The sequence below is a fragment of the Shimazuella alba genome (assembly GCF_009831235.1).
Classification (GTDB): Bacteria; Bacillota; Bacilli; order Thermoactinomycetales; family Thermoactinomycetaceae; genus Shimazuella; species Shimazuella alba.
Genome location: NZ_WUUL01000004.1, coordinates 1 through 57,671, shown reverse-complemented (window position 1 = coordinate 57,671; position 57,671 = coordinate 1). Strand labels below are relative to the sequence as shown.

The window sequence follows — 57,671 nt, the reverse complement described above, 5'->3', positions numbered from 1 at the left end:
CTTTATCGCCTGGTTGTGCAGTTGGTTTTCCAAAAGGCATTTGCCCAATTAATTTCCACTCTTTTGGTAAGTTCCAAGTAGCTTGTACTTGTTCATCAATAAGAGGATTATAATGTTGCAATGATGCTCCAAGTCCTTCTTCTTGCAGAGCAGTCCATACAACAAATTGTAGCATGCCAGAAGATTGATTGGACCAGATAGGAAAGTTTTCGGCATACAAGGAAAACTGTTCTTGAAGGTTTTCTACTACTGTTTGGTCTTCAAAGAACAAAACAGTACCATAACCGGCAGCAAAGCTATCAATGCGTTCTTCTGTAGCTGCAAAGTTTTCCGCTGGAACGATTTTTCTTAGTTCTTCTTTTGTAATATCCCAAACTTTGTCGGATTCTTTTCCAAACAAAACTACAACTCTTGCACTTTGTGAATTAAACGCGGATGGACTATGTTTTACAGCAGTATTTATGATTTCTTTCACTCGATCTTCTTTTACCACTACTTCTTTGCTTAATCCATAAAAAGTACGTCTTGCTTTTACAGCATCTAAAAATGTATTTGCCATGAAAAATACCTCCAGTGTAATAAACTATATAAGAATTAATGACTTACTTAAAGTAATTACATAACTTATTATGTATAAAAGATATTCATTTGTCAATCCTTAAAATTAAAATATTCACTAATGAAATAAATGCTTTTCCCCATAAAAAATCTCAGGATAAATATCCTGAGATTTAGTGAATCCAAGAGGTAAATGTTCTGTAAAGAAGATATATATTTAATCCTGCGATTACAATCGCTATGGTCCAAGCGAGAATTTTAAGCCATAAAGGATTTACAAACTGCCCCATCTTCTTCTTATCACTCGTAAACTGTACAAGTGGAATAACAGCAAAGGATAATTGCAAAGATAAAATTACTTGGCTAAATACAAGGAGCTGTACTGTTCCTGAAGATCCATAGAGAGCAGTAACAATGATAGCTGGTATAATCGCAATCAGTCTCGTGATCAGTCTTCTTAGCCATGGTTTAAGGCGAATGTTTAAAAAACCTTCCATTACTATTTGACCTGCTAACGTACCTGTAAGCGTTGAATTTTGCCCAGATGCCAGCAATGCGACTCCAAACAATACACTCGCAATGGATGTACCAAGTAAAGGAGTCAGTAACTCATAAGCTTGACTTATATCATCTACAGGTTTTCCTGTCCCATGGAAAGTAGCCGCTGATAAGATCAATATAGCTGCATTGATAAAAAGAGCAAATACCAACGCAATGCTCGAATCCCAAGTAGCAAAACGGATGGCACTCCGTTTCCCTTCCGTACTGTCTTCGAAAGCTCTCGTTTGAACAATACTTGAATGAAGGTACAAATTGTGTGGCATTACTGTTGCACCTAAAATACCGATCGCGATATAAAGCATAGCAGGATTGGTGATAATCTCAGAATTTGGGACAAATCCTTGTAAAACTTGCGACATATCTGGCGAAGCTAAGAATAACTCCACTGCAAAACACAAACCAATAATTGCAATCAATGAGATAACAATCGCCTCAATAGAACGGAAACCTTTGTTTTGTAAAAGTAATACGAACAATATATCTAATGCAGTTAAGATCACACCATATAGCAGAGGGATTCCAAACAACAGATTAAGCGCAATAGCTGATCCAATTAGCTCCGCAAGATCACAAGCTGCAATAGCTATCTCACAAAGAATCCACAATATAAACGATACAGGTTTACTATAATGATCACGACATGCCTGTGCTAAATCTCTCCCAGTAACAATCCCAAGTTTTCCAGATAAGGACTGTAATATCATCGCCATAAGATTAGATAGCATAATAACAGAAAGTAGCGTATACATGAAGCTTGATCCACCAGCAAGATCGGTCGCCCAGTTTCCAGGATCCATATAGCCCACTGCAACCAAATAACCTGGTCCAACAAAGGCTAAAAACTTACGAAAGGTGGAGCCTTTTTTTGGTACTGGCATGGAACGGTGCACTTCACGTAATGAAGGGTTTTCTCTTTTTCTTAGCCAACCTGATTCTGTAGATGTTGGCGCTTTTTCTACTGTTTCCATTTTAATCCCTCCTCGTCTATTTGATATTTTTTTATCTAATACAATTTAATTTGATAGTACAAAAAAAGTTTCCCAAGGCTAAATTATACGACGTTTTAACCATTTTGTGTATATATAAAAATTGGACATAGATGTGAATTATTCACTATATGCTGACTGCGTTTCTTATTTTTAGTAAGATATATCATAAACTTCAGTCTATTTTTGTGAGTATTTGGAAAGGTTTGAGCACACAAATGCCGTTCCGATCATTTTGGATTCATTTTCTTTTGAGTCTCCTTGTTAGTTGTACCATCAACTATTCCTTATTTCACCAACTGACAAGCAGAGAAGCACATATGACTATTTTACTGCTTTCTTCCATTTCTTTTTTCGTACTGTTCTATATTCGTTATCGCTCTTTTCCTGATTGGTTTCTTTTACTAGCTGCCATCTATTTTGCATGGATGAGCACCTTACTGCTTTTTCGGTCTGTTCATTTTGCGACAACAGGGTGGAACATCATACCTTTCATTCATTCCTATCGACTTTTTACTCAATTGTCGTTGAAAAATCTGGTATGGTATTTTGGAGGAAATACCTTGTTATTTATACCAATGGGGTATATTTTTGCTTATTTGGCAAAATCAAAACCTATCAAAACTGCTTTTTTATTTGGATGCTCTTTGATGATGGTTGTAGAATTTACACAAGCAATTACTCGTACTGGTGTATGTGATATTGATGACCTTTTGATGAATATTTCAGGCATTATGTCAGGATGTGTCATGAGAATAGGAAAGAAAGAAACAGGGAAAAATCAAAAAGTACGAAATACTAACTGTTAAGATATAGTTAAGATTCGCTAGATTCCTCATCAGATTTAACCTATATAGGATTAAATTAGGGTAAAATGGAGGGATAAATTTTATTTTCAGGAGGGAATTCCTTGCTATTTAATCGCTCAAAAGACCGTTTCTTCTATCAAACATTAACCGATATAACGTTAAACATTGTAGAAGCTGTAAAGTTATTTCGTGAAAACGTGGAAACACTTCACGAGAAAGAGCAATATGCTAATAAAATAAAGGAATTAGAATCTAAAGGAGACGAGTACACTCATCTCATCCTCCAAGAGTTGGATCAAACATTCGTACCACCACTTGATCGAGAAGATATTTTAGCTCTTGCAGGTCATCTGGATGATGTTCTCGATGAAGTAGAATCATGCACTGCCAGATTTGTTTACTGTCGAATTGATCAAACCACTCCTTATCTCATTCAATTTGCTGATAACTTAGGAAAATGTGCTAACTTACTACACCAAGCTTTTGTCGCATTAGAAAAGAAAGAATTTAGAACGATACGAAAAATATCTATTGAAATAAATGAATTGGAAAACGAAGGCGATCGTTTGATGAGAGAAAGTGTTTACACGTTATTTGAAGAACCTGTAGATCTACTAAATCTTATTAAAATGAAAGAAATATACGAAAGATTGGAAGGTGTTTCCGATACATTTGAAGACTTAATGGATGTGATGGAAAGCGTGGTAATGAAATATGCCTGAGCTTTTGTGGCTGGTTGTCATCGTTGTTATATTAGCTTTGGTATTCGATTTCACCAATGGATGGCATGACACCGCAAATGCTATTGCGACAGTCGTAGGAACCAGAACGCTATCTCCTACCAAAGCCATCATGATGGCAGCAGTACTCAATTTGGTTGGTGCGCTTTTTTTCACAGAAGTAGCAAAAGCTATTGGTAAAGATATTGTCGATGCTAAAAATATATCATTAGTCGTACTAGTAGCTGCATTGCTTTCCGTTATCGTTTGGAATATCACTACCGTACTCATGGGGCTACCCACAAGTTCCTCTCATGCATTAATTGGTAGCCTTATTGGAGCATCTATTGCCTTTAAAGGGGTTGCAATCCTTAAAGTAAAGGGTATTTTTACGATTCTTCTTGGACTAGTTTTATCTCCTGTTCTAGGTGCACTACTCAGTTTTATTATTATTAAAATTATTCGAGGTATCTTCCGTAACAAACAACCTTCCAAAGTCAAGCGTGCCTTTCGGCCTCTGCAAATTGTTTCTGCAGCATTTATGGCTTTCAGCCATGGAGCCTCAGATGCTCAAAAAGCGATGGGTATCATTGCAATGGCACTACTTGCAGGCGGCTATTATAGTGAATTTACAGTTCCTTTTTGGGTTATGGTATCGTGCGGAGTTGCAATGGCATTAGGTACAGCTGTCGGAGGTCGTAAAATTATTCAAACGATGGGATCTCGTCTGAGTCGATTAGAGACACCCCAAGGTTTTGCCGCTGAAACAGGCGCTGCAATCCTGCTGACGACTATCGCCAAGATTGGTATACCTGTTAGCACGACTCATACGATTACAGGTGCTATCATCGGAGTAGGACTCGCTGACAGAATCAAATCTGTAAGGTGGAGTGTTGCAACAAAGATTGTTTATGCTTGGGTACTTACCCTGCCGATAACTGCAATTATTGCTTTTCTTTTGTTTCATTTATTTACTTTTTTTGGCCTGTAAGACTTACTCTCAAATTGGAAAAGCCCGAGTTCTCATGTGGAAACTCGGGCTTTTCTATGTGGGTTATCATATAATTTCCAATATAGGTGTCTTCCTGCATCGAAGTACAAGGAGACTCCCACATCTCACAGGTAGTCCAAGAGCGGTGTTACTCGTCGTAGTTTATCTTGGCAACGATCATGCCATCAGATTCCTTCGATCAGCGACAACTCAACCTTGTCCCCAAGGGCTACCATGTAGTCCTCCCTCGAGGAGACATAGGGGGAAAAAAGCTCATTTCTTCTTCTGTGGGATATCCTTTGCAAGCCGCCATCATAGAGTAGATAGGGCTTTTGGGCTTGAATCGCTCGACCAGATTGTTTCAGTTGATCGCATGCTTCAGCTTCACCCGATCGAGCGGAAAGAGCTTGAAAAACTCCCGATCGAGCGGAAGTAAAAGCGAATAATTCCGTTCGCTGTACCCGGGAAAGTCATCCCTTGAATCGACAGACATGTCATTCTCCTTGTTCGATGTGAGCGCACTTTGATCAGGTGCTGCAAGTTACATCTTTGACCACTCCCCACGCATTGAATGTGGGGATTCTTTGGACGGTAGTCTTATGACCACTTCATTCCCAAGCTAACCCCGTAGCTCCACGGTTTAGATGTTCCATTAATCATTTAAGCACCTTGGTTATCTCCTGATCATGGTAAATACTACCATGCGAACGTATGTTAGCAAAGGTTTTTCTCAAAAAATGTCATGCTTTTGAGAGGGGTAAAAAACCCCCTCCCTTGCCTGATGTTCGCTTTCATCCACATCGTAGAAGTTTGAGGTTTCCAGCTCACAAAGATATAAGTTTTTACGATTTACGAAGTATTTTTATACTCCTCTACGATATATAAAAGTTTGTTATTTTTTATATAAGGTCTTAGAGAAAGACATCCTCACTGGCTCCTCAAAACACCATTACCCTAAACAATAGGAGTATGTTTTCTTGGCTTATTCGCTCTTCTTTCCAGCTCGTACTCCATAGCTTTCTCATAAGATTGATCCAGCAAATGCTGAATCTTTTTTTCATCTGGTACAATCTTAAGTTCAGGTGTTTTGTTAACAAAAATAGCATCTTTTTTGGGCACCAATTTCATATAGGAATGATGCGGCAAAATCCATTCATAGTCTTTTGCCGTTACTTGTCCCGCTCGATCTTTCATCCCCCGAGCAATTACCTGTGCATCGGTTGGAGATACCTGAAAGGAAATAATATTTCCAGCTTGACGAAACAAACTATCCAACACTTGTGGGCTTACATAATCTTTTACTGCTGAGGCAGATAATATCAATGGTGTTCGATTATTTGTGAAGTCTTTTAAAAATCCATACATATTAGGCATAATATCTTGGATGTAATAAGAACCCTCATCCAAAATAATCGGGTGAAGAGGCAAGAGTTGACCTTGCATTCGTTTCATTTCCCTAGGATAAGAAAATATCTCAAAAATCATAAAGACTTTGGCAGCGATTAATTTTTTTTGATCATACGTGAGACCTGCAAGATCTAATATTTGAATATGTCCTTCGTTAATTGCTTTTAACCAGCGAAACCCATCTGTTCGTTGATTTAAAATATGTCCCATTGGGCCTGAATTCCACAGACGTAAACGAGTCAATGAAGGGCTTCGTACTAATTCTTTCGGCCAATTCACTACACCTGTTTCAGGATGAATATATTTTCGTAATTGTTCTCGCAAGGAGCGATTGCGATCACTGTCTTCCGGCACACCATCATATATCGCTTTCGCATAATCAGGGTCTTCAAATACGCGCTGCATATTCCAATAAGATCCCTTATCTAACAAGTCTAAAGCTGTTGCGGTCATCATAAATCCATCTGGTACTTGAGGTCCCCAAAATTCTGCGTCCAACCGACGTAGAATCTCTCCTACAAATCCATATTCCGCCTGCGGAAAATCGATATCAAACGGATTAAAAGGAAACTTCCAATCTCGAAAACGTGCTGTTGTCACATACGGATGGAGTTTCTCAGGAAGTTTTGTCAACAATCGATCCGATAAACTTCCATCCATATCCAGCACGGTGCAGCCATATCGATTTTCATCTGTTCTCTGTTCCAAAAAATCAAGCAGCCAATGAAGCAAAAAAGTGGTTTTTCCCATTCCGTCCCGACCAAAGATCACCATGTTTTCAGCGAGATGATCGATCGGAAGATGAATCTTATTTTCAATTGGTCCTCGAGCGTTCACGCCTAAAAATACAGTATCTGGCTTCTTTGCACCTTTTTGGACTTCTTTGGGAGCTAGAGGCAGCTGCATATTTTGATGGTGGATAAAGGCTGTTCGCGGCATCGCAGGAACTCTTGCCAATCCGGCTAATTCTTGATCTCCTAAAATTACCATATTTTTCTTCAATCGAAACGGAAAGATACGATTAGAAAATTCAAAGCGATATAGCGGCTTGATGGTTTGCCACCATTCACGAATTTGAAAACGGTTAAAATGGGAATGTTCCATCCAACTAAATGCTTTGCTGCATTGATCTGCAAGTTGATCTGCATCTTCTCTTGTTCGATCAAATGCTAAAATTCGAATAACCACTTCTGCTTTCATCCGATTTTTTTTCGCTTGTAACGCTTGCAAGTACAACTGATTTTCTCCACTTGGAGCACGCTTGTCTCTTTTTATATCACGAATAGCCCGAGAAAAAGCACCATCTACTTGATGATCGTACATCGGCCGAATGAGAAATTGGCAGATCACAGACTGATCTTCTCTCAATTGACTTATTAATTCCAGTAAGTTCGCGTGTGTTTCCAAATCATCTGGGTAGGCTACATTTAATGGCAGTGCATAATCATATTGCAACAGTAAACGGGTACCAGAATGCGGCCGAGTATAATCAATAGCTGGAGGTTTTTCAGCTGGATTCACCTGAATATCAGGATATGCCGATTGCAGGGAGTCCACCATTCTTTCACCGTAAACTCTATTGGAAGCCCAACAACCATATTGTGTATTTCCAGCATGACCATGTACCTCCCATGCAACCCAAGGTTCTTGAACAAGAAAAGGCATACGCTCGTACCAACGTCGCTTCATAAAGCGAATCATTTGATTCCATACTTGCGCCATTGGTTTGTATTTTGGTTTATCACCAGCCTGAATGGTTAGCTTGTAGTATACTCCTTTCGGAATCGCAAAAGGCATAAGATGAAATCGTTTCATACTGGGAACCTCCAAATGGATTTGAGAAACCACTCTAATTATTTTTTGATTTAAAAGGGTTTGATTGAATTAGCCCCTAAAGAATTACCATATAGAATCTGAATATATTCATCGATCCCATCTAATCCAATGGCCTTTTGATTCACCTTTTCTTTCTGCTCACTTTCGGGTTTCCAAGGTACCATCTCCCAATCTTGCTCTCGTTTATTTATTTCACCTAGGTATGACATCTCCAGTTCATCTATTTCCGCTTGGGTAGAAACGGGAGAATCAGGAAGATATCCTCGATTTGTAAAGGCATAAGTCCTCTGACCTTCATTGTCAATCGCCATTTGTAGGTATCCATAAAATGGATCAAGCGTTTGGAAATCAATAGACTCTAAGCCTAGTGTACGCATATGTTCGTATATGAAATCTGCATCTGTCGCATTGGAAATTCGGTAACTTAGAATCGTTTCTACATTTCGAAAAATGGATTCTGCTACCGATTGGTTTATATAATTCGTAATCCCAGGCAAACCCATCCACAAAGGCATTCGGTACTTTTTCGCCTCATGCAGGAAGTATTCTAAATCACCAAATGCTTGATTTAAATAAATACTTGCATCATCAAGTACAAAAGGATGCAATGGTATATATTCCCCATTTGTCCGCTGTTTTTCACGAATGAGCATAGCTTGATTGAACATTGTAATTACAGAAACTCCCATTCGAGGACGGTCTCCAGAGTTTAAACCTGACAGATCAAAAATTTGAAAATGCCCTTCATTTAGTGCATCTGTCCAACGAATTCCATTGGAGTAGTGATTAAGTGTATTACTCATTCCAGACATATTGATTTCACGTAAACGAGTGATCATCGAATTATTAAAAAATTCTTCTTTCCAGTTACTTTCTTCTGGATTTTGCAAATAACGGTGCAAAAATTTCGCCATCGATGCTTCGATCGGATGCGCTGGATCCAGTTCACGGATCACTTTCCGACAAAAATCATTATCCTCTATTAATAATTGCAAATTAAAAAGGTTAGCTCGATTTAATTTTAGTAAAGCCTGAGCACCATACAATAAATGATCAGAAACAAATGGAGTCCAATAATCTTTGCCTAGTCTACGGAAAATTTCCAAGACAATTCTTGCTTTTTCATGATCTGTTTTCGCATAATCGATATCAAAATAATTAAATGGATATTGTCCCCTCTTAAATCGAATCACCTTTACTAAATGGTGCATCGATTTAGGGATCCGTTCCAATAACTGATTTGCTAACTTTCCCTGAATATCCATCACGGTAAATCCCAGCCGATTTTCATCTGTTCTCATCTTTGCATAATCGACAAGCAGATTGAGCAGGGTAGTCGTTTTTCCAGTCTGAGCTGCGCCAAAAACTGCAAAATGACTCTCTAAATTGCGTATCGACAACTGATTGGAACGTATATTTAAATTTTTTTCCATTGTTCCAATCCGTATTCCATTGTCTTGATTTTGCTGATTTCGTATATCTAGCGGTTCTGCAACACGCTTGCCGCCTAACCATGTCATTTTCGATGACGGAGTGTAGCCTGGAGGATGAATTAACTTTGCAAGCTCATCTGATCCCATGATTAAAGCATTCTGTTTTTTGCGAAATGGAAACAACTTATGTTCAAATTCATATCGGAACAGAGGACGGATCATCCTCCACCATTCTCTCCAATTTAAATAATTTGTCTCTGTAGTATCTGATACGGATAATATTTGCGCACAAGGCTCTAAAATTTGCTTACTTTCCTCGAGTGTATCTGCAAAACTAAGTAAACGAATGACGACCTCTGCTTTATACTGTTGTTGCTTTTGATAAATCGCTGCATGAAGACGGTTCTTCTCATCCGTATCACCGCCATCTCGTTCAAGGAAGTGCAGAGCTTTTGTAAAAGAACGTGTTACCTGATAATCATATACAGGTCTAACTAAAAATTGACAAACAATTCGCTGATTGTTCTTTAATTTGCTCAAATACTCATGCAGCGCTTGTTCTAGGGAAGCATTCCATCCAGTTGGAAGACAAAAATTCTTTTCAAATTGCATTTTGTATCCGTAATGCGCCTGTTTAAAATTTAAAGGCTCTGGAGCTTCTGCAAGGGTTACTTCTAAACATGGATCAACGACAGCAAGCCGTTGAGCGATTTCATAACCATGTGTTGTATCAGGAGCCCAATAGTAATAATTTAATTCCGATCCAGTTGCATGTAATTCCCAAGATATCCATGGTTCTATAAATCGGAAAGGAAAACGACGGTACCATTTTTTTAATGCCAAATACTCAATTACTCCATCCCAAGCCAATTTCTGTTGTGAAGGTGGTTGAGCTGGATTGGAGGTTCTTTTTAGTTGGTAATACTTTCCTTTGGGTCGTAATTTTGGAAACAAATAGAACCTATTCACTTTTTCCTCCTTTTAAAACCATGATGTTTATCTAAATCCATTCATTTTCAATTCGGGAACGTTGATATATCTTAAAATTATCATTGTTTTGTTACTAGATCAATTATAACTCTATTAGCAAAAGGTATTAATTAACATATGTAACCTCTAACCAGAAAAAAGCACAGACAAAGAAAGGCAGCTATCCAATTGATAACCACCTGAACTACTCTACTCTTTTTCCTCTTTATCTTGTTTTTGAGGATCAGAATTCCAATTGGTTAACATTTTCTCCATATCGATCCCACTTACTTGCTTGACCATTTCTGGAGTTTGAGCCATTAACTTTGTAACATAATTGCTAACTTTAGTAGCTCCTTCTCCGCCACCAGAGTCAATCACTGTCAACTTATCGATATTTTGCAAGGGAATAGAAATTTGTTTTGCTAGCTCTGGAATCATTTTTACTACTAAATCTAAGACAGCAGCTTGTCCGTATTTTTGAAAGGCTTCTGCTATTTTTTGTTTCGCTTCTGCTTCTGCTAACCCTTTTGCCCGAATGACTTCAGCTTCTGCGGTACCTTCCATCTTCTCTACTTCCGCCTTGGCAAAACCTTTTGCTTTTTCGGCTTCTGCAAAAGCATGACCTTTTGCTTTTTCGGCTTCTGCAAAAGCATGACCTTTTGCTTTAATCGCTGCTGCTTCTGCTTTTGCTTGTGCTTCTTGTTGGAAACCGTTGGCTATCGCTTCTTGCTCTTTCGCATATCGATCCGCATCAGCTTTTTTTCGCACTTCTGCATCATATTGTTTCTCACGGCGAATAATCTCTTTCTCTTCTAATTCAATCTGTTTTTGTTTGCGAACAAGATCAATTTTCATTTCTTCTTCTACTACTTGCTGCTTATTCTTGTTTTCTTGCAGGGCATAAGCTTGGTCTGCTTCTGCTTTTTTCTTATCTTGTTCAATCTTAAAAGCAGCTACTTTCAGTTCTTTATCCTTTTTTGATTCTTCAATATTCGTTTCTGAAAGCAATGCAGCCTTGGTTCCTTCTTCACGAGCTTTTGCTGTTTGTATCTCCGTATCGCGAACAGCATTCGCCTCTGCTATATCTGCATCTCTTTTTACCATCGCAATACGCGGGCGTCCCAGAGCATCCAAATATCCATTTTTATCTTTCACATCTTTTATCGTAAATGATACGATAGTCAAACCCATCTTTTTTAAATCTCGTGCTGCTACCGCCTGAACTTGTTGCGCAAATTTTTCACGGTTTTTATATACTTCTTCTACTGTCATCGTGCCGAGAATAGCCCGTAAATGCCCCTCTAATACTTCTCGTGCCTCATCGTTTAGAACATCATTGGATTTACCCATAAATTGTTCTGCAGCTGTTCCTACATCTTCTAATGAGCTACCTATTTTTATAATTGCTACACCATTTACCATGATCGGAACGCCTTGTTCTGTATATACTTCTGGAGTATTTACCATTAATTTGTGAGAAAGGAGACTCAATTTTTCTGCCCGTTGGAAAATAGGGACAATAAATGCTCCACCACCACGAATAATTTTTATTTTACGACCTGATTCGTCAGCTAATACATTTTTATTCCCTAAAATGTTACCGGTTACAATCATAGCTTCATCAGCACCAACCGTTTTATAACGAGCCCAAAAAGCAATCGAAAAAATGAAAATAACCCCTATTACTATTCCTGCCGTTTGCAAAATCAACAAATCATTCATTCTTCCACACATCCACATAAAGTATTTGATCTTTCACTTCAGAAACGATAACTTTTGTGTCCCTTCTGGAATTGTCACATCTGATTGACTCCCTGCAATATGATTGGAGTTACCACCTGCCGTTGTAATGAGTACTTCCCCATATCCACCAGACGGTATTGCCACCCATACTTCTCCCTGCTTTCCAACTAGATCTCGCAGTTGAAAGCCAGTAGAACTTTCTGTTCGATTTGCTGGTCGTATGATAACAAAGTAGAAAAAGATAACAGCTATCAACGAAATCACAGCTGCATAGAGGACAACCTCATTTATAGGAAATGTTGTCCAATTATTTAAAATGAAACCTGAACCACCAAACACTGTTAAACCTACTAATAAAGAAATGGGTTGGAACCATGGGAATTGTACTCCTATCGGAAATAGGTCACCAAGCAAATCTCCCATCAATAAACCGAATAAACAAAAAACAATACCAACGAAAAAACACAGTTTAAATAGTAAGTTTATGATAACTTTCCTTCTCCTCTCTAACTTGTATTATATAGAAAAATAATATATTTTTCTCGTTCATATGAATGAATACATACCTGATTTATCGTTTTTGGATTTCTGTCAAAATTGTCGATCATTTGCAAACTAATTCAAAAACATTTACCATTACATTTAAATATTTTTTTCAAATACCTAACTATTCATATCCCATCAAGTTCTCTATGAAGTATTTATTGGGTTAAACCTCATTTTTTTTGACCAGTCAGGACAAAATAAGCCAACAACAAAAATGTAAAAAGTTATTCCCTTTTTATGAAGAACCAAAAACTTTCATGTCAGTCAAAGGACGGGTAAAACATGATCAAATTTGAAAATGTTTCCAAACAATACAATAGTGGTCATACTGTATTGAAAAATTTAAACCTCCACTGTAAAGAAGGGGAAATCACTGTATTTATTGGTCCAAGTGGTTGTGGAAAAACAACGACAATGAAACTTATCAACCGCTTAATCGATCCTACAGAAGGAAAAATACTTGTAAATGACAAAGATATTTCGACGATAAGTCCTGTAAAGTTGCGCAGAAGCATCGGTTATGTGATTCAGCATGTAGGGCTTTTTCCACATATGACAATCGCAGATAACGTTGCAGTCGTCCCTCGACTACTAGAATGGGAAGAAAAAAAAACACAAAAGCGAGTAGATGAGTTACTGGAAATGGTAAAACTTGCACCAAATACATACCGAAATCGGTATCCTTCTGAGCTAAGTGGTGGACAACAACAGCGAATTGGGGTGATTCGCGCTTTTGCGGCGGAACAATCCATCATTTTAATGGATGAACCTTTCAGTGCACTTGATCCAATCAGTCGCGAACAGCTACAGGATGAACTGATTCACCTGCAAAAAGACATTAAAAAAACAATAATTTTCGTAACACATGACATGGATGAAGCAATTCGTATCGCAGATAAAATCGTATTGATGCGAAGTGGAGAAATATTGCAAGAAGGTACTCCAGAAGAAATCTTACGTCGTCCTGCCAACGACTTTGTCAAAAACTTCATCGGAAAAAAACGACTAGCACAATATGAAGTAATCCCTGAATCCGAAGAAGTAATGACTCGTAAACCGGTTACGATCCTGCCCTCTAGAGGACTTGCAGAATCCATCAAGATCATGGAACGCAAGCAAGTGGATTCTTTGATCGTTGTAGATACCAATGATCGACTGCAAGGTTACATCACTATTTACGATGTCATTCAACAATTCCGCAACGAGAGCAAACGTGTAGGTGATATTATGCATACTTTTGAGCATGTGATTTCTCCTAATACGCTTCTCAATCAAACGATCGATCTAATGGATGAACATAAACTTCCTTATATACCAGTCGTCAAAAATGACCAAACCTTGATCGGATTGGTCACCAGAGGTTCCATTGTCGGTCATTTATCTGATATTTATTCTACCAACGGAAATGAAGGGTCATAAATGGACTATATTAAAATCTTTGCTACTCGTGGAAGTGATCTGTGGAGTGCGATGATCGAGCATCTCATTATTTCTGGCACTGCACTTATACTTGGTATTATCGTTGCCGTTCCATTAGGTATTTACTTAGTAAAAACAAAAAACACATGGCTTCGATCTATCGCATTTTCTATCACTAACATCTTTCAAACTATCCCTAGTTTAGCGCTGTTAGCAATCTTGATTCCCTTAATCGGAATAGGAAAATTTCCAGCTATCATAGCTCTCTTCTTGTATTCCTTGTTACCCATATTACGAAATACCTATTCAGGATTTAAGTCAATTGATGAGAGCATCATCGAAGCTGCACGAGGCATGGGATATGATGGAAAACAACGATTATTTCGTATCGAATTACCGTTGGCCATCCCCTATTTGATGTCTGGTATCCGATTGACCACCATCTATATCATTAGCTGGGCCACCTTAGCCACATTGATCGGTGCAGGCGGGCTAGGAGAATTGATTTATGGAGGTTTGAGTGTTTACGACAAACCACTAATCTTCGCTTCTTCTATTACCACTATGATATTAGCAATCGTAATTGACTTTCTCCTTGGAGCATTGGAGAAATTTTTAACCAAACAGACTACAAGTCGCGAACAATCCGCTTAAGGTTCTCATTACGCCCGAAAAGGAGGTAGTCCAACAGAATTCTGTTGTATACATATGAGACTACAAAAAGCACTTCTCCCTATTGCTCTATCGATGTTGATCCTGCTGTCTGGGTGCACCACAAAGGACACCATTACCGTAGGAACGCAAACATTTACGGAGACAAAAATACTTGGATATATGTACAAATACTTGATCGAACAGGGCTCCAATGTGAATGTTGATGTAAAGACCGATCTGTCTTCTAGTCCTTTTATTGTCAATGCATTAAAAGAAAATGAAATTCAGTTGGGTACTTTATACACAGGAGAAATTTTTAATGACTGGTTTCCAATTCAGCAAACGAAAGATAAGCAGAGTGTGTTAAGACAGGCACAACAAGGTTTTTCGAAATACTACCATTATAAATGGTACACTCCCCTCGGGTTTGAAAATACGTATGCCTTTACCGTCACAAAAGAAGTTGCTGATAAATACAACTTGAAAAAGATTTCCGATCTAAGAAAAGTAGCGAAAGAAATGCGTCTTGGTGTAGATACTTCTTGGATGGAACGAGACAATGATGGATACAAACCATTTGTCAAAACATATGGATTATCTTTTAAAAATGTGTTTCCTATGGAGATCAACTTAGTTTATAAAGCAGTAGCGAATAAACAAATGGATATCGTCTTGGCGTATTCTTCTGATGCTCGAATTAAACAATACAACTTAGTCACTTTAGAAGATGATCGACATTTCTTTCCACCTTATGATGCCTCTACTGTAGCCTTAGAGGAAACCTTGAAAAAATATCCAGCTATGGACAAAGCCTTAAAAAAATTAAGTGGCAAAATAGATATTGATACCATGCGAACTCTAAACGCAAAAGTGGACATTGATATGCAGGAGCCGGAACAAGTAGCGAAAGAATTTTTGCAGCAACAAGGACTACTCAAGAAATGAGGTGAGGATGAATGGATGCAGTAATCCGCTATTTACAGCACAATTGGGATAACTTACTTTTGCTAATCGGGCAACATATCGTCATGGTACTGTTAGGTTTAGTATTAGCATTGATCGTAGGTATTCCTCTTGGCATCTTATCTGCTAAGAACGAAAGAGCAGGAAAATATATCTTAGCCATTGCAAACTTAATCCAAGTCTTTCCTAGCCTTGCTCTGCTTGCAATGTTAATGGTTATATTCGGGATCGGTTTCTCCTCGGTTGTTATTGCACTTTTTCTCTATTCCCTCTTACCCATCATCCGTAATACCTATGTTGGGTTAAAAGAAGTAGATCAGAGTACATTAGAAGCGGGTAAAGGTGTAGGAATGACCAAATTTCAACTCTTGCGCAAAGTCCAAATCCCGCTTTCTCTATCTTTTATTTTTTCTGGTATTCGCTTAGCAGCTGTTATTGCGATAGGTGTAGCTACCTTAGCTCCATTTATTGGCGGTGAAGGATTGGGGAAAGAGATTTACTCTGGAATTAACCTGCGCGACCCAGTAAAAATATATACCAGTGCGATCATCACGGCGATACTCGCGATATTAGCAGATTACTTATTGGGGAAAGCGGAGAGGAAAACACGAGTGGATTAGTGAATAATAATAGAGAAAATAGTTTTCTTTTTTAACATTATTGCGGTTTGAGCAACCTTGACAGGATGCTCAAACCTAATTTATCCTGAATAGCTTTTATTAGATATCCAAGATAAAACCACTACTTTTTAGAAAGCTTCTTCACCTTAGCAATTTTACCGAGACTATACTCCTTGTTGTCCTTCATGGCACTCCAATCGAAGGAACCAAGCGGATTGCCCACAACATTCTCACTACCAATATATTCGACCTTGTGAGCAAGAACTTCACTACTAGAGACAATGAGGAGATATACCTCACTATTCGCCTCGAGCCAATACTTAGGCCGGTTGTCATCGGGTCGCTTCATCACCATCTTGAAAGGCTCCTTGATCAGAATCTCCCAGTAACGATTGCGAATAGTGTTCATTTTCGATCCTTCTATGAGACGAAGACTGATTTTACAGTCTTTTTTATATTAGCATATCTCAATCAAATCACACAGAGAGGAAACGAAAAAAATGGAGATAAGTTTGTCGATATCAAACATGTCTAATCGATTATTGACATGATTGTGGAAAATGATTTAAGCGATATTATTTTGCTTGGACACAGCCTTGGTGGTGCTGTGGTGCAATATATCGCCCAGGATATACCCGAGAGAGTTCGCCGTTTGATTTTTATGGGAGCTATATTAGTCGAAGAAGTACAATCCATCGCAGAAGGAATGTTTGCTCATTTTCAGGCCGAAGGACAAGACACTAAGCTTGCTTTTGGCGATAGCGAAATGGGACAACCTTTCCTCTTGCCGTTTGAGAGTTTTCGAGAGATTTTCATCAATGACGGTGACTTAGCCACAGCACAAGCAGCATGCGAAACATTAACCACTAACCCTGGTACGTATATTCTCGAAAAATAGATTTAAAGAAATTTTACGCCCTTAATATTCCGCGTACATTTTTACAAGGAACCATTGATACCGACTTCAAGGATTAATGCCATTTCCTACCTTTACCCTTTGTAACTTATAGTAAAGAAGCAGCAGTCCTTTTCCTGCTGCTTTTCACTATCTCTCAAAAAATCCTTCACTTATCTTCCTGATTCTTTTATCCCAATTTGTGACCGAACCAAAATCTCATCATAATTGTCTTCTTGTTTGGAAGACGAAAATATTGTTCCCAAATATGCTGCTAAGAAGCCAAGTGGTATTGAGATGATACCTGGATTGGTTAAGCTGATCAATGGATCTCCTACTAAGATAGCTTTCCCCACTTCGGGGCTCCAGACGTTTGGACTGATCGCTACTAAGATTAAGGAGCTAAATAATCCTACTAACATACTTGCGATCGCACCGGTTGTATTAAAACGACGCCAGAATATGGTAAACAATATAACTGGCAAGTTAGCGCTAGCAGCTACTGCAAATGCTAGACCTACCAAGAAGGCAACATTTAACTTTTGGGCAAATAAAGCGAGAATGATAGAGATAATAGATACCCCAACAGATGCCCATTTTGCAGCATTCATCTGCTCTTTTTCGCTGGCTTCCCCTTTCCGTATGATATGGCTATAAAAATCATGTGCAAAAGCAGAAGCAGCTGACAATACCAGTCCCGCAACAACGGCAAGAATCGTCGCAAAAGCTACTGCAGAAATAAAGGCGAATAAAAAGTCCCCGCCTAGTGCTTTTGCTAACAAGGGAGCCGCCATATTCCCAGCTGCATTTGCCTTTTCAATCACACCTGTTCCTACAAAAGCAGCTGCACCAAAGCCTAAGAAGATCGTCATGATATAGAAAATACCAATAATCCAAGTGGCATTTACTACGGATTTACGAGCAGTAGGTGCATCTTTTACAGTAAAAAAGCGAATTAAAATATGAGGCAAACCCGCAGTTCCAAGTACCAGCCCCAAGTTCAGTGAGATGTTATCCAACCCATCTTTGAACTTGTTACCTGGATTTAAGAAGGCGTCCCCCAGTGGAGTTGCTTCTTTCATATGCTGAAACATGTTTGTAATACTAAAATCAAACTTAGCAAAGACCATAACAGAGATAATAAAAGTTCCAATAAGAAGTAAAACTGCTTTAATAATCTGGACCCAGCTCGTCGCCATCATCCCGCCAAAAACCACATATACGGTCATCAGAACACCGACAATAAGCACAGAAGTAGAATAATCTAGACCTAGTAGCAACTTAATTAAAGCACCCGCACCAACTAACTGTGCGATCATATAAAAAATAGAAATAGCAATTGAATTTAAAGCGACAACACTGCGAATATTTTTATTTTTAAACCGAGAAGCAATTACATCGGCCATTGTATATTTGCCAAGGTTGCGCAATGGTTCCGCGACCAAATAAAGTACAACTAAGTATGCAACAAGAAAACCAATACTATAAAAAAAACCATCAAAACCCGTAAGCGCTATCATTCCTGCTATCCCTAAAAATGATGCCGCTGACATGTAATCACCAGCAATAGCCAGACCATTTTGCCAAGCAGTTAACCCTCCACCAGCCGTATAAAATTCACTTGTCGTATTTGTTTTTCTGGCGGCGAAAAAAGTGATAACGAGAGTAATAGCTACAATTAGCAAAAATAGCCAAAACGCAGTATAATTCACTTCTCTTCGCCTCCTACTCCTTTTATTTGTTCGACTATGTTATCAAATGTTTTTGCTTTGCTGGAATACAGTAGACATAACCCCCAAGTCATAATGAATTGAGCGAATGCAAAAACCCATGCCCAAGAAATCGGACCAAAAGCAGAATGATTTAATACAGTGGAATATGAAGTAAGAACTGGTAAGGCAAAATAAAATACAAAAAAGAAAATCGTAGTAGGAATGATAAAACTCTTCTTTTTTTGAATCAACTCGCGAAAAAGGGGAGATTGAGCAATTTTTTTGTAATCGTTTTCATTTTTATCTACCAACAAAAATCAGCCTCCTTGTTTATAGAGTATAAAAAAGTTAGCGTAATGTCTATCTGTATTTTTAAATAAGAAAAGATTACAGGAAGATGAAATAGATTTGTTGACGTCTGAATATTTATCAGGTTGTTCCTATCATGCATGCAGTACGGTAGCATCTATCCTTCGTCAAGTGTTGTAAGTTGAAATCGAAGGAGTGGTAATGCTTCATCACAAGATCAAGATACATATTCTAGAAGAACATGAGCGAAAACTTTATTGACAACATCTTTTCCCTTCCATAAAGTTTTAGGAGAGATATAGTCGATCTACCTTTGGAGAAGAGATACAATGAACATCGTTAATAACACAGGAGACACAGTTATTCTCGTGAATGAAGACGGAAAAGTAGTGGAAACCTACCGCTCACAGAGACGTGCTTGACGTAAATATTTACGTCAAGCACGTAGGCATGTGCGGACCTGTCCCTTTGATGGAAGAAAACTTCGGACCTATCGAAGGATTGCCTGCACCAGATCCCACCAGAAATACCATTCACATTGTAAATCCCCCGGTACTCAGGGCTGGCTTGGAGGAAGGGAGAAAGGGATCTCGCAATGTTATAATAAATGACAGCTGATATCTATTCTCTTTTGAGAGCAAGCAATCAAACCATACAATGGAAAATGTCGAGCTCCTTGGGATCTTGTGTACTTTATAGCATTTCAAACAAAAATAGAAAATGGCAAGAAAAAACCTTAACTCAAAGATCGAGTTAAGGTTTATAGTATCTTTTTTTATTTTTTGGCAAATTCGGTTTTTAGTTTGATGGACATGTACCCCTATCCCTAAGTGGATTGTTACTGTACTCCCTATATATCCATTGTTCCAACCTTTTTGACTAGCGTATAATATCCTCCCTCCGTTTTTTCAACTAGATGCTTAATCTTGTCTACATGTTCACTTGAATTCAAATTCTTCAACCAGTTGTTTGCAAATTGGATATTTTCAAACGTAATCATCATCACTGCTTTATTGTCATGGATAGAACGATGCCAACGTGCACCAATCCAACCAGGAATATCGTCATTATCTGTTAAAGAATGCATTGCTTTAGATTGAAAAGCAATTAATTCTTCAAGCTTGCTTGGCTTAGCAGTAAACACATTTATTAATACTACCTGCTCTTGTTCCTTTTTTTCATTACTCACTTGAATACCAACCTCTTCTTTTTTATCAGTGTTGTTATAGCTGGTATCTTTAAGTGGACCTTTTCCATGCAATTACCTAATTACCTTTTTTAAAGCATCTATATCTCCATTGACTATGAGATCAATATGATTCGAGATGATATCAATGTCCCAATCCCACCACTTCATTGCTAACCAATCATTCACTATTTCTTTTTCATATCGAAGTCTTATCGATTTTGCTGGGTTTCCCCCAACTATGGTATAAGGTTCTACGTCTTTGCTGACAACTGATTGGGCAGCAACAATGACACCATCCCCAATGGTTACACCTGGCATGATTGTTGCATCTTTTCCAATCCAGACATCATTTCCAACTCGTGTATCTCCTTTTAATGGAAGAGCGTCTAAAGTAGGGGTAAACTTTTCCCATCCTTTACCGAAAATGTTGAATGGATAAGTAGAACCATCCATACGGTGATTGGCCCCATTCATAATAAAAGTGACACCTCGCGCAATTGCACAAAATTTCCCGATAATTAATCGATCACCTAGAAATTCATAGTGATGCAATACTTGTTCTTCAAATGATTTACCATTTTCCGCATCATAATAGGAATAGTCTCCTACAATAATATTTGATTTCGTAATCGTGGTTTTAATAAATTGAACATTACGATTACCTTCGATTGGATATTTCACATTAGGATTAGGTCCGACCATTGCAATCATTCCTCTACTTTTTATTTAATAGGCTAACGAACCCTATCTAGTTAATTCCAACCCCAGAGACATATTTAAACGAAACTTCCATTTTAAGCTTTTTGATATTACATATCCCAATCTTTCTCCTTATCTTGTTGAGACCGAATTGCATAAAAAAGCCTCCTATCCATAGAATCCAGATAGGAGGCGTAGGCACATGAAAAGACACTATCCTCCTTTCCTAGAAGGATAGTTCCTCTTACTATATAAAAAAGCCTATACTAATCCTATCCAGTTAAAATCTCGCATTTAAAAACGAATGTTTTGATAATAGGATTAGTAGATCATTGGCTTATAAGACACCCTTTCAACGTAAAATCGATTATAGATTATCATAATAATCAAATCAACTCAAGAGTATTAGATATAGGAAACAGGAAATGTAATTCCAATCATTTCTCCTTTTTAAGTGAAATAATTACGGTCAAAAACTCAAGATATTACTTATGCTTCTTCCATGGCTTCCGATAAAATTCATGAAACAACTTAATCAACGCTCGTTTCTCTATTCTTGATACATAAGAGCGTGATATTCCCAATTCTTTCGCTATTTCTCGCTGTGTCTTTTCATCCAAACCCTCTAAGCCAAAACGATTGCGGATCACTTCTTGCTCTCGATCATCTAAAATGTGCAAATGGTTCATAATGCGCTTCTTCTCGATTTTCATCTGTACAAGATCTACAATTTCATCACGCTCTGTCCCTAAAATATCGAGTAGTGTAATTTCATTTACCTTATCCTTATATATATGATGATTTTTACAGGAGAGAAAAATATTGTGTTACCAAAAGGTTGAAGATCGCTTTTCTAACAGCTAACACATAAATCACCATTCCTATCGTCCTAACGATAGATAAAAAGACCACTTGTGCCGGGTCTGTTGACAAAAGTGGTTCATTTACTTTTCGTCTATGTCTTATAATCAAGTAAAAAGCCCTTGTATAATTTTACAGTGTTGTATTCCACGTTGATATATCGACGTTTCTTGTAGGTTCAATGTGGCAATTGATTATTTCCCGTATATTCCTCATAGAGTAGTCATCTTTCACTTTCTTGAGCGCAGTCTAAACAAAATCCACACTTGAAATAACAAACCAATACCAGCAGAAACCCAAGATTCCCATGAAGGTGATCCATACAGTTTGGCCGCCGTCATGGGTCGAACCCAGCCTGATGGATCTTCCACAATTTCTATTTTTTGACCTGCCTTTAGATTACCTAAACAACCGTTTTCATTTTCCAGCGCATAGCGGATCGGTTTTCTGTCTGTTGTTACTAACTTACAATCCCAATCTCGTTCAGAATAGTAGAAACCATCAAGGGTATCCACAACATTGTAATGTCGTATATCTACAATTATTGCAGTTTGTTTTATCCCTGTTTTTTCCAAATATAGATAACTCAATGCAGGACCTGTGAACATAAGAAATACAAAAACACTAATACCAACCCCTGAAAATACAGAAAAACCAAAAAAATGGCCAGTTATCCAAAGAATAAGAAAAGCAACGAAATAACCCGCTATTCCGAAATATGGATGTTGTGTTAACCATGCACAGCCTAGGAGGAGGAGTGGTACAACTATAATAGATACTAGGGTTATAACCCCATACAAAAAAGCGTTTTTCGCTTGTAATTTTTGTGTTTGCAATGATAACATCCTTTGTATGATATTATCTTTTTCTTACGAATATTATATCATATGGGAAAGATACTATCTTATTACTGATGTATTGTATTTGCTCACAACTTCAGCTTCTAGAAAGGAACGCTTTTTCGGGTCAGTGACAGGGTTACTGCTTAGTCCTCAAGATTATTTCGTTGATGATTTCTGTTAGATGGGACCGTGATGACATCACTCCGATTTCACCAAGAAAAAACTTAGCAAGAACAGTTCATGGAAGGATGTCGCTTCCTCACTCCATATCGGATAAATAGCAATAACAAAGCACATGACCTCTATTCGCTTAGAAATGTGCTTTTCATTTATTCAGTGACAAGGTCGCTGGTTCAGCTTAGTGTAGAATTTTTACATTTTTTTGATGGTAATCCTATAGAGTAATCCCATGCTGAGCACACATACATAATGGAGTAGGAGGAGATCCTCTCCTACTCCATTTTATTCAAATTATTTGCTGATTAATTTCATAAAAGTTTTATGTTCGATGGATGGACAAAAGTGGAAAAGCAACAACTGGATAACATTTAGGATCTAAAACCATAATCTTGCGACTTGATTTTGAATAGAATCTTCAAATGTAATTCTTAGTTTTCCTTTTCCTTTAAAACCTTCTGGTTGTAGATCCCCCAATATTGTCGGTGTTATAAATCTAACCATAATCCAAACGATGTTCTCTATTACTTCCTTGATCAGACGATTACTTTATTGGCTAACATTTTATAAAAACATGAAAAAAGACCACATTTATAAGGATCTTATCTGTTGTTCATCACACAAAAACAACCGCTATTCATTAGCGACTTTTTCTTTACTTTAACGAAATAATCTCAGGATAATCCTCCTAAAGTTCCAATGTGTTTATGGTAAAATAATGGGCATCGGGAAAAGTTCCCGTGTTAAAGATGAACTGAGGTTTCCATGGCTAAGATGAACTTGACGCGAGCAAAGCAGATTCTCGCAAATAACGGCTTTCCAGCAGTATATAACATTCTGATGGAAGAACCGCCGGGTCTACAGACAGCTTACAATATCCTTTCGGATAACGACAAGGCAAAAAGGAACTATCTCGTCAGGGGCGTTATCAACTGGCTTAAGAGTGAGCTAGAAAAGAAGTCTTAATGTTTCATCACGCTGGACGGCAACCAGTCATCCAGCACAAATCTCATTTGTAGCAGGTTTACATCGAGATATCGCCTATACTCTGCTACATCAATAGGAGTTACATCTTCAGGTCGAAATAATTCACCTGCTGTTTCTTCCATCCAATGAGCAAATTGTCTGAGAACAATTTCGTAAGTGGAAATGGTTTTTGGTTGTTTTCCTTTGGTCTGAAGTTGAGATAAAAACAAGGGAATCGTTTCGGTCATGCAATCCTCACTCCTTTAGAATCATTCTGCGATGAAAATCACATGAGTTAATCACCCCTTTTTTCTGGTGACATATACCCTTCTGATTATAACGAAGAGTGTAGTTTCTACGATGTAATTTAACATTAACAAACAATTACAGGATTAACTATTTAAAAGGAAAAGCGTGATATAACTACTGTATCAATATAATCGTTAGACTTTCATGACTACTTCCATCATCTAATTAATATGAATTATCCGAGAAAGAAGCGTAAAAAGAATAATAGCCTCCTCAAATCCATAATGGAGAAGCTATTATTCTTTCTATCTACTATTTACAATTTTATTGTAGGAATAAACACTTAGTACATAGTACAGAAAATAGATAAAAACATAAGCCATGATGGAAGTTAGGACGTTCATTGTAAACACTTCTCCCCTTGGATAGAGGATGGTATAGATCATGGTACTGTGTAAAATGCCAATTACAAGTGGTAATAAATAAACAAATAAAGTTTGTTTGGCGATAATGATGGTTATTTCTCGCTTAGTCGTACCGATCTTTCGAAGAGTATGGTAACAGTCACGATCTAAATAAGCTTCCATCAATTGTTTCAAATAAATGATGCTTCCTGTCGCTACAATAAAAATGATTCCTAAAAAACCCAACAAAAAGAGGTCAACTCCAGCAGATTCTATGTTCATTCGATAATTCCGATAAAACGTTGACAGCTCGATTTTTTTATCTGCCGCTAATGACAACAATTGATTAGAAGTTGTTCTAGTAGCCTCTTGATCTTTTACACGATATGTCTTGTAAAGGAATGGTTCATTTTGTTCCTTTAACTCCTTAAACATTGAATCACTAACCACAAGATATAAATCTGGTTCACTCCAATTAATAATTCGCTCTTCTAATGTTTTGACAATAGATAGAGTGTGGTTGCCTTGTAAGATTAGCTTTTGCCCAATATAGTTTGAATTCATGTAGTCTAGATAAGGTCGAATCATAGCTGCTTGATCCTTTGTTAGATGTAAAGTTTCTTTTTTTCCTAACGCCTTTGCGATCTGATAAAAGGTACTACAAGATAAGATTCGAATAGTCGTTTTATTTACTGGATACCCGTATGGAATATATTCAAAAGCTGAGATATCACCGTTCATCTGGATCACTGGAATATCCAATTGAGTAAGTACAGGGTGTTGTTTATCTTGTTCTACGACTTTTTTAACTTGTTGGTCAAAAGCTTTATTATTCGAAGTGTATTGATAACTAAAGGGAGCATAGTTCATCGCTTTTTTCTTGACACTGTCGTACTCGTTATAACCCATATAAAATGCTGTTAGAGTAACAGCACTTAGCAAGCTGATAATGGTAAGGAGTTGAGTATTACCTTGAATTCGGTGCAAAATGTGAGTGAATCCTATTAGATTGGTACCTTTATAATAATAGGGTTTATTTCTTTGAATCTCTTTTATTAAAAGCACAATTACAGAACGATACAAGAGATAAGTTCCAGTAATCGTAAATAAAGAGAATAAACCCAATATGACTATTGGTTCATCCAAAATAGGTCGATAGACTACTAAGAAACTGCATGCCAACAAAACAAAAGATAAAATAGTATATGGAACAGAGGTTTCAGGGACCTGCTCTCCTTGTTTTTCAGCTTGGAAAAAAACAATCAGTTTGAAACGATAAATCAAGCGATATGCTTGAATGGAAGTAAGTGCAATCATGCATCCAAATACCATGCCGGTATAAATGATGGCATCGAACGATAGATGAAAAGGAATATTCATCGGAGAATCGAGCAATTTTAGGAGAAGCATGACAAATAGTCTAGAAAACAAGGCTCCTAGTAGGATACCTGCCAACAAAGCACTTAATCCAAGGATAATATTTTCGTAAAATAACATTTTTCCTATCGTTTTTTTTCTAATTCCAAGAAGAACGTATAATCCTACTTCTTTCTTGCGTCTTTTGGTAAAAAATGAATTGGAATACCAAATAAAAACTCCAACAAACAAAACCGATAGGAACGATGCTTGGAAAATAATCGAGCGTAAAATCTCAAATGACTCTGTCCTTACTTGGATCTCAGGTACATCTTGCAAAGAAACAAAAGTATAGAAAACGATTACGCTTATCATGAAGGAGAGGAAATAGAATAGATAGTTTTGGATATTACCCTTCAAATTCTTTTTTACGATGTCAAACACTGTCATGTGTATTTCCTCCCAAAACAGGCAGAACATCGATTACATTTTGAAAAAATTCTTTTCGTGATTGACCTCCCTTTACGAGTTCCGTAAAGGTTCTGCCATCCTTGATGAAGATAACTCGCTTGCAGTAACTTGCAGCAAAAGCATCATGAGTAACCATCAGAATCGTCACTTTATCCAATTCGTTTACTTCTTTTAAACTTTCCAGTAGATCCGTGGCCGATTTCGAATCTAGTGCACCTGTTGGTTCGTCAGCTAATATAAGGCTAGGACGTGCTACCATCGCTCGTGCTGCTGCTGTTCGCTGTTTTTGTCCTCCAGAAATTTGATAAGGATGTTTCTCTAAAATCGAGCGAATGCCCAATCGATCTGCTATTTTCTCTACTCTATGCTCCATTTTGCTTACATTCATTTTTTCCAATGCCAGTGGTAGTAGAATATTTTCTTTTACCGTTAGCGTGTCGAGTAAGTTATAATCTTGAAAAACAAAACCTAGTTGCTTTCGACGGAAGTTGGATAGTTGATCTTCATTAAGTTGCATGATATCTGTTCCCACTATCTTTATTTCTCCCGAAGTTGGTTCATCGATTGTTGCAAGTAGATGGAGTAATGTCGTTTTACCAGAACCCGAGGGACCCATGATCCCCACAAATTCACCTTCGTGAATGGTAAGCTCCAAATCGTCTAAGGCTTGAAAAGCATTTCCGTTGTTATAATAAACTTTTTTCAAATGTTTGGCCTCTAGTATGGTTTCCATCCATATTTCCTCCTTTACTGTTTACCCTGCTTGTCCAAAAAGATAGAATATCCCAATTAACAAGATCGTTCCGATGGACCAACTTAAAACAGAACGAGTTGCTGGTTTTGGACCATCTTGTAAAACTTTAAACCCAAGTGGTAACAGTGCGATACATAATCCGATTGTTGCAACAAACGAAAAAGGTGACGTTCCCTTGAGAACACCTATAGGGAGTCCAGACATCAATCCTAAGGCAATGGCACAATATATATTGAGTGTGCGAGAGAGATAAGCTCCAATTGCTAAAATGATCCAACCAAACATAATAGCCAGATTGAAAGTGCTGAAAATATGAAATGCTCCATAAGCATCCCCAATGACTTTTGTGGCTAGTGTTGAATTTTGTATATGAACCAATTGAAAAGCAAGATGATCCACACCTGCATGAAAGGTGCGAGCAAAAAGCCCAAAGATGGTAAACATGCCTCCCCAGAAAGCCCAGTTCGGGTTACGTTTGCTAATTAATTGAACAAGTGTGAGGACAGCTGGCCACATCAAAATATTTCCTGCAATAAATGTACTATACGATGCTACCATTAAAGTAGAATGATCCTGATAGGCTGTTAGTTGATAGGGAAAGAAGAAGTCGAATGGACAACGGAGTGTTACCCCTATAAACAGAAGTAATGGACCTAATATTAAGCTAATACTGCCTACCCAACGCCCTGAAAAGCCGTTATCCGTGAATGATGAAACTTCTTTCATGATTTACTACCTCCACTAATATTTCTCTTCTGATGACTTTGATTGTAAAATAACGCATAAGGAATTAACCTTACATTTGATATTGCAACCTTACAAAATTGTCAGGTTGTACTGCTTTTTAAAATGGAGGATAGAATGAAAATTTTAATCGTGGAAGACGAGCAAAACTTTCGAAATTTAATTAGAGAATCCATTGAAAAATGGGGATTAGAAACAGTATCAATAGAGGATTTTACTCAGATATTTTCTATTTTTCTTAAAGAACGCCCCCATCTTGTTTTGTTGGATATCAACTTGCCGTTATATGATGGATTTTATTGGTGCTGGAAGATAAGAGAAGTTTCTCAAGTTCCTATCATTTTTATCTCGTCTCGAAATACACCGATGGACTCCATTATGGCTATGAATATGGGAGGAGACGACTTTATACAAAAACCATTTCACTTGGACGTGTTAATGGCAAAAATAAATGCACTCCTACGAAGGACTTACTCCTATGTAGAAATACAACCTGATGTACTCGAACATGATGGAGTCGTACTCAATCTTAAAGATGGAGATATGTATATAGGAGAAGAAAGTTCCAAACTCACCAAAACTGAATTTATTATCCTTCGGTTGTTGCTGCAACAAAAAGGAACAATCGTAGCAAGAACCAAAATCATGCGAGAACTTTGGAAAGATGAGAGTTTCATTGATGATAATACGTTGACTGTCAATATTACAAGACTACGAAAAAAACTCGCTGATATAGGAAAGAAAGACTTTATACAAACAAAGAAAGGTCAAGGGTATCTTATTCCATGACACTACCGAGTTACTTGAAAGATAAGCGATATTTTATTCTTTTGTATATCGCCCTCATGATGTTTATTTCTTTGATGCTACTTATAAATGAAGATCAACGTTTGGCTATACATAATATCATATATACAAATGTGGTCTGTTTTTCTTTGGTTTGTATTTACGTGATAGGCGGGTATTATTATCATAAAAAATTTTTCAAAGATCTGAGTAAAAGTTTGTATGCTGATGGAAAGGTGATCTTTCAAGATTTACCTGATTCCAAAACAAATGCTCAAAAGCTTTATCTGCAACAATTAAAAGAACTAAACCGTGCCTATACCAAACAAATGCAAAAACTCTATGATGAGAAGCAAGATCATCAAGATTTTATTCTTTCTTGGATTCATGAAGTAAAACTACCCATTGCTACGAGCTATCTAATAATGGAAAAAAGTGATGGAAAATCAATTGATGATATCGTAGATAAATTAGAAGATGAGATGCAAAAAATCGATAGTTATGTAGAACAAGCACTATATTATTCTCGGATTGATGCTTTTTCGAAAGATTACTTTATCGAGGAAGTGAGCTTGAATCGAATTATCAAGGAGAATGTCAAAAAGTATGCGAAATTGTTTATCCATAAACATATTCGTTTTACGATCGATGAGGAAGAAGTATCTGTTCAGACGGATAGTAAATGGCTTTCATTTATTGTAGATCAAATTTTGGTGAATGCACTGAAATATACGATGGAAGATGGCCAAATTTCATGTTCTTACGAAGAGGATGAGAAAGAAAAAAGAATGGTAATACTAGATTCTGGTGTAGGAATAAGTCAAGCAGACCTATCACGTGTATTCGAAAAAGGGTTTACTAGTTCTGTTGTGAGAAGCCATACGAAATCTACAGGTATGGGATTATATTTGGCAAAACAAATGACGCAAAAATTGGATCACGATATTTCCATTCAATCGAAAGAGGGAGAATATACAAAGGTCGTTCTTCATTTCCCTAAATTTTATACTTATCTCGATTTTGAGGATTGATCGTTTCTGTCTTATAACGTTCAATGCTAGTTATCAAGAAAAGCCAATTTTCCTGTCACATCTTAGCGAGTGGGAAATTGGCTTTCTTGATATTGTTTTTTCTTAGCGTAGGATTTTTACAAAATGTTGGCAGTAACCCAGACAGCTTACAATATCCTTTCGGATAACGACAAGGCGAAAAGGAACTATCTCGTCAGGGCGTTATCAACTGGCTTAAGAGTGAGCTAGAAAAGAAGTCTTAATGTTTCATCACGCTGGACGGAAACCAGTCGTCCAGCACAAATCTCATTTGTTTCTTTCACATCCTCAAAACTCACTATCCATGGTAATCACCCCTACATTATCACTTGAAATGCTTAATCCTACAATTGTGTAGTATACAACTCCACGCCGACCATCTTTCAATTGGATGTTGTCTCCTTCTCCGAGAATTGAAACCCTTCGATCAATTCCTACTATATGTAAAATAAAAAAACCGTCCTATAACGACTCTATCTTTATGCTTACGTCTTATTTTCGTGTACCTGGACAACTGGATGCTGCCCAGGTTTATTCCGCTAATTTGCGGATTAATTAAGATTACTTCTTACTTCTATTAACAAATATCACTCCGTGAATCGGTCTGGAAGTCTCACCAGATTCAAGAAATTGACGGTAAATCCATGGACGCTCACCACTACGATTTGCTGTTGGAGACATCCATTTAGGATTCCTAGAGTGGACTTCAACAAACTTTCTCTTAACTTCCTTCAATACCCCTACTGGACAAGCGTCAGCCCAGATACATTTAATCTCAATTCCATTTTCGCCTGTAAAGGACTTATATTGATATTGAGTAGTGAAGTCTTTGTCCTCGAACTCAACACGAGTACTGGTTACCTTCATGGTATGAGACCTTCCCTAGCAGTAAGCTGTATCTCAGCCTAGTTCAATTATAATTTAACAATCCTCTGTTTAACAACATTTGTAGATTCAATTCCTATTATTATACATATTCAGATTATTAAAACACTGTACATACATATGTTAATGTGAAAAGTATATATGTTTTAAACATTGCTATAATTGGAATTAAATAAAAAAGCGATGATATGACCGTGTTTCCATAAATAGAAAACCCAGCGAGCTGTGCAGACCTAATTTAACTACTTCATTACCTTGTACCAATTGCCTTTCTTCTCTAATGTATAGCAAAAATTCCCATAAGTGTTGGTCGAGCAGTAGGGATTAGATAATGGCAACCCACATGTCCAACACATCTAAGGTCAGCGTGGATGTTTTCGGTGAGTCTGGAATCGAAAAGAAAACTATTACTCGAGGAGTCATTGATAATGACTCGATCTATGCGTATCGTTATTTGATGGGCAAATTCAATACTATTAACAGATACAACACATTCACCACATATCTGGCTAACGCATGTTACTGGTTGATATTAACCACCTAATATTCTCCCCTACGATCCCTGAAGCTCGTCCAGTAGTATCCCTTAATAAATTCACATAACTAGAGTAGCTTCGTTCTTTTACAGAAAGTGCATGGTACTTCGGAAGGCTCACTATGTTCTCCCTCTCGTGTCATCCTACTCATCATCGTTTACTCCCCAAATATCTAAATACCAATCGCCAATTAAAATTATTTACCACCTTGTTCACTCTGTAAGAATAGTTGGAGTTTTATATTTGTGATACTATGATGATACATAACCCGATGCCAAGGAGCTCGAAATGCAGCAAGTTGACATTTACAGCCGGGCGAAGACGTTTGAAGTCGTCATTGGAGAACAGGGATCATCCCGTACCGACGGCTCCCTCGCAATCCTTTTTGTGAAAGAAAAATTCGACATCAAGCAGAACTGCTTCATGGGCACTGACTTCCATGTTTCCATGGGCAATAATCATTGGACGTTCTTGGATTTGATGACCTTCAACGTCCTTCCGGGTGACACAACTCCCTTCTACAGCGATGTTCCCAAAGCATATGTGAGTAAGGGACGCTCTTACATCGGAACGGGTCGAGTCGCATCCTTCCTTGTGGAGTCGATTATATTCGACCATTACAGAAAAGGCAGTGTCAAACTCACTGAATTCCATGATTTAAAATCCAAGTTGGACTGGGACTCTCATCCAATCTCCTGAGCGCAGTAAAAGAAGAGTAGTATGTCCTAGCTATGCTGGGCACCATAAAGGCAGCGGGTCTGGAGTGAGCAACATGACTGCTGTTCACTCCACCTCATTACTTGACCTCATCGATCATCGATCATTGGTCATTCCCACTCTCACATGCTCTAATTCGTATTGCTCTAAATCTTCCTCCTTAGTCACTATTTCGTTTTTACGAACCGAAGTCACACTATCCTTCACAGCTTGTGCGTGCAAACAGGAACCTTTTGCATCTCACTCAGTTTTAGCAGTAAAGCGATGACACATAAGCCGTTTCGGTTACGATCCTGGTCAGAAGTTGAGTGTATTCGATTAGATAATTTTCTTATTTTAAGGGATAATAAAATAATCAGAATAAATGAAATATTGGAACGGAATTGTGTTTTTATGAAAAGAAATCTCGTTTTGTTGTCTATGTTTTGTTGTGCAGTTGAGGTGACCGGATGAGTGCCTCTTGGATCGATATTGTTTTAAACAAATAGAAAAAGTTTGATTCTATATGTTTCATGAATCAAGCGTTTCTTTTTATATTCATATCGATAAATGATCTAGTGATAAGATCCTGTTACACTCCGTCAGATAGATTCCATTTATTGTAATCCTTATTCACCCTTTTCGAGGCCATGAACAAAAACATCCAATTATATTACTTATCTATATGATTTCCCCCTGTTGTACGTTAACAACAGGGGAATGATTAGGTTGCAATATCAGAATGATTGGGGAAAAGTCGGATGGCCGATAGTATACGTAATCAATTTCTAGCTCTCCATCAACGATTTTTACAGCGGATTTATTATCGACATGTGTATAGGAAAATTCACCATCTGTTAGTTCAGCAATTCCAATCGTTTATCTGGTTTGTTTTTGATCCTTGCAATGCCACCATACCATGTTTCATTATCTTTTTTTCTCGTCATTTTCATTCCTTATCTCTAGTTTCAGACTATTATATTATATTATTTTTATTTAGTTTTCGTTCTGTGCAGAGTAGGGCTATCAACTCAGAAAAACAAATGAAAAAGGAAATGTATTGTAACATCTGTGACGTGAACAGATTTACAGGACCACGTGACAGGGCTATTGCTCATTAGATAAATTTCATTATATGGTTACGACACCCCTCAATCGCCGGATGCTGGTTCTACCCTACTAGTAAAATCTCATTCAATATTGTAAATAAATGATATAAATAACATCATAGGAGTGAGCTCTCTTGGCTGTAATCTTACATGTAATAAACTTCAAATAATCGCTTTTCTATATGATTTGATGCTTAAATTCTTAAGTTAAACTAAATCTGACCTCATCCATTAGTAGCTTTTTCTTTTCATTGATTCACATATAAAAATACGCTATTTTTGTTATAGAGTATTGCTCCTATCCGATTGAGCGATCCCGAACCCTATGAGGAATGATGAGTAAGATTGAGTTCCCCGCTGGTGATCCCACCCGCACTCTATCTAATCAGATCAGGTCTGGGATATCCGTCCTGACGCCCTCACAGAGCTTCCAAAGGTAGGCGATAAGATTGGGTGCAGGGTGTTGATGCGCTCTATGATCTGCAAAGTAACCTTTTGTGTCAACCGAGTGGATGGTCGGAGCACGATCCCATCTGATTCTAAGGTTCATGGGCCAGTTGCGAATTTTCGTGCTGGTCCACCTGCTTTCACAACCTCAAACCTCGCCATTTCATGGAATCATCCTTACCTATCATGTGATAATGCTTATTCTACGATTGATACAAGATACAACTCCGCATTAACCATCTTTCAATTGAATAGTGTCGACTTTTCTTATGGTTTGAAAACTATTGCATTATCCCCCTGTTTGCAAAATAAAAAAGCTACCCATCCCATCGGATGACTCTTTGTACACGATAGATTTAAAAAAAATCCTCTAAACGATGGATCGACCAGGCTGCCCGAAAACGACCCAATCGGCCACTTGCTCCATTAGGAGCTAGGTGTTACTCCTCCATGTAACAGAAACAGCACCCATCACACATGCCACAGGACTTAGGACAGTTAGTCCGAGCCGGACATGCGTTGCAGAGGGAACACATCGCATTGTTGGGACGCGGAGCTGACGGATCGTGCTGATTCCCAGCTCACCATCGATGGAAGGCGTAACTTCCCTTTCGATCAGACAGACGCTGCTCATGCTTGTCTATTTCCTAGTTGGGTTGTATCCTCACAAATGTGATTCCTTTTCTGAGGATTAACTCCTATGTGTAAAATAAAAAAGCCGCCCTATGACGGCTCTCATCTATTATGTTTGTTACAAAATTCAGCGACCGACTACCAAAGTACCCAAAGGTATCTAGTAGCCGGTCATGTGGTTCAAGTTCTACTGAATGTCGATGTGTAGGATCTCGACCATGTCGACTGCGTCTTGGTTGCCTAGTGCGGCAGCTCTGTGCCAGTAGGCAAGCGCTTCATCGGGACGGTCCAGAATCTCCAGTAGTTCTGCCGCTCGATGTGCCTTCTCTGGTTCGCTGTCAGCGAATGGAAGAACGTCCTCCAACTCTATGGATGCCCGCTTCAATCTCTCGTAACTCGGCGAAGAAGGCTCGACATCTTGTTCAGCACGTTCTAGTAGGTAAAGGAGAATGGCCAGCGGTAGATTCTGCTCGTCGCTCACTTGGATTCCTTCTCAAGAACTTGACAGATACCACAATTATAACATGCACCACAAATATAGGGATATTCCCCATTATCCAGAAACTCTCTTACTTTTATAAACCTTTAGCAAAAATCATACCCATCAATCGACTTTCTTTTCTCATTGATTCATTGCGTTATATTTAAAAAGAGTAGATTGCTCCTATACGGTCGAGCGATCCTGAACTCTAGAATGAGGAATAATGAGCAGAGATTATTACTTTCCTACTCGTAAACCTAGCAAAGAGTTCGAAAATGGAGTCAAGCTCTGGATAATTAGGGATAAGGGTAAGGATAATGGTGTTTACTATCAATACCTTGTTGGTAAAAGGTTTAAAGCAGTCGTAAATTCTAAGAAGAATGTAGTTTACGTCACAAACATTAATATTAATGAGAAAAAGACCGAACCTCTTCCTTATGCAATCGAGTTGGAATGTCGAAGAAAAGATTTACGTGACCAACCCACAGACAGGGACTTGACAACGGAATACAAAACCCACCGGGTCAACAGGCAACTTACAATGTTCTAATGGATAACGAAAAAGCGCGAAAGAACTATCTCGTCGGGGGCGTTATCAACTAGCTTAAGAGTGAGGTCGTGGAATCCTAATGTTCACAACGCTGATCGGCATCCTATCGTCCAGCACAAAATTTTTAATTTTAAAGGTAATTTTGAATCCAATATTATAGAATTTCAGAGACCTATTATGGTCTCTTTATATACACTTTTCACCTTTACCCTCTTTATCTATTTTTTGTTGTCCTTCTATATCAGTGTTATAATTGCGAATAATACATAATTTTTGATCATCTGCCATCATATTCCAGATTTTACTTATCATCAGATTGATCTCTTCCCACTTTTGAAACCGTTCTTGATTACTCATTACTGGCGGAATAATACTTACATTTGGTGGCATAGGATCACCTCAATTCATCCTATGCGAAAAATGTTGGAGGACAACCCTATGGATAGGACTTGTATTTATTTACGCAAATCCCGTGAAGACGTAGAGGCAGAAAAAAGAGGCGAGGGTGAAACACTCGAAAAACACAAGAAAGCATTATTAAAAGCAGCGAAACAACAAAATCTAAACATCATCAAAATCAGGCAAGAAATTGTATCTGGGGAAAGCCTCATTCATCGCCCTGAAATGATGGAACTATTAAGAGAAGTAGAAGCAAAAATGTACGATGCAGTCCTTGTGATGGACATGGATCGTCTCGGTCGTGGGAACATGAAGGAACAAGGATTAATACTGGAAACGTTTAAAGAAGCAGATACAAAAATTATCACCCCTCGGAAAACGTATGATCTGCATGATGAGTGGGACGAAGAATATAGCGAGTTTGAGGCATTTATGGCGCGGAAAGAATTAAAGATTATCACACGTCGATTACAAGGTGGACGAATTCGTTCCGTTGAGGAAGGCAACTATATCGGAACACGCCCTCCCTATGGATACGAAATCAAAGAAGAAGGCCGCAATCGATTCCTTGTCCCACATCCGAAACAAGCCCCAGTAGTGAAGATGATTTTTGAATGGTATACATCTGATGATCCAAGGGAACGAATGGGAACAAAAAAAATAGCAAACAAACTGAATGAGTTAGGATATCTCAGCTATACAGGTATCCCATGGAAAGGTTCTAGTGTGCTCATCATCATCAAAAATGCAGTTTACACTGGTAAAGTCCAGTGGAAGAAAACAGCATACAAAAAATCAAAAGATCCAGAGAAACGAAGAGAAGCAAAAATGCGACCACAATCTGAGTGGATCGAAGCGCAAGGAAAACATGAACCTCTGATATCTGAAGAATTGTATCAGAAAGCGCAAAGTATTTTAAAAAATAAATCCCATGTTCCTTATCGGACAAATAACAAGATAACAAATCCTTTAGCAGGATTGATCCGATGTGCAAAATGTGATTCATCTATGGTACTTCGTCCGAGCACCAAACAAAAACCTCATCTCATCTGTCAAGACACTATCTGTAATAACAAAAGTACTCGGTTTGAATATGTCGAGCAGACACTGCTGCTTCATTTAAAAGAATGGCTCAGTCAATATAAGTTGCAATGGGAACAAGGAAGTATAGATGAACCATCCCAAAATAAAATCCAAGTTTATCAGACAAGCCTCAAAAATCTGGAACAAGAGTGGAAAAATTTAATCGATCAAAAAGGAAGGCTGCATGATCTATTGGAACGTGGTATTTATGATGATGATACTTATATCGAACGTTCCAACTATATTGCAGACAAACTCGCAGAAACAAAAGATAAAATCAATCAAATCAAAAATGAATTATCCCTTGAAAACGAGCGTATGATTGCAAAAGTAAAAATCATTCCCCAGATTGAAAACGTCATGGATTTATACAGGAACACAACTGATCCCAAAATAAAAAACAACTTGCTCAAATCTGTTTTGAATAAGTGCATTTATAACAAAGAAAAATGGCAAATAGGAAACAACTTCACCCTTGATATCTATCCAAAACTTTAATACCTTTGATCGTATATATGGGCATGGGTTCTACCCCAATATGACTGTCTATTATTTTTTTATAAGAAAAAGCTGGTGATTGGTAGTACTCCATCAGCAGCTTTTTATGTGTTCGGTTATTCAACTCTTTTTCGGCGCGAGCTCAATCGCCTGTCTTATTGCTTCTTGTAAGCTTTTTTCATCAGCAATGCCCTTGCCTGCGATATCAAATGCAGTTCCGTGATCAACACTTGTGCGAATGATCGGTAAGCCAACCGTAATGTTAACCCCCGCATCCAATCCAAGTACTTTGACCGGTCCATGCCCTTGATCATGATACATCGCAACTACAATATCAAAATCCCCGCGTACCGTTCGAAAGAAAAGTGTATCTGCAGGAAGCGGGCCAACGACATCGATGCCCTCAGCTTGTGCTTTTTCCACACCTGGGATCACTTTTTCTGTTTCTTCGCCATAGCCAAACAGGCCGTTTTCACCCGCGTGTGGATTAATTCCACAAACAGCGATTCTCGGTGCGTCAATCCCTGCTTTTTTCAACGTTTCGTCTGCCATCTTAATCACGTTGTATACACGGGTGGGATGGATACTGTTAATCGCATCGATGATTCCGATATGAGTGGTGACGTGAATCACTTTTAGATTTGGAGCGGATAACATCATCGAGAAATCAGTAGTATCAGTCAGATCAGCTAATATCTCTGTATGACCTGGATAGATGTGACCACCCAAATGCATCGCTTCTTTGTTCAACGGTGCGGTGCAGATCGCATCAATTTGTCCATCTTTGGCTAAATCAACTGCTTTTTTGACAAATTCAAACGCAGCATGTCCCGCTTCAGCTGATACTTGTCCAATCGGTAAGTCAGCTGCCACAAGATCCATATCCAAGCAATAAATCTTCCCAGATACAAATGCGGCATCACTAATCTCTTTGATAGAAACAATCTCCATATCGGTGTGCGTAAACTGCTGTGCACGCGCAATTATTTTCGCATCCCCGATGACAATGGGCCGACACTTATGATAAATCTCACCATCAGCCAAACTCTTGATGATGATCTCTGGACCCACACCTGCTGGATCACCCATCGTAATTCCGATGATTGGTAATTGGTTCATGATGCTCCTCCTTTTAACTCGTTTACAGCATTGACCAGTGAGTTCTCATGGCCAAATGCGCCCGCTTTCGTAATCGCAAACAATGCTAGATCTCCAGCTGTTAACTTTCCAAGCGGAATACCTGCCTCTACTTCTCGTATCAGTTCCAAACCACTGACCCCGATCTGGCGACAAACATCTTTGGCAGTATCGCCTCCAGTCAGAACAAGACCCGAGACATAAGGCTCGTTTTTCACCAGTTGACTGGCGATTTGGCCCAACCCTTGAGAAATCCGCTTGCTCACCTCAGCAGGTGTCAATCGTAGCTGGCTCGTGGCGTGCTGCGTAGAAAGGCGATTTTCCGGACTTGCCGCTACATACAATACAGCATGATCTCCTTGGGCATACACCTTACTCAACTGACAGATCAATTCTTGTTTTTTTCTCTCCCACTGCGTTGTTTCCGCAAACACAGACATTGGGTCAAGCTCGATCGCTTGGATATCATTTTTTTTGATCAACTTAGCAATTTGTTGACTGGTGACACTGGATAAACTTCCTGATACGGTAAGAACGCGGTGACTTTGCATATTTGCTGGTTGCTGGGTTGACACCTGTTGCCATCCCAGCATAGTTGGTAAATATTCAGCCAGCCCCGCAGAGCCCACCCAGACAACGTTTGTTGTGATTTTGGAGACACAGAAAGCGATCCACTCAAGGTGTGCATCTGTTTCAGCATCAAACACCAGCCATTTCACACCTTGATGCTGCCATTTCTCCAGCTCCGCTCGCCATAATGGAATGTCTTGACCCAACTCTTTTGTCTGCACCAAACCTACGTGTTGACTTGATTGGGATTCAAGTAAGCGGCATAGTGAAGATTGTACGACTGGACTTTGTGGATCGTGAGCGATCTCAGTTTCTGTAATCCGGACGCCATGTAAAAAGTGTGTTCCTTGTATGGTTGTTCTACCGATTCGCGGAAAAGCAGGAACGATGATACAAAACTCCGGTTCGAACACATCTGTCACGGCTTGGATCTCTGCACCAAGATTGCCACGCAACGTAGAGTCTACTTTTTTATAAATCTGAGTAAAATTATGTTCTTTCAAAAACATAGCCGCCCGATGTACAGCCTGGTATGCTTTTTCTGGACGCACAGCACGACTATCTGTGTCGATAACGACTGCATCGTGTTTGATCGGCACATCAGTGATGGGAATTACATCGAACATCACCGAGGTTCGCAATCCTTGTTTGACCAATTGTACTCCACTGTCATTTGCACCTGTCAAATCATCGGCGATGATTCCAAATTTATGCATCTTACGCTTCCTTTCTTTTGCTACAACCAAGTGTGACTTACTCCTATGTTTACTATGCTGTGTTCGCTTTAACACCGATGCGTTTCGCCCACCAAGAAACGACGATCGGAACCAAAATCGCTGTAACGATTACACAAGATGCGATTAACGCCGTTGCAGATGGTACCAATGGCGCATAAACGGCATTGGCTGAAGCGACTGCCGCAGGAACACCAACAGCATTTCCTGCTGTTGATGCTGCCGATAAACCAGCAATTCCATTTCCCTTACCTACAAAACGATCCGCAAAAAACAATGTCGTGCCTGTTACAGCGACAACAGCCACACCAAGTAATGCGCCTAGTAGTCCGGCTTTCCAAACATCAAGCAAGTTCAGCCCCGCACCAAGCGAAAACGCAAAGAAGGGGACAAGTACCGGAACGGCTTTACTCAAATACTCACGCATATCTTTGTCCAAGTTCCCCAACACCATCCCTACGATAAGTGGAATGACAGCACCCAATAAGGTTTGCCAAGGAAATGCAGCGAGGCCGGCTACACCGAGGGAAATCATCGTAAAAAAAGGACCTGATTCTAAACTCATGATCGAGTACGCACCAACATCTTCTTTTTTTCCAAACTGACCCATCAACGCCATGTACAAGCCACCGTTAGTATCATTCATGGCAGCAGCAATCGCAAGAACTGAGATTCCCGTGAAGAAACCGCTTTCAATCATGCCTTCCCCAAGAAACTGAGCAGCGATAAATCCGACAATCGCCGCAGTGGCAACTTTCGTTCCTAGTAAGGCTCCACCTTTTTTGAGAATATAGGGAGTTGCTTTAAAATCAATTGTTGATCCCATACAAACGTAAAACACTGCTAAAATAGGTAACGCACCTGTCATCATCGCGCCTGTAAATGAGCCGAACGTATCAGCTGTATTTGGGAACAGCGTATTGATAATCGCCCCGATCAACAATGGAACAATCATCATCCCTCCCGGAATGCGATCTAATGTTGCTTTGATCTTCATCAATAAGCCCTCCTTCTATCAATCGATTCAATATGAAACAAAAAAATAAATAAAACGTTTACATCTGCATTATACGCTTATCCCAAACACGCAACAACCAAGTATTTGTTTAAATATGAAACAATCACTTCAACTTTCTCCATAACGTAGCTCGACTAATACCCAGTCGTTTCGCTGCTTTTGACTGATTCATTCCCTCTTCGCGCAAAACGACTTCCAATATTTTCTTTTCTATCTGATTCCAAGTACCAGTCAAATCAATATTCGCAGCCGTTATGTTTGCAGCTTTTGCTTCAATCCGCTCTCTCACTTGGTTCCATTCATCCATGCCAATATAGTACCCGCTGGAAAGAATGAATAATTCATCCATAATATTTTCAAGTTCTTTTAGATTGCCTGGCCAATCATATGCGAGCAACTCTGTCAAAACCTCTTTCCGCAGACCAACAAATTGCTTATCAGATACGATATTATGCTGAGCGATTCTCACACGAATCATCTCTTGGATATCAGCTTTTCGTTCGCGGAGCGCTGGAATGACAAGCTGGCATTCGCCTAGTAGATGGAGCAACTCGGGATCAAAGACACCGCTTGTTAGCAGGTTTGACCAAGGGATACGTGATGAACTAATGATTCTGAGCTTTGTCCCTTTTCGCAGCACTTGTGCCAATCGTTCTTGTAAGGGAACGGATAATCGGTCTACTTCCTCCAAATAAAGGGTATCGTTTACGCCTATTTGTAGTAGACCAATCTGTGTAGACGTGCCGAATAATTCAGCAGCTAATTGATCATCGCTTACTGCTGATGAACACATCACACGATAAAAGTTGCCTTGATTTCGAGAGTTAGACAGATGGATCGCCTCAGCAAAAACCGCTTTTCCTGTCCCCACTTCACCAGAGAGCCACACCTGTTTGTCAGTCTGCGCATACGTGATTGCTCGCTGAATTGTTTTCGTAATCTGCTCACTCGAACCTACGATTTGTGCGAATGAAGCGAGCTGCTGTTTTTTTTGTATTAGGTTCCATTCATTCGATGCGTGCGAATCCGGTTCAACATAGATCAAGACTCCATCTTGTTGTGGAATAGCACAGACATGGTAAGCTCGATTTCCCACCCATACATGTTCCCACTGACGGCTGGTTTCTTTGAGCAAAAAAACCAACTCACGAGGTAGACTGGATATGTCGCCAATCCACTGCTTGACGGACTCATTTGAATATTGAATCTCCCCGATTTGGTTAACTAGCATCATGCCCATGGGAGCTTGCTGCACCATCTGCTGAAAAAAACTAGCTCGTTCGTTCTCTTTTTGATAAATCTCATATATATGCTCCACTTCCGATAACATCTCTGTGATTGATTCTTCACCGGATGTGATCAGTATCCCATGGTGACCGAGTTCTTGCGCCATCTCAACCGTCACCACATCACCTAGCACGATCTGCGCACCTTCCCGCACTGCCTTTTTCAGTGTCTGACGCACTTCCAACCCATCGTGAATGGGATAGATCGGGATCTCAAAATCCAGTAAACCCGCAACCGTCAACGCACCACGGCAAATATTCGGAAAACCGATAATCGCTAGGCGACTATGTGAGTCTTTGATCAATGTCAACACGCGTAAAATATCATAACCTGAGACCGGAATGTCCACGACAGGGATCGAGACATGCTGACGAATAACAGACGCTGTCCCTCCTCGACTGATAATCACATCATAGTTCTCTTCTTCAGCACGCTTCACGATTGGCAGTGCATCCTCCAAATTCGCAATCTCTACATCTATTGAAAATCGACTATGCTCACCCACGACCTTTGTTAGCAGGTCTCGCAAACCAGGGTAAGGAGCGATACCTTTGATTTTGATTTTCATCTTCCGCCCTCCATATGTTTCGTTTTGAAACATCCATATGAGATTATACAACAACCGAGAGGAAAACTCAGCAGCTACGAAAAGGAATCATCGCAAATAATACATTTCCATACCTAGGATACTGTAGTTGGATTATTCCCATCTAGAAGAAATGATTCGCCGAGTGCAGCTCTTAACTTGATGGATGTATGCGGTTCCCCCTCCGCTTTCTTCTTGAATGCTAAGGCATATGTTTTTCTGATTTTCCCCATGAAAAAATCCCCTCTTAAGTAAAACAATAGGACATCTTTCTTTTTCCTATCTACTATTCGGGGATCATATTAATGTCAGTCTTCCTTTTTATACAATTGTAAATTTATTCAAGCGGTTTTACTTAATTAGAGTATAAACTATAAACTATGATTTCTCTCGTATCCAACCTCTCAGGAAATTATAAATAATTTACAGATAATTATGATAACTATATATATATCCCCGGAATTATCTGTAAAATATTGAAAGTATGATAGAGAGCAAGGTAAAAAGACATAGCCACTCCATACATCCACGATGAAAACAAGATATTTCTGAGGCAATATTTGGATACAATTTTGCTGCAAAATTCGCCATATGAGGAACTAAAAATATACACAAAGCAAGTGCACAAGTAGTCCTATCGTAATACAGCTATTTTTAAAAACAATGTTGTGACTTCGCTTAAACTAAATACCTCACATTTTTACTGCATTTTTTTCAGGAAATTTTTAATCGGTTTTTGAAGAACACCTACAAAAGCAGCTACGGTACTTGTTAAGAAAATACCCATTAGACTTAGTGATATTGGACCTGCTGCATCTTCACCTGTAACTTTAGCAAGCACTATTAAACTTACGACCCCTAATAAAATGAATAAAATGACTGCAAAAGTACATTTCTTTATAATCCTCAAAGATCTAAGGGATAACTCAGAGAAAGCATTGTTCTCTTCGATATAGGTTAATAGTTTAAATGCTTGATACAACACAACAGAAAAAGTAATACAAAATCCGTATGCACAAACTAAAAAGGGGATAAGGAAGTAAGCCGTATCTGGATGTACCCTAGCGTCTTTAACGGCTATTTCAGGCAGCCAATAAATACAAAAAGCAAGCACTGCAATTCCAGCAAGAAAAATAACCACCTTTAAGAAAGTGGTTGAACCTACTTCATTTTACAATAAATTTATATTGTTTATTATTATATTATTATTGTTATCACCAGTAGCCATAAGATCAGAGGAACTCTGATGCCTTTGATCATATATAAGGTCAAAGATAATTCAATCTGATTGAGTCCATAGATCACTTTGTTACAAACTAATAAGACAGGGTTCTAATCAGTAGGACTATTCCCATTTTCTGGTCTATTGGACTGTTCTTCAAAGGAGGTGAACAAACTCCTTTGGATGGTGTTAATCTTATTTTTACGAAGGAATTTCTCAAGAACATAGTTCGTCATATAAATACCATAATATGGTCTCTTACCCTCAATGAAATAAAAATTTATTAAAGCTTCTTCGTTTGATGTGTAGTAACCAAATGAAGAAGCTTTTACTTTAGTCCTTTCGAAATGATTCTTCCAAGCCAGCAGTATCTTCGAATCCTTGGAATAATTTAATCTTGTTATCTTCTATTTCGACTACCACAGCCCAAGGACTTTCAAAAAGTTTATTAGTAGTTCGTACTCGATGTATAAACTTTCCCCAAGCAAAAGCAGTTGTTTCATCACCAATGATTTTATAAATACGGAAATCTTGTGTATCTAAATCTTTTTGAAACTTAGCTAACAAACTTCTTACTTCTTCTATCCCACAATATAGTCCATAGAAATGGTGGTTGCCAAATTCCTTAGCAGCAGTAAATTTTGCATCCTCATGGACATATTTTAGAGCCAGTTCTGGGTCATGTAAGCTTTCAAAATAGCTTTGCAATACGTCTACTGGTTTCATTGTTTTTATCCGTCCTTTTTTGTTGTCCAAGATAACTAATTCCATTTATATATTACAATCAAAAGAAACATATCATGTAATAGAGATTACTTATATAGATTTTTCATAATTAACAATTGGTTTAATTCTTCCTTCGATGGTGGAACTATTGTCCAATCTGAATGCTTCATTCCAGAATTAAACAGTTCCTCATATTGTACTGGAATTGAAGATAGGCTTCCGAAGCATAGAGTAGAGTATTTATTCAGGCGAATTGTACTATTAAATCTTTCTGTCTGAATGTCTAATTGAGACTCAGATATAATTTTAAGCCACCCTAAAACAGTACTTTTCCTGTATGTATGATTGATTGTGACATTGTTAAAACGCCTCCTAGTTTTTATATGTTGATGTTTATAGTTCTAGTGTACTTTCCCCCGTAAAAAGTAACAATTTCGGATTCCGATGCAAATGATCGGTTTTAGTAATGATTGAATAGAATAGTATTAGAGCGTATTTAGATTGGAGTTATAAATAATGGATTGGGATTAGATCCACTCTTCATGAGATGATCACCATACACTCGCGACTAAGTTCAGAGATAAAGTTCTTCAGCTTGTTCAAAAGTATCAGATGAAAACAAGAAGAGTTTTTCGTACTCCGTCAAACTTACGGCGAACATTTGCCCAGCTACTAAGGTGATATCGGTTCGGTTTTCAATTACTTTGTTAGACACATACCCACATGCACATAACCTTGGAAATCTCCCAAAAACTGCTTGGTTGTTTCTCTTTAAATGTGAGCTGGCTCAACTTATTTTTGTCTTTTCTAAAGCTTTGATACCTTTGTTCATATATATAAGGTCAAAGGCATCTCATTACCTTCTTTATCTGTTCCGATTGGGTCATGTAAAGATACATCTTTACGAGCTTTTTTTAATGAACGAAGATGCATTAATATTTCTATCCTAATGTCAATAGTAGTGCTTAAGGGACATTTATAACGTGTAGATTTCTACACGGTCATCGAATCACATTTCCATACCGACTTGTCGATAAGTTCCCATCTTCTTTCTTCTCAAATATTGATTGTTTCATTTTCCCTCCGGCTTTTTCCCATCTCAAAAAACAACTCGATTCATTTCTTCTCATCTATTCTTTCCGTTCTTCTTTCCGTTCTACTTTCCATTTCTTGTTTCCAGCTGTTCAAAAGTTGTTTTAAACATCGATTACTATCCGAGTTATATATGGCGAATAAAAAAACAAAATAAGAGAAGTATTATATTTAACAAATAAAAAAGGAGATAAAGATGAGAAAAATTTGTATGATCTGCATTTTATTTATTATGTTATTGCAAGGATGCACGACAAACCCACAAAGCAAGAAGGAAAATCCTTCGAACAATCGGTCTCAATCAAACTTAGAACAAATGACGAGTAGAGGCAGAATGTTACCTGTTAAAAGAGGAGATAATACACTTCCAACTAAAAGAGTAAAAACAGACATTGAGTCTATTGGTTTTTTGGAATCAGTGATCCCAACTCAAGCTGTTAAGGATGTCAAAGAAGCAGCGAAAAATTTGACTTATGTTGCTTTTTTTAGTTATCGTGCTCAAGGCAATGGAGATTTAATTTCGATCAATGATGCTTCCCCTCTGGCAACTACAAAAAAGAAAAATGCAGTGCCGATGTTAGTGATTACTAACTTCGCTAAAGGAAATTTCCAACCAGATATCGCCCATCAGATCTTTACGGATCCAACAGCATCTAAACGGCTGATTCAGAATGTACTTCGTGTCATGAAGGAAAAAGGATATCGAGCCTTAAACGTAGACTTTGAACATATCTACGAAAGAGACAGAGAGTTATACAATGGATTTTTGGCAACTTTATTACCAGAGGTCAAAAAACAAGGATATATAGTATCTACCGCCTTAGCTCCAAAATCTAGTGACAAACAATCTGGTCCTTGGCATGGTGCCCATGATTATGCATTTCATGGAAAAATAGCAGATTTTGTCATCCTCATGACCTATGAATGGGGTTGGACTGGTGGACCCCCAATGGCAGTCTCGCCAATTCCTCAAGTTCGTAAAGTTGTAGATTATGCTGTTTCTAAGATCCCTAGAGAAAAAATCATCATGGGAGCTCCCCTATACGGTTATGACTGGACACTGCCATATAGAAAAGGCGGCCCTAAAGCGAAACGAGTGTCACCTCAGGAATCCGAGATATTCGCTCAAAAAAATTCGCTAAAGATCCAATACAGTAACCGTGATCAAGCTCCCTATTATTTCTACACGGACAAACATAACAAAAAACATGTAATCTGGTATGAAAACAATCAAAGTGCCCAAGCCAAATTTAACTTAATCAAAGAGTACCGACTTCGAGGCATCGCCTATTGGGTTCTTGGTGAAGATTTCCCTGAGAACTGGTCACTGCTCAAAGAAAACTTCAAAATACGAAAGTATTAAAATAAAAAGGTTCTGGCGACTGTCGGAACCTCTTTTTTGTGCATAAATTCTTTTAAAACGTGTAGATTTCTACACGATCATCATACAGCACTATTTCCCTAACTACTTGACGGATTAGGTGTTGCTTATCCTCAAAAGTTATTCGGCAATTTGTTTCGGTGTATAGATTATATCCATCAGATTTTCTTATTCCTTAAAGTGTAACCTTAAAGACGAACAACAATATTAAATGATAAAAACGTATGAAAATCTAGCGTATTTTGTTGCTAAACTGAAAGATTGCGTAAATGTTGTACGATTATGATAGTTATCTTTGAGTGATGAGATAAAAAAATAATGGAGCTTGTAAAATCAGATTTTTAACGAAAAATAATTAAGAAACAAAGAAAGGACAGCAACTTAACATGGAAAACGTATCACATATAGATAAATTGGAATCAATCTACAATCTACAATCAGTAAACTCGAAAATGCCTTGTCCAAGATGACTCAGAAAGGTGCAAATACTACATTAGTAAAAAAAGACTCAATGCTATGTATGTCAGTTTAGCCATACTAGAAAACGTCTGGAATCAAAGACCTCATCATTACACTCAGGAAGATTTAGCGGAAGCTCGCAATGTTCTTACTGGTTTATTTCCATCAATTGAGAACAATTATGCTAAGTCAAAGACAGGTAGTCCCCAAAAAACGCTTTTAGAAAAAAGAATTAAAGCATTGGAATTAACTGTTCAAGCGATTGACGATCTTTCCAATGAATAACTTACCTTCTACTTTGCGGTCTATGGTAGGAACCGTGCGCCCATGAGGCTTGAATATCTTTACTGCCGATGGCAGTCTCACTGGAGTAAATGTGAATAAAGCAGCGTCTTACCATCACCCGAAAGGACTGAGGGGACAGCAGCATGACGTGAAAAAGGCTTGTGAGTTCTAGCACTGTGAACAAGATGCAAGTCAGCTAGGCTACATATGGTGAAAGCTACACTGCTTGAATCCCAGTTACGGCGGATAGCACCATGTCCCTTGGGAAAAGTGCTGAAACCCATGACTTGGTACTACTAGGTTAAGGGTTCTGACTTAGTAGAACTCCTACCAAGAGCCAACCACAAGGAGTGGATAGTGATGAACGGGACACCTACGTGTAGAGCGAGACATTCAGGCTACTTGGGGATGACCTAAGTCCCGCAAGGGATAAGGTCACGGAGTGATCATAGTACTCGAATGCTCTTCGTAATGGAAGAGACATGGAGAAGGATCACAGGAAACGAGCTTTTACTCAAATCGAAGTGACTCGGATGAGTCATCAGCTCCGAAGAGGTAGAAGCACTATTCAGGTAAATAGCGTTTCTGGAGAGCCGTATGCGGTGAAAGCTGCACGTACGGTTCGGGAAGGGGGAGTTGATGCGCTACTAGCGCTTGGCTCCCTACTTCACCTGTCACTTGGCCAACAAGAAAACATCTCACCCCTCTTCAGGGAATTCTACCATGGGCAGTACATCCTGAATCAGGGTGCGGATATGCGAAAGAAGCACTTCACACAATCCGAACATCTGCTGAGTTCGAACGAAATTTGATTCGTCAGAGAACAGGGACAGGACGAGCTGCGGCTCATACAAGAAGGCAGTTAGGTGATCAATCTGAGAAATTAGGAGATGGAAGGAAGAGAAAATGATCAAATCACTTGCTGCAAATAACCCCTCCATTAAAGATATTGCTGAAATAATGGAGATCTACCGTACCATTGTTTATCACTATCTAGCAAGTAAAAATAGCCACTCTACACTTTAACTATCTAATTAATTCTAGAGTGGCTCCTCCATGTGCCCCATACCACAAAGATTTTACAGAATAGAAAATTTGGATCTGTATCATTACTATGCATGTTATTATGAGTGGATTGAACTAACCAGACAACATTGGTTTTGATCCTGTTCCTCCTGCCAAAATAATACTCCTCAATCCTAATTCCCCTTTAAATCGGGATTAGATCATTCATATAGTTCTTTAGAAAAATTTGTTGGTATTTTCCATAGGAAACCGCATCAAACTCATCTCCACTATAGTGAAGACACCACGGTCTCATTTGGTTAGGAACACCAACTAAATAGCCTGCTCTACGAAATTCAAGTGACTGTGAAACATCATAGAAATGAAAGCCATCAAACAAATCATCTCTCCATGGCAAATCATACTGCGTCGCCATAAACAAACCATCTATTGCCTGAACAGAAGTAAAAGGCTTTGGTTCATAAAAACCTTTGTCAAAACTTAATAATTGATAATTTTGTCTTCTATACTCAATAACTTGCCCTACTAAATTTCTCCCTTCCCACCAAATACCATTACTAGGTAAAAATTCACTCCCCGTTACTCCGATTAACCCGAGTTTTTCATTGGATGTAAAAAGAGAAATAAGATCAATAAATAAGTTACGATTGATAAGAAATGTATCTTGGTGTAGATATACTTTATACTTCGCCGGATTTAATATTGCTTGATTATAAGCGCTTGTCATACTTGTCGCAGAATGGATTGGATATATATGAACTTGATACCCTGAAGGAACAACTACATTTTTAATTTGCCTCTCACATTGTGTAAATAACTCTTCATTATTCACACAAACGATCACTAAAATCGTCTTTTCTTTCAACATGATATTCCTTTCTTTTCTGTTTATGAAAACAGATGTTTATACATGTAACAAATAAATCGTTTTCACTGTTTCAATCACACTTTCACTGCTTCAATCACATATTGATAAACAGGTGTTTCCATCATAAATTCATTTCCAATATTATGTTTTCTACAAACTTCATATAAATCTTGAATAATCGGAATATAATTACCATAGGGAGCATATACACGCTCAACTTTATTAATCGAAAAACCCGTATTTGTAAATAGACGCACCATCTCCTTAAACGTAAAGAAACGAATATGTGTTTTATCCATTAATCCAGCTTCTTCATATGTCCAATCTCCGTTAAGCAGAGAAATCACTATTGAAATGTGGGCAGCGTTTGGTATACTTGTTAGGATACTTCCTTCTTTTTTTACATAAGGTTTTACTTTCTTTAAAACAACCCACGGATCAAATAAATGTTCTAGTACGTCTCCAAAAATAATACAATCAAATTGCTCTTTCTCATATGGCAATTCCATTGTTTCTATATTTCCTTGGATTACATGATCCAACTTTCCTTTTGCGATTTGTGCTGCTTCTTCAAAATTTTCAATACCCGAAACCCGTATCCCCTTTTCTTTTATCGCAGCTCCTAATCCCCCTTTAGAACAGCCAATATCAAGAACTTCAGTCCATCCCTTATTTATATGTTTTAACAAATAAGGATTGGCACCTTCATAATAATCATCATTTTTTTCTTTATATAAAGAGGATTCTTTTGTATCCATTGTACTCCCCCTGTACACATTAATTTAGACTCATCGCAATTGATGTGCATCATACTGATGAAACAATGATAGTATAACTGGTTAAATGTGTCGGCTTACGATAACGATCCTTCATTCAAAGGTTGTTGCCCCATATTCAATTTGTAAACTAAATTATCGTTAAAACTGCATCATTGTTTAAAAATAAAATGTTGTAATGTTCCCCACCACCCACATATCATAATTCGTACTCATATCATTATAATTAGGCAGCTGATATTTCATTACTAAAATTTCAAATATTACGCCTATCTTCTAATGTGATTAAAGCAATTATTATTTAAGTGTTTTGGTATATAAACTTATAAAGTTATTTCATTAACATATAAAAAACAACTTGAGTCCTGATGAAGAATACCACACCAACAAAAAAATTCTCATTGGAAAACTAAAAAACCGCTTGATTCGAATGATTTTAGAAGAGGATGATTAGAAAAAGGACATCCTCTATTTGTGTTTGATACAAGAATTACAGCGAAATATTGTACCTATGATAAAAAACTGCTCTGTTCCCAAAAACAAAAAACGAAAAAAGGCAAAGGCTAATCGATATACAAAGGCGAAATGCCGTTGTTTATAAGGGATTTCATTTATACTAACAACATTGAAGCTTGACCTACCTGACAAACCTCAAAAAGGTGGAATAAAGACTTCTCTTACATAGAGATAACATTCAGTTCAGGTAGATGGGTATGTATGTTTGATGTCAAAGAGAGGTAGGAGGTTAGCTGAAAATAGGAGATAAAAAGGAGCTAGGTACACGAGAATGTTCCTCGTGAGCTCATGATCACAGAATAGTCGAGTTGATCTCATATGGTCAACTTAATCGGCCTAATACCAGACGCTCGAAGCGGGTCTGTCCGAGATCAATAAACGGTCCAGCCAGTAAGAGGTCTCGATCTGCAAGAAACAATGGTGGTGTTATACTGGGTTCAACAGATCATGGTGAAACACCACCGCGACTGATTTATGTACTAGATAAAGTCATTTCATGTATTTAGTTACAGATATATCTAAAACGTGTAGATTTCTACACGATCATCATACAGCACTATTTCCCTAACCACTTGGCGGATTAGATGTTGTTTATCCTCGAAAGTAAACTCTTGTTCTCCTTTTTTACTTAAATAGTATTCAGCTGCATCTCGCAATACTTCAGCAGTATAATGATGTTCCTCATCTTGTTTTACTTTCTGCTGTAAACTCAATAACTTTTGTTCCAACTCATTCTCTTTATCCTTTAATTCACGGATAGATTGTTTTATTTCCTCTTCTGTCATATCCTCCTCATCTGCAAATGCAAATAGCTTTAATACCTTTTTCCTTGCCTTTTTCGTCTTTTCAATCTCCCGCTCTAATCTTTCCATTTCTACTTGTTCAAATGTCCCAATTTCATTCTCTGAAATCATTCCATCAGCAATAGTAGCTGTAATCTCATCTGGCTGATCCAACCACTCTAATAACTGATTCCAAACATGTGTATCCAGTTCCTCACACTTCATGTGAAGACCACATCCAGGGTGTTTTGCTCCAGAATAATTTTTCTTATCTGTATACTCAAACTCATATTTACCCCAGTTTTTCGCTTTTCTTCCAGTAAGCGTATTTCCACATTTTCCACAGCGTAATATCCCGCTTAATAAATACGAATATAGGCTCTCTTTGGCAAAACGTCTTCTGGAATCTCTTATTAATTTTTGTGCATGGTGGTAGGTTGCTTCGTCAACTATAGGAGGACAAGGAATTTTAATCCATTCATCTTTTGATCGTAGTTTCATAGATACTTTCTCTTCTTTAGAGCGAAACTGATTACCAAGCATACCTTCTGTATTCCACTTGTTCTGATAAAACTCGCCCATATAAACAGGATTTAGTATGATTTGTCGCACCACTTGCCGATGCCAAACATTCGCTCCTCTTTTAGTTGGAACGCCCTGTGCTGTGAGAAACTTTGCAATACCATTAATACCTTTTACCATATCATTAGGCTTAGTAAATAGATCAAAAATCAATTTTACTACTTTAGCTTCTTCTTCATTGATTTCTAATTGTTCTGTCTGCTTATTGTATGTATAACCGTATATAACAAAATCCCTTAGTACTTTGCCTTGTTTCGCTTTTTCTTTACGTCCTCGACTTGTACGCTCTTTTATTTTTGCTTTTTCAAACTCAGATATTGCACCACGCAGGCTATAAAACAAATTTCCTTCTGGGGTTTTAGCATATTCACCATTTACAAACTCCAACTTGATTTCTTTTTTGTCTAGCTCATCAGTAATGATAAGCTGATTCATTAGTTTTCTTGATAAACGATCTGGATCAAGACAGATAACCTTGTTTATCAATCCTTTTCGTGCATCTTCTCTCAGCTGAGTAAGAGCAGGGCGATCAATAAACTCACCAGAAAAACCATCATCGATATATTCAATGATCTCTGCACTGTTTGCTTTCTTCCGACATTCCTTTATCTGATCCTTGAGACTGAACCCCTTCTTCGCTTGTTCTTCTGTACTCACACGTGCGTAAACTCCAATCAACGCTTAGTTTCTCCCTTCTATACTTATCGATGAGAAAATCGTAACAATTCCGACGGAGTTTATTCGCTAATTCACCTTGTACCATAACAACAAGCATCTCATCACCACCTAATATATAGGTATGCAAGAGATGCTTGTACTACAGCGACATAATTCTGCAAGATCATTTCATTTTTTAGCCAAATCGTATTTCGTGGCAAGAATGTTAGTTTTTAATTTTCTGATTTATTGTTATAATTAATAGGAACACATGGAACAAGCCTATTCGAGTAGCAGAAGGAAATACCTTTTCCTCAGTAGGCGTGACAACCGATCAAAAGGAGTTGATCGGAATCGTGTTCTAGGAATCCAGACAAATCATCTGGAGTTAGCGGATCTCTCTTCGGGAGATTCCAGAACGAAAGGGTATCGTGGTAACTGTTCCAACGCATGTAGAAAAGGACCTCTCCCTCCGAGTGAAGGTCGGTGACGCTTGCGGGCTCACCTGCACCTTCTGTCACAACGAGGGGGTTCCGGTGTCTTCAGACAACCGCAACCTTCTTCCTATCAGTCCCTTCAAAGAAGGGTCTACCCCCATCTGGAAGGATGGTGGGAAGTCGGGTCGACGGTCGATTTACAGCAAGACGAACGGAGTAAACTTCCTTTCCGATCTTGTTGAACCAGACGCTGAGTTTATCGCAGCGCTGAACGCGATTCGAGAGGTATTCGGGACAACGGAAATCCACCTCACGGGTGGAGAACCGACCCTGCACCCCCGAGTCGCCGAAATCGTCCGAGCCGCTACAGAGAACGGCTATGAGGTGGGGATGACCTCCAACGGAGAGAACCCCAAGGCCATTCCGCCGAGTGCGGCAGCGGGTCTGGATCGCGTGAACTTTTCCATTTTCGGAACAACTCCTCAAGAGTTGGCAGAAGTGCAAAACGAAAAGTTCCGCAATGAAAAGCTGGCGGAAGTGAAGCTGAGGTCTTTGGCGAGGAGCATCGACGCGGCTCTCTCCAACGGCGTCAAAGCGAGTGCGAATATCGTCGTCGTCAACCACGACCACATTCCTCGCGTCCATCGCCTACTGGAGCAGTATTCCAGCGAGGTGTCCGTTCGGCTGCTCAACTCACTGGATGATGGTCAAGCATCCATCGATGCTATCCATCAAATCTTCGCCGACCTGAACGCCAAGCCGGTCGCAAACTACGTGACAGCAGGAGTCTCAGGCGCGCGAACCGTGTACGAACTCCCTGACAAAAGGAGGATTCACTTCAAGAAAATCCGAACGGTCCGACTTCCTGACACTTGTCAGGGATGCAGCCTCAATAACCCCATCGACTGCCAAGAAGGCTATTATGGCATGCGACTCTACAAGGCTATGGGGGGAGGTTACGTAGTCGGCATCTGCATTCAGCGGATGGATCTTGTTATGCCTGTGTCGGAGTTCGTCAACAGCCCTCGATGCCAGGAGGTATTGGACTTCAGGGAACAGGAATACCAAGAATTGACCACGGCTAAGTAAGATAGCCGCAAAGCAGGAGGAGAAGAACACCTCCCGCTAACCAGGTTATTCGCTAGTCAATCGTATGATTGCTAAGCGATGAGTAAGCTGACGCTTCGCCTGGGTCCCCCTCTTTCTGAAGAAAGAGGGGGACACTGATTTATGGCGTTATTTCGAATTTGCTAAAAAAACATGTTAAGCGATTTTTTGTCATGAGGATAATATCAATGATGGATTGATGATATGACGAAATTATTTTAATTGATCATTATGTACGTAGAAGACTGTTGTCCAACAGTAAATTGAAACACTCATAGAGATCCACCCAGATATTACGATTTCTGATATCGTCTTTTTCTCCATAAAAGAACGAATCCAGCTTTTGATCGATTCGATGGAAGGATCGTCAACAGCTTGAAGAATTCATTGGTTTTACTTGATTGAATTTGGTTAATATCAATCGTTCATTATCAAGATGAACATAATCAGTATAATCCAATACTCAAAGCTTTGACCACTTACGGCTGATTTTTCTTGTAAGAAGATAAACCATAGTCTCACCCCTCAAGGGGATGAGTATATCAAACAATCTTATTTGTTGATAGAAAAACAGTCCGCCAATTGTTGTATATATATAACAATTGTCTGTTCAATAGGTATTATCATTGTTCGTCTCCGTTCCTCCTCTCATGCAGTTTTGTACGCTTTTGAGTTATTTACTAAGAGACATAATTTCAATCATATTCACACCGTCTCCCATCGTCTCTTTTGAAGTTTATGCGCTTTCAATCTCCTTACGTGCTAATCGAGAATAGTGCTCAATTAATCATTGTTCCATTAACTCCTTTGTGGTTGGGGTTCTGCCTAACTCTTCTGACAGTTGCTTCGCTGTTTGAATTGCTTTTTCTCTAGCCTTTATGTTTGGTTGGAACAAACTAGAAGATTTTTTTGCATCTCTTCACGATGGAATCCTATTTGACGTTTTAACGGTTATAACAATTTCTTGTGGATCATCTTTTATCATGGGAGTAGTTGTGATAAAAATCTCTTGTGCTGGCTCCCATTCGACTCGGAAAAACTCAGGAAGCCCGTCTCCTATTGTCTCTTTTCGTTTTTCTTCTGCCTAACGAGCTTCTTTGATCAATCGTAAATCTGGCTCCTGATCTTCCCATTTCATCCATTCGATTTGCTGAATCGTTTTCTCTTCTTTGATATCTCGCTTGGTTGCTTGTATATGTTCTCTAATACTTTTTTGATAAGGCTTATGACTGTCGACCCAAAGCCATAAAAGTACCGATTCCATCAACCACTTAGCTCCTGATATCCTTAACCCAACGATAGAACCTAAAACAAGATTTTCTTTAGCTAATCCATACATATTAATTCCAGTAACAAAGCTCAAACTAATGAAATACCCAAGTTCCAAGAATATTGGCACATTTCTTTGGGACGTTCGCTTACGACCCCGAATGAATAGAAGTGAACCAAAGAGGATTTCTACAAGTCCAGCCATAAGATACGGATTGTGTCCTAATCCTCTGGCTATCTTGGTTGTGTTTTGGAACGACAAGGCAAACAATAATCACTACTATTCCAAAAACAATCATGTCCAATACTGTTCTTTTTTCATGTTTTATTTTTAATTACTAGATTTTACATTTGGATTTACTGTTCCACATGCCGTTCATAGATGATCTCCGCAATATCCAGATGATTGAAGTGGTAAATACCTTCTTCGATGCCATCAGGTAGCTGAACCCCAATGTAATCCAATGCTTTATAACTGTATTCATTGTCATAACTGTTTTTATATTCCTTTACTTGACGCTTACCAATAATCAAGATTGTATGAATCTCTTCACCTATTTCTGCTTTAACGATTGTTCCCACATTCAACAAAACATCTTTCAACCGTGTACCTCCTAGATGTAAGGCAGCGTTGCTGCCTGTTTTATTGTTTGATAATACTGAAATCAATTTTACCTTTTAGATCGGAGCAATTTCATATTGATCTTGGAGATATAATCGGCCCAAAGAATTGAACGAATTTAATATCAAACGAGCGCCACAATCTTTCATGTATCTATAATAAAAAGAAATAGTCCTAGTAAGTATGGGATTTTCTTTTCATTATGACTTTCATCACACCAAAACATTGAAGAAAAGTGGCACATTGCACCTATTTTGACAAGGATTCGATTTAATGGTACAAGCCGTCTAGAAAACATAACAATTGAACATTTTGGTGAAACATTTATATTACTGGAAATCCTAAAAAAATAGTCAATAAAATAGAACCAATGCCAGGTGATGTACCTTTGAACATTGGCTCTTTAATTTTTTGCATTCCATGTGTGGTTTAATAGTACCCCAAAACGAAATTTTGGGCTTATTTGTAAAAAAGAAGCTCATTTTATCGCTTTGGAGGTATTCATTTTACTTATCTTGACGACAATTGGTCCTATTACAATACAATTATTTAAGCTTCTTTTTAAACCCTTTATGAGTTTGAGAGCTATATCCTGCTGACTCATAGAAATTACATGCATCAAACCTATTACTTTCTGTTACAAGTATCACCTGGGTACAATCCCTATTGGTGGCAATTTCCTCAATCTTGGATATTAATGCTTTCCCAATCCCTTTGTTCCTATAATTTTTATCAACTATCATGTTTTCAAGAACTAAAAAAGGCTTACAATCACCATATAATTCCTCGCATATTACTCCCATAACTGAGCCAATTAGTTTATTATTTTCAATAGCACTGATCAATATGTGTGAGTTATTTTTTTGAAGTTTATTAAACTGGTTATGCATTGTTTCGATACAAGATTCTTCGTTCCAAAATTGACTATATAACTGTGCAAGTTCAGGTATGTCATCTGTAATCATTTCCCTTATAATCATTCTCTTTTGCCTCCTACTGTAACAAAGTCCTTCACATTTTTATGTCTAAAGTCCATTCTTACTATACTAACCAGCCCTCGTTACGTTAACAATAAGGGGGCACGGTACATCGCCATCCAATTAATATACAAAAAATTGAAAGAGATCTATTCTTTCAGTAGACAACTACAAAGGATGGCATTTTCTTCATGAGCCTACTACATCATAAGTTTAATCTATGCATATCTACTCGAAAAGGGAAAGGACTAAGATAAATCTTAATATGTACTTTTCTTCTTTGGATAAAGTTACCCCTATGTTATGAAAACTTAGGAGTCATTCATAAAAGGCGATTTTTAGGGAGAACAATCAAATCACATGGATAAGACCTTCTTACATTCCAACAGACGATCAAGAAGCTATTTCCTTCATCGCACCCAAGCTACTTGGAGAAAAAACAATATTACCCTTATTTGCGTAAAGGATTTGAATGGATGGCACAGCCGTTTGAACTAGAAAACATCTCAATAGGTTTTGGAGAAGATATTTGTATCACAGGTTATCTTAAAAATAGTC

At 38.4% G+C, this 57,671-nt stretch carries 51 protein-coding genes and 4 pseudogenes (1 of these 55 running past the window's edge); 17 read left to right on the top strand and 38 right to left on the bottom strand.

The genetic code is table 11. The annotated features are described in order from the left end of the window. Both GSM42_RS07090 and GSM42_RS07085 read right to left on the bottom strand, forming a co-directional pair. Positions 1 to 559, bottom strand: partial view of a nitroreductase family protein gene (locus tag GSM42_RS07090; protein ID WP_160800859.1) — the 5' portion only. 38 nt of this gene lie to the left of the window's left edge; the window shows 559 of its 597 coding nt (coding positions 1–559); the start codon lies at positions 557 to 559; its stop codon lies beyond the left edge, outside the window. A gap of 172 nt (positions 560 to 731) precedes the next feature. After that, positions 732 to 2,087, bottom strand: a complete 1,356-nt coding sequence (locus GSM42_RS07085; RefSeq protein ID WP_160800858.1) for an Nramp family divalent metal transporter — start codon at positions 2,085 to 2,087, stop codon at positions 732 to 734. Between the two features lie 338 nt (positions 2,088 to 2,425). On the opposite strand from GSM42_RS07085, the gene GSM42_RS07080 reads away from it, so the two are divergent. From GSM42_RS07080 to GSM42_RS07070, 3 genes are all read left to right on the top strand, one after another. Next, positions 2,426 to 2,914, top strand: coding sequence for a VanZ family protein (locus tag GSM42_RS07080; RefSeq protein WP_160800857.1), 489 nt, complete (start codon positions 2,426 to 2,428; stop codon positions 2,912 to 2,914). 101 nt (positions 2,915 to 3,015) lie between these two features. Next, positions 3,016 to 3,636, top strand: a complete 621-nt coding sequence (locus tag GSM42_RS07075; RefSeq protein ID WP_160800856.1) for a DUF47 domain-containing protein — start codon at positions 3,016 to 3,018, stop codon at positions 3,634 to 3,636. Next, a complete protein-coding gene (locus GSM42_RS07070) occupies positions 3,629 to 4,624 on the top strand; it encodes an inorganic phosphate transporter (protein ID WP_160800855.1) in 996 nt (331 codons plus the stop codon). Before GSM42_RS07075 ends, GSM42_RS07070 begins: the two co-directional genes overlap by 8 nt. 954 nt (positions 4,625 to 5,578) lie before the next feature. Here GSM42_RS07070 and GSM42_RS07065 read toward each other — a convergent pair. From GSM42_RS07065 to GSM42_RS07050, 4 genes are all read right to left on the bottom strand, one after another. After that, on the bottom strand, positions 5,579 to 7,846 hold the full coding sequence (locus GSM42_RS07065; protein ID WP_160800854.1) for a hypothetical protein: 2,268 nt from the start codon (positions 7,844 to 7,846) through the stop codon (positions 5,579 to 5,581). Positions 7,847 to 7,896: 50 nt separating this feature from the next. Then, on the bottom strand, positions 7,897 to 10,269 hold the full coding sequence (locus GSM42_RS07060; RefSeq protein WP_160800853.1) for an ATP-binding protein: 2,373 nt from the start codon (positions 10,267 to 10,269) through the stop codon (positions 7,897 to 7,899). A gap of 210 nt (positions 10,270 to 10,479) precedes the next feature. Continuing rightward, positions 10,480 to 11,994 carry a flotillin family protein gene (locus GSM42_RS07055; protein ID WP_202404829.1) on the bottom strand — a complete coding sequence of 505 codons (1,515 nt, stop codon included), beginning with the start codon at positions 11,992 to 11,994 and terminating at the stop codon, positions 10,480 to 10,482. Between the two features lie 33 nt (positions 11,995 to 12,027). Then, on the bottom strand, positions 12,028 to 12,501 hold the full coding sequence (locus GSM42_RS07050) for an NfeD family membrane protein (RefSeq protein WP_476712893.1): 474 nt from the start codon (positions 12,499 to 12,501) through the stop codon (positions 12,028 to 12,030). A 342-nt stretch (positions 12,502 to 12,843) separates the two neighbouring features. Here GSM42_RS07050 and GSM42_RS07045 point away from each other — a divergent pair, with 342 nt between their 5' ends. From GSM42_RS07045 to GSM42_RS07030, 4 genes are read left to right on the top strand one after another with little or no spacing between them, the layout of a single operon-like run. Next, positions 12,844 to 13,980 (top strand): ABC transporter ATP-binding protein, encoded by a 1,137-nt coding sequence (locus GSM42_RS07045; protein ID WP_160800850.1) that lies wholly within the window; start codon positions 12,844 to 12,846, stop codon positions 13,978 to 13,980. Continuing rightward, positions 13,981 to 14,634: an ABC transporter permease gene (locus tag GSM42_RS07040; protein ID WP_160800849.1), complete on the top strand. Its 654-nt coding sequence runs from the start codon at positions 13,981 to 13,983 to the stop codon at positions 14,632 to 14,634. Positions 14,635 to 14,688: 54 nt separating this feature from the next. Beyond that, positions 14,689 to 15,579 carry a glycine betaine ABC transporter substrate-binding protein gene (locus tag GSM42_RS07035; RefSeq protein ID WP_160800848.1) on the top strand — a complete coding sequence of 297 codons (891 nt, stop codon included), beginning with the start codon at positions 14,689 to 14,691 and terminating at the stop codon, positions 15,577 to 15,579. A gap of 11 nt (positions 15,580 to 15,590) precedes the next feature. Further along, the gene (locus GSM42_RS07030; RefSeq protein ID WP_160800847.1) at positions 15,591 to 16,217 is read left to right on the top strand and encodes an ABC transporter permease; all 627 of its coding nucleotides are present in this window, start codon (positions 15,591 to 15,593) and stop codon (positions 16,215 to 16,217) included. Positions 16,218 to 16,338: 121 nt separating this feature from the next. Here the strand turns inward: GSM42_RS07030 and GSM42_RS07025 are convergent, their stop codons facing one another. After that, positions 16,339 to 16,626 carry a hypothetical protein gene (locus tag GSM42_RS07025; RefSeq protein ID WP_160800846.1) on the bottom strand — a complete coding sequence of 96 codons (288 nt, stop codon included), beginning with the start codon at positions 16,624 to 16,626 and terminating at the stop codon, positions 16,339 to 16,341. A gap of 138 nt (positions 16,627 to 16,764) precedes the next feature. Between GSM42_RS07025 and GSM42_RS07020 the strand changes: the two genes are divergently transcribed. Next, on the top strand, positions 16,765 to 17,115 hold the full coding sequence (locus GSM42_RS07020) for an alpha/beta fold hydrolase (protein WP_160800845.1): 351 nt from the start codon (positions 16,765 to 16,767) through the stop codon (positions 17,113 to 17,115). 170 nt (positions 17,116 to 17,285) lie between these two features. On the opposite strand, the gene GSM42_RS07015 is transcribed toward GSM42_RS07020, so the two are convergent. The 10 genes and pseudogenes from GSM42_RS07015 to GSM42_RS06970 form a co-directional block, all read right to left on the bottom strand. After that, entirely contained in the window at positions 17,286 to 18,824 is a 1,539-nt protein-coding gene (locus GSM42_RS07015) for a sodium:solute symporter family transporter (RefSeq protein WP_160800844.1), read from the bottom strand. Continuing rightward, positions 18,821 to 19,138, bottom strand: a complete 318-nt coding sequence (locus tag GSM42_RS07010; protein WP_160800843.1) for a DUF485 domain-containing protein — start codon at positions 19,136 to 19,138, stop codon at positions 18,821 to 18,823. The genes GSM42_RS07015 and GSM42_RS07010 overlap by 4 nt, the downstream gene beginning before the upstream one ends. Before the next feature lie 845 nt (positions 19,139 to 19,983). After that, positions 19,984 to 20,394 (bottom strand): antibiotic biosynthesis monooxygenase family protein, encoded by a 411-nt coding sequence (locus GSM42_RS07005; protein ID WP_160800842.1) that lies wholly within the window; start codon positions 20,392 to 20,394, stop codon positions 19,984 to 19,986. Next, a complete protein-coding gene (locus tag GSM42_RS07000; protein WP_420820977.1) occupies positions 20,395 to 21,024 on the bottom strand; it encodes a Vat family streptogramin A O-acetyltransferase in 630 nt (209 codons plus the stop codon). It abuts the gene before it with no gap. Positions 21,025 to 21,506: 482 nt separating this feature from the next. After that, a pseudogene (locus GSM42_RS06995) lies at positions 21,507 to 21,797 on the bottom strand (sigma-70 family RNA polymerase sigma factor); the annotation flags it as partial. Positions 21,798 to 22,112: 315 nt separating this feature from the next. Beyond that, a complete protein-coding gene (locus GSM42_RS06990) occupies positions 22,113 to 22,718 on the bottom strand; it encodes a hypothetical protein (RefSeq protein ID WP_160800839.1) in 606 nt (201 codons plus the stop codon). Positions 22,719 to 23,863: 1,145 nt separating this feature from the next. Further along, on the bottom strand, positions 23,864 to 24,115 hold the full coding sequence (locus tag GSM42_RS06985; RefSeq protein WP_160800838.1) for a phage integrase N-terminal SAM-like domain-containing protein: 252 nt from the start codon (positions 24,113 to 24,115) through the stop codon (positions 23,864 to 23,866). Between the two features lie 306 nt (positions 24,116 to 24,421). Further along, complete coding sequence (locus GSM42_RS06980; RefSeq protein ID WP_160800837.1) at positions 24,422 to 26,326, bottom strand: ABC transporter permease; 1,905 nt, start codon at positions 26,324 to 26,326, stop codon at positions 24,422 to 24,424. Beyond that, positions 26,313 to 27,080, bottom strand: coding sequence for an ABC transporter ATP-binding protein (locus GSM42_RS06975; protein ID WP_160800836.1), 768 nt, complete (start codon positions 27,078 to 27,080; stop codon positions 26,313 to 26,315). The genes GSM42_RS06980 and GSM42_RS06975 overlap by 14 nt, the downstream gene beginning before the upstream one ends. Before the next feature lie 21 nt (positions 27,081 to 27,101). Next, positions 27,102 to 27,827: a hypothetical protein gene (locus GSM42_RS06970; protein ID WP_237446508.1), complete on the bottom strand. Its 726-nt coding sequence runs from the start codon at positions 27,825 to 27,827 to the stop codon at positions 27,102 to 27,104. A 135-nt stretch (positions 27,828 to 27,962) separates the two neighbouring features. On the opposite strand from GSM42_RS06970, the gene GSM42_RS06965 reads away from it, so the two are divergent. Together GSM42_RS06965 and GSM42_RS06960 are read left to right on the top strand one after the other, a co-directional pair. Next, positions 27,963 to 28,634 carry a response regulator transcription factor gene (locus GSM42_RS06965; RefSeq protein WP_160800835.1) on the top strand — a complete coding sequence of 224 codons (672 nt, stop codon included), beginning with the start codon at positions 27,963 to 27,965 and terminating at the stop codon, positions 28,632 to 28,634. After that, positions 28,631 to 29,662, top strand: coding sequence for a sensor histidine kinase (locus GSM42_RS06960; RefSeq protein ID WP_160800834.1), 1,032 nt, complete (start codon positions 28,631 to 28,633; stop codon positions 29,660 to 29,662). The genes GSM42_RS06965 and GSM42_RS06960 overlap by 4 nt, the downstream gene beginning before the upstream one ends. A 579-nt stretch (positions 29,663 to 30,241) precedes the next feature. On the opposite strand, the gene GSM42_RS06955 is transcribed toward GSM42_RS06960, so the two are convergent. After that, a complete protein-coding gene (locus tag GSM42_RS06955) occupies positions 30,242 to 30,547 on the bottom strand; it encodes a hypothetical protein (RefSeq protein WP_160800833.1) in 306 nt (101 codons plus the stop codon). An 842-nt stretch (positions 30,548 to 31,389) separates the two neighbouring features. Between GSM42_RS06955 and GSM42_RS06950 the strand changes: the two genes are divergently transcribed. Beyond that, positions 31,390 to 31,800, top strand: a complete 411-nt coding sequence (locus GSM42_RS06950; protein ID WP_160800832.1) for a hypothetical protein — start codon at positions 31,390 to 31,392, stop codon at positions 31,798 to 31,800. A 114-nt stretch (positions 31,801 to 31,914) separates the two neighbouring features. Here GSM42_RS06950 and GSM42_RS20970 read toward each other — a convergent pair whose 3' ends face one another. Then, positions 31,915 to 32,040, bottom strand: coding sequence for a hypothetical protein (locus GSM42_RS20970; protein ID WP_275402133.1), 126 nt, complete (start codon positions 32,038 to 32,040; stop codon positions 31,915 to 31,917). Between the two features lie 1,332 nt (positions 32,041 to 33,372). On the opposite strand from GSM42_RS20970, the gene GSM42_RS06945 reads away from it, so the two are divergent. Continuing rightward, positions 33,373 to 33,690 (top strand): hypothetical protein, encoded by a 318-nt coding sequence (locus GSM42_RS06945; protein ID WP_160800831.1) that lies wholly within the window; start codon positions 33,373 to 33,375, stop codon positions 33,688 to 33,690. A gap of 96 nt (positions 33,691 to 33,786) precedes the next feature. On the opposite strand, the gene GSM42_RS06940 is transcribed toward GSM42_RS06945, so the two are convergent. From GSM42_RS06940 to GSM42_RS06930, 3 genes are all read right to left on the bottom strand, one after another. Then, positions 33,787 to 33,987, bottom strand: a complete 201-nt coding sequence (locus GSM42_RS06940) for a hypothetical protein (protein ID WP_160800830.1) — start codon at positions 33,985 to 33,987, stop codon at positions 33,787 to 33,789. Positions 33,988 to 34,173: 186 nt separating this feature from the next. Beyond that, positions 34,174 to 34,467, bottom strand: coding sequence for a hypothetical protein (locus GSM42_RS06935; RefSeq protein WP_160800829.1), 294 nt, complete (start codon positions 34,465 to 34,467; stop codon positions 34,174 to 34,176). A gap of 736 nt (positions 34,468 to 35,203) precedes the next feature. Continuing rightward, positions 35,204 to 35,407 carry a hypothetical protein gene (locus GSM42_RS06930; protein WP_160800828.1) on the bottom strand — a complete coding sequence of 68 codons (204 nt, stop codon included), beginning with the start codon at positions 35,405 to 35,407 and terminating at the stop codon, positions 35,204 to 35,206. Positions 35,408 to 35,455: 48 nt separating this feature from the next. On the opposite strand from GSM42_RS06930, the gene GSM42_RS06925 reads away from it, so the two are divergent. Further along, the gene (locus GSM42_RS06925; RefSeq protein ID WP_160800827.1) at positions 35,456 to 36,997 is read left to right on the top strand and encodes a recombinase family protein; all 1,542 of its coding nucleotides are present in this window, start codon (positions 35,456 to 35,458) and stop codon (positions 36,995 to 36,997) included. 120 nt (positions 36,998 to 37,117) lie between these two features. Here GSM42_RS06925 and pdxA read toward each other — a convergent pair whose 3' ends face one another. The 10 genes and pseudogenes from pdxA to GSM42_RS06880 form a co-directional block, all read right to left on the bottom strand. Then, on the bottom strand, positions 37,118 to 38,116 hold the full coding sequence (gene pdxA / locus GSM42_RS06920; protein ID WP_160800826.1) for a 4-hydroxythreonine-4-phosphate dehydrogenase PdxA: 999 nt from the start codon (positions 38,114 to 38,116) through the stop codon (positions 37,118 to 37,120). After that, the gene (locus GSM42_RS06915; RefSeq protein ID WP_160800825.1) at positions 38,113 to 39,420 is read right to left on the bottom strand and encodes a four-carbon acid sugar kinase family protein; all 1,308 of its coding nucleotides are present in this window, start codon (positions 39,418 to 39,420) and stop codon (positions 38,113 to 38,115) included. The genes pdxA and GSM42_RS06915 overlap by 4 nt, the downstream gene beginning before the upstream one ends. Positions 39,421 to 39,472: 52 nt before the next feature. Then, entirely contained in the window at positions 39,473 to 40,435 is a 963-nt protein-coding gene (locus GSM42_RS06910) for a 2-keto-3-deoxygluconate permease (RefSeq protein ID WP_160800824.1), read from the bottom strand. Between the two features lie 124 nt (positions 40,436 to 40,559). Then, entirely contained in the window at positions 40,560 to 42,311 is a 1,752-nt protein-coding gene (locus GSM42_RS06905) for a sigma-54-dependent Fis family transcriptional regulator (RefSeq protein WP_160800823.1), read from the bottom strand. Positions 42,312 to 42,424: 113 nt separating this feature from the next. After that, on the bottom strand, positions 42,425 to 42,562 hold the full coding sequence (locus GSM42_RS06900) for a hypothetical protein (protein ID WP_160800822.1): 138 nt from the start codon (positions 42,560 to 42,562) through the stop codon (positions 42,425 to 42,427). A 227-nt stretch (positions 42,563 to 42,789) separates the two neighbouring features. Beyond that, a pseudogene (locus GSM42_RS21145) lies at positions 42,790 to 42,993 on the bottom strand (DUF2975 domain-containing protein); the annotation flags it as partial. A 36-nt stretch (positions 42,994 to 43,029) separates the two neighbouring features. Then, positions 43,030 to 43,443, bottom strand: a complete 414-nt coding sequence (locus GSM42_RS06895) for a DUF2975 domain-containing protein (RefSeq protein WP_420820976.1) — start codon at positions 43,441 to 43,443, stop codon at positions 43,030 to 43,032. A gap of 441 nt (positions 43,444 to 43,884) precedes the next feature. Beyond that, the gene (locus GSM42_RS06890) at positions 43,885 to 44,307 is read right to left on the bottom strand and encodes a nuclear transport factor 2 family protein (protein ID WP_160800821.1); all 423 of its coding nucleotides are present in this window, start codon (positions 44,305 to 44,307) and stop codon (positions 43,885 to 43,887) included. 544 nt (positions 44,308 to 44,851) lie between these two features. After that, entirely contained in the window at positions 44,852 to 44,992 is a 141-nt protein-coding gene (locus GSM42_RS06885; protein ID WP_160800820.1) for a hypothetical protein, read from the bottom strand. 128 nt (positions 44,993 to 45,120) lie between these two features. Then, positions 45,121 to 45,228, bottom strand: a pseudogene (locus GSM42_RS06880) (flagellar biosynthesis protein FliA); the annotation flags it as partial. 337 nt (positions 45,229 to 45,565) lie between these two features. On the opposite strand from GSM42_RS06880, the gene GSM42_RS06875 reads away from it, so the two are divergent. The 3 genes and pseudogenes from GSM42_RS06875 to GSM42_RS06865 all read left to right on the top strand — a co-directional run bounded on the left by GSM42_RS06875 (position 45,566) and on the right by GSM42_RS06865 (position 48,306). After that, positions 45,566 to 46,732, top strand: a complete 1,167-nt coding sequence (locus tag GSM42_RS06875; RefSeq protein WP_160800819.1) for a glycosyl hydrolase family 18 protein — start codon at positions 45,566 to 45,568, stop codon at positions 46,730 to 46,732. Between the two features lie 404 nt (positions 46,733 to 47,136). Beyond that, a pseudogene (locus GSM42_RS06870) lies at positions 47,137 to 47,494 on the top strand (hypothetical protein). A gap of 533 nt (positions 47,495 to 48,027) precedes the next feature. Continuing rightward, positions 48,028 to 48,306 carry a hypothetical protein gene (locus tag GSM42_RS06865; RefSeq protein WP_160800818.1) on the top strand — a complete coding sequence of 93 codons (279 nt, stop codon included), beginning with the start codon at positions 48,028 to 48,030 and terminating at the stop codon, positions 48,304 to 48,306. Between the two features lie 398 nt (positions 48,307 to 48,704). Here GSM42_RS06865 and GSM42_RS06860 read toward each other — a convergent pair whose 3' ends face one another. The 3 genes from GSM42_RS06860 to GSM42_RS06850 form a co-directional block, all read right to left on the bottom strand. After that, positions 48,705 to 49,385, bottom strand: a complete 681-nt coding sequence (locus tag GSM42_RS06860; protein WP_160801102.1) for a glycosyltransferase family protein — start codon at positions 49,383 to 49,385, stop codon at positions 48,705 to 48,707. Between the two features lie 77 nt (positions 49,386 to 49,462). After that, the gene (locus GSM42_RS06855) at positions 49,463 to 50,146 is read right to left on the bottom strand and encodes a class I SAM-dependent methyltransferase (protein ID WP_160800817.1); all 684 of its coding nucleotides are present in this window, start codon (positions 50,144 to 50,146) and stop codon (positions 49,463 to 49,465) included. 1,052 nt (positions 50,147 to 51,198) lie between these two features. Continuing rightward, on the bottom strand, positions 51,199 to 52,722 hold the full coding sequence (locus GSM42_RS06850; RefSeq protein WP_160800816.1) for a recombinase family protein: 1,524 nt from the start codon (positions 52,720 to 52,722) through the stop codon (positions 51,199 to 51,201). 410 nt (positions 52,723 to 53,132) lie between these two features. On the opposite strand from GSM42_RS06850, the gene GSM42_RS06845 reads away from it, so the two are divergent. After that, entirely contained in the window at positions 53,133 to 54,227 is a 1,095-nt protein-coding gene (locus tag GSM42_RS06845; protein ID WP_160800815.1) for a radical SAM protein, read from the top strand. A 1,102-nt stretch (positions 54,228 to 55,329) separates the two neighbouring features. On the opposite strand, the gene GSM42_RS06840 is transcribed toward GSM42_RS06845, so the two are convergent. From GSM42_RS06840 to GSM42_RS06830, 3 genes are all read right to left on the bottom strand, one after another. Further along, positions 55,330 to 55,509 (bottom strand): hypothetical protein, encoded by a 180-nt coding sequence (locus GSM42_RS06840; RefSeq protein ID WP_160800814.1) that lies wholly within the window; start codon positions 55,507 to 55,509, stop codon positions 55,330 to 55,332. Between the two features lie 362 nt (positions 55,510 to 55,871). Further along, entirely contained in the window at positions 55,872 to 56,117 is a 246-nt protein-coding gene (locus GSM42_RS06835; RefSeq protein WP_160800813.1) for a DUF4176 domain-containing protein, read from the bottom strand. Between the two features lie 564 nt (positions 56,118 to 56,681). Next, positions 56,682 to 57,116 carry a GNAT family N-acetyltransferase gene (locus GSM42_RS06830; protein WP_160800812.1) on the bottom strand — a complete coding sequence of 145 codons (435 nt, stop codon included), beginning with the start codon at positions 57,114 to 57,116 and terminating at the stop codon, positions 56,682 to 56,684. Positions 57,117 to 57,671 lie beyond the last annotated feature (555 nt).

What these genes read in the sequence shown, in the direction of transcription:
- GSM42_RS07045 (WP_160800850.1), top strand. Translation starts at nt 12,844, where the DNA reads ATGATCAAATTTGAAAATGTTTCCAAACAATACAATAGTGGTCATACT.
- GSM42_RS07065 (WP_160800854.1), bottom strand. Translation starts at nt 7,846, where the DNA reads ATGAAACGATTTCATCTTATGCCTTTTGCGATTCCGAAAGGAGTATAC.
- GSM42_RS07070 (WP_160800855.1), top strand. Translation starts at nt 3,629, where the DNA reads ATGCCTGAGCTTTTGTGGCTGGTTGTCATCGTTGTTATATTAGCTTTG.
- GSM42_RS07080 (WP_160800857.1), top strand. Translation starts at nt 2,426, where the DNA reads ATGACTATTTTACTGCTTTCTTCCATTTCTTTTTTCGTACTGTTCTAT.
- GSM42_RS06930 (WP_160800828.1), bottom strand. Translation starts at nt 35,407, where the DNA reads ATGCCACCAAATGTAAGTATTATTCCGCCAGTAATGAGTAATCAAGAA.
- GSM42_RS06865 (WP_160800818.1), top strand. Translation starts at nt 48,028, where the DNA reads ATGAGTCATCAGCTCCGAAGAGGTAGAAGCACTATTCAGGTAAATAGC.
- GSM42_RS06980 (WP_160800837.1), bottom strand. Translation starts at nt 26,326, where the DNA reads ATGACAGTGTTTGACATCGTAAAAAAGAATTTGAAGGGTAATATCCAA.
- GSM42_RS06950 (WP_160800832.1), top strand. Translation starts at nt 31,390, where the DNA reads ATGCAGCAAGTTGACATTTACAGCCGGGCGAAGACGTTTGAAGTCGTC.
- pdxA (WP_160800826.1), bottom strand. Translation starts at nt 38,116, where the DNA reads ATGAACCAATTACCAATCATCGGAATTACGATGGGTGATCCAGCAGGT.
- GSM42_RS07025 (WP_160800846.1), bottom strand. Translation starts at nt 16,626, where the DNA reads ATGAACACTATTCGCAATCGTTACTGGGAGATTCTGATCAAGGAGCCT.
- GSM42_RS06975 (WP_160800836.1), bottom strand. Translation starts at nt 27,080, where the DNA reads ATGGAAACCATACTAGAGGCCAAACATTTGAAAAAAGTTTATTATAAC.
- GSM42_RS06855 (WP_160800817.1), bottom strand. Translation starts at nt 50,146, where the DNA reads ATGGATACAAAAGAATCCTCTTTATATAAAGAAAAAAATGATGATTAT.
- GSM42_RS06940 (WP_160800830.1), bottom strand. Translation starts at nt 33,987, where the DNA reads ATGAGCAGCGTCTGTCTGATCGAAAGGGAAGTTACGCCTTCCATCGAT.
- GSM42_RS07040 (WP_160800849.1), top strand. Translation starts at nt 13,981, where the DNA reads ATGGACTATATTAAAATCTTTGCTACTCGTGGAAGTGATCTGTGGAGT.
- GSM42_RS06955 (WP_160800833.1), bottom strand. Translation starts at nt 30,547, where the DNA reads ATGAAGGTAACCAGTACTCGTGTTGAGTTCGAGGACAAAGACTTCACT.
- GSM42_RS06830 (WP_160800812.1), bottom strand. Translation starts at nt 57,116, where the DNA reads ATGATTATAAGGGAAATGATTACAGATGACATACCTGAACTTGCACAG.
- GSM42_RS06875 (WP_160800819.1), top strand. Translation starts at nt 45,566, where the DNA reads ATGAGAAAAATTTGTATGATCTGCATTTTATTTATTATGTTATTGCAA.
- GSM42_RS06985 (WP_160800838.1), bottom strand. Translation starts at nt 24,115, where the DNA reads ATGACCGAAACGATTCCCTTGTTTTTATCTCAACTTCAGACCAAAGGA.
- GSM42_RS06910 (WP_160800824.1), bottom strand. Translation starts at nt 40,435, where the DNA reads ATGAAGATCAAAGCAACATTAGATCGCATTCCGGGAGGGATGATGATT.
- GSM42_RS06970 (WP_237446508.1), bottom strand. Translation starts at nt 27,827, where the DNA reads ATGAAAGAAGTTTCATCATTCACGGATAACGGCTTTTCAGGGCGTTGG.
- GSM42_RS07055 (WP_202404829.1), bottom strand. Translation starts at nt 11,994, where the DNA reads ATGAATGATTTGTTGATTTTGCAAACGGCAGGAATAGTAATAGGGGTT.
- GSM42_RS07085 (WP_160800858.1), bottom strand. Translation starts at nt 2,087, where the DNA reads ATGGAAACAGTAGAAAAAGCGCCAACATCTACAGAATCAGGTTGGCTA.
- GSM42_RS06960 (WP_160800834.1), top strand. Translation starts at nt 28,631, where the DNA reads ATGACACTACCGAGTTACTTGAAAGATAAGCGATATTTTATTCTTTTG.
- GSM42_RS06965 (WP_160800835.1), top strand. Translation starts at nt 27,963, where the DNA reads ATGAAAATTTTAATCGTGGAAGACGAGCAAAACTTTCGAAATTTAATT.
- GSM42_RS06945 (WP_160800831.1), top strand. Translation starts at nt 33,373, where the DNA reads ATGCGCTCTATGATCTGCAAAGTAACCTTTTGTGTCAACCGAGTGGAT.
- GSM42_RS06840 (WP_160800814.1), bottom strand. Translation starts at nt 55,509, where the DNA reads ATGGAATCGGTACTTTTATGGCTTTGGGTCGACAGTCATAAGCCTTAT.
- GSM42_RS07000 (WP_420820977.1), bottom strand. Translation starts at nt 21,024, where the DNA reads ATGGTCGGACCTAATCCTAATGTGAAATATCCAATCGAAGGTAATCGT.
- GSM42_RS07020 (WP_160800845.1), top strand. Translation starts at nt 16,765, where the DNA reads ATGATTGTGGAAAATGATTTAAGCGATATTATTTTGCTTGGACACAGC.
- GSM42_RS06900 (WP_160800822.1), bottom strand. Translation starts at nt 42,562, where the DNA reads ATGGGGAAAATCAGAAAAACATATGCCTTAGCATTCAAGAAGAAAGCG.
- GSM42_RS06925 (WP_160800827.1), top strand. Translation starts at nt 35,456, where the DNA reads ATGGATAGGACTTGTATTTATTTACGCAAATCCCGTGAAGACGTAGAG.
- GSM42_RS07035 (WP_160800848.1), top strand. Translation starts at nt 14,689, where the DNA reads ATGAGACTACAAAAAGCACTTCTCCCTATTGCTCTATCGATGTTGATC.
- GSM42_RS06915 (WP_160800825.1), bottom strand. Translation starts at nt 39,420, where the DNA reads ATGCATAAATTTGGAATCATCGCCGATGATTTGACAGGTGCAAATGAC.
- GSM42_RS07030 (WP_160800847.1), top strand. Translation starts at nt 15,591, where the DNA reads ATGGATGCAGTAATCCGCTATTTACAGCACAATTGGGATAACTTACTT.
- GSM42_RS06905 (WP_160800823.1), bottom strand. Translation starts at nt 42,311, where the DNA reads ATGAAAATCAAAATCAAAGGTATCGCTCCTTACCCTGGTTTGCGAGAC.